Here is a 57671-nt window from a genome sequence, read left to right as displayed (position 1 = left end):
GATAAAGGCCAGTACATACTGTCTTTTACACTTGCTTCATATCCATATAGTAAAGTTGAAGTATATGTACACGATGATCTTGCTGTTATGTACAAACAGACCGGAGGAAAAATCTACAATGCCGTGAGTCAAAGTAACAATAAGTATAGTGTATTCTTTTCCCCTTTAGAAAAATCGAAAAAATACTATTATCAACTGATTGTTAACGACAGCAATGGAAATACAGCGCGTTCAACAACGTTTAATTTTACAACTCAACCTTAATATCCATGTATAATAAATCTACGTTATTTTGGTGTTCATTTCTTTTTGTTTTTTTTGAAAGCTTTTTATTTGTAGCCTGTTCAAAGAAGGAATATCAGGATGTCTTGAAAACAGTATATGAACCTAAGGCCGAGCCCACTGAACTATATGACGAATTCACCGTCCAACTGAAAGGTAGCGCCTTACAAAAAGGAGAAACTGGCAAATGGAGTATAACTAAAGGAACTGTGGTAGAAGATTATGTGAAAATAGATGATCCTAGTAACCCAAATTCATTTTTTAGGGGAATACCTGGTGAGGAATATGAACTTACATGGACAGTAACACGTCTCAGTAATAGTAATACGGCCACAGTGAATGTTAAAATACCCGAGTTACATATCGAGATTAAAGAAAACACACCTTCATCTTTTAAGACGATACTTCACTTTGCAGTGGATCCTAAATATAAAGGTAAATGGTCTTTCGATAAAGCTTATGGTCACCTACATAGTACATACCACGACGGATTGGCTAGGCCAGTAGAAGAAAACCCTACTATTGAACTGCATGGTTATTCGAATACCAGCTACCAAGTTACCTATACGATGACTTATGCTGGGAAAAATTATCAGTTTACCAAAAAGGTACAGACCGGCGAATATCAGGAAGACGAGGCATTAAATGAATTGCAAATGGGGCGCGGTGGGCGTGTTGTTGAAGATAAGGACGGGCATATTATTGAAATGAATATGCAGGCTTCAGGTATAGCACATCGTTTTAATGACCCGGGCTCTTTTCCTGCGCTTAAGGCATTTAAATATCTGAGGAAGCTTATTTTAGGTGGATCTTCATTGAAAGATGTTCCGACTATTTTCGGCGATCATTACCTTGCTCTTGAAGAACTTAGTCTGGATCGGGTAGGCTATTATCTTACCATTCCCGATAATTTTGGCAATCTAACCAAATTGAAATCATTTCACCTCACACCGATGCGAACCCCCGATTTGGGATATACCGTGGTATTGCCAAGAACTTTTGGAAATTTAAAGTCGCTTGAAACCCTTATTATGCGGTATGTAGGAGATGTAGATTTCAACGGCACGTTGGGTAAACTGGTCAATTTAAAACACCTCGATTGCTTTGTTACTCAGATCCCTTCAGATTTAGGAAATTTGACTCAATTGGTTTCTACAGAAATTCTAGCTCAGCAAGCCTATATCCCGTCAAGTTTGAGTAAATGCCATAATTTGAGGTTCGCACGGTTCAGTTTCGTATATCCGGGATCATCGCCAGTCACACTGCCATCCGATATTGACAACATGGTCAAGTTAGATACATTAGAAATTTATGGAGAAAGCAGGCTTCAGCAGCTGCCACAATCTTTTGGTAACCTCAAGAGCTTAAAACAACTTTGGATTCAAGGAGAAAGCTTGCAATCTATTCCTGATAATATTGGAAATTTGTCTAATCTTAGATTCTGGTTAGTGGGCGGTAATTTTAAAACTTTACCGGCTTCGATAGGTAACCTTAAAAAATTAGAAGATCTTTGGCTTTCCCCATCAGTGGAGAAGCTTCCAGATGAGTTCGGCGGATTGAGTAGTTTATCCTACCTGAATATGGAGAATAGTAAACTGACAACTCTACCGGAAACATTCGGAAAGCTTAAGAGCCTGAAGGAAATCAATGCAAGGGCATCTTCGATTACTGGTTTTCCAAGCAGTTTTGGACAATTGGACGGTCTGCTAAAACTGGATTTCAATTATAGCAAGCTCAAGAAATTTCCTGTAGAGATTTGTGCTTTGAAGGCTGTGAATAATGTTATTTTGAACGGTACAAATTTGGGTCGACTTCCCGATGAAATTTATTCCATGCGCTCAGGTGTGATTTTTACGCTATATCAATGTTTGAATATGGACTATGATCAATTAAAGGAAATTACTGCGAAAAGAGATGGTCTTGTATTTTATTATTGATAAACGGAGCATTTTTTATATGAACATGTCTAGCTTTGCATGCTAGCTTCCTCCTTAATAAAAGCAGGCCTTTCCAAAAGAAGGAAATGAGACTAAGAGGTTGGTTATTGTTGTCGGTTTAATGTAAGATGTTAAAGTCTACCACTTGTCAATCTATCATTAATTGTTTCCTTAGCTCAGCATACTCTTTGAGAGCTCCATCGGGTATACCTTTATCCCTTGCAATCAATTCTCTATTTCGTATAAGTATTTCCGTAGGATAGCTATCGATATTGAATTGTTCGGTGAATCTTCCATCTGGATCGTATAGAAAATTAATTCCTTGCAAAGCTTGGTTATGGATTGTATAATAGTCCTGGAAGGCTGTGTATGAATCTATTTTCCCGTCAACGATAACATAAATAGACAGATCAAGGTTTTTGATTGCCTGTAAATATGTTAATTTTTTGAGACATGGGCCACAGGAAGTAAACATAAAGTCTATTAGCACAGGGCGCTCAAGATGAATGTTTACAGAATCTTTTTGGACGGAAACAAACGGGTATAACGTAATACTATTCAAGCTTAATGAAGTTTCAACAATTTCTTTTCGGACGATCAATTTGGGGTAAATTCCAAAAGAATAGAATAAAATGATAAAGGAGCTGACCAATATCATGATCATCCTGTTTTTTGGAAGTATTATAAGGATAACGAATGCGAGAAAAAAGAGAATTGTTATAAGTGGAAAAACAAACGGTACTAGCCCATCGGAATTCACGTAAAACCCAAAAACAGTTAAAAATAAAATCGGTAATACTGTTAGTATTTTATTTTTTTTAATAGGAATTACTCGGTTCATTAAAAATAAACCGAGTAAAAACAGAGAAAAAATTGGTAAATATTTAAATCTGACATCGGCCTGAAAATATCCGCTCCGAAGTATGAACATCGGGACAACCATTACGTAAATACAATAAATTACATAGGATATAATTTTACCCGCTTTGCTCATAATCCTCTGTTTTGTTAAAGTTTTTATTCCGAATATTCTTCAACCAAGTACGAATAATATAGTGTTAAGTTAATAAAAAGAGCTTTATAATTACGAGGCCAAAGCAAAATTTGGACTAATTTTTTATTTATGCAGATAGGTTATTTATCTCTAGAAAGCATCTGACTCGTATGGTCAAAGATGTCACAGGCTTCGGTCCCAAAGCCATATTAGAAGAAATTGCTATTTCTGAAGCTGTTATTTTGATGAATGTATCAAGTATGTCCGTAAAAGATGCGATGCAGGAACTAAATTTTTCAGATTATGGTACTTTTAGTAACTTCTTTAAGTTACATTTAGGTCAGTCGCCTATGACCTATCGCAATCAAAGTCTTTAACAGTTGATAGCATAAAATCTGCGCGTGTATTTGCATGTAAGAGGTCTTGACTTAAAATTCAAGCCGATGCCAACATTTCACAACTACTTCCATTCCCTAAGTAAATAGGATATTCGAAAAGGCAAAATAGGAATAGATCAAGCTTATCCTGCCTAAAAAATAATACCGTAGGGCATACTGAGTTTGTAAATGAAAATAGATGTAAGTAGATTCCGATTCTTCCAAAATTTTCCTAACATTTGTATATATTTAAGAAATACCAGCTAAAATATGAATTCTAAATCAAAATTGATATTTTTTGTTTTATTTTTATTAACTCTAATCTTAATAGTAGTAGCGTTTTACGTCACTTTTTCCAATGTAGTCGTTCCACGCTGGAATACATTAATTATCCCTGGGCGTGTCGTTAAGATCTCCGTCATGATAATACTATCGATTTGGTCAATATGGCTGGGAATAGTTTTCTTGTCAAAAATTACCAAATCTCGAATCCGATCGTATATAAATTTATTGTTGAATAGTTGACCAATGGATAAACCAAAGAATTTAATTAACATTTTATATTTGAAGCGATTTTTATTTCTAGCTTTTTGCCTTTTTACTCTCCAGTTAAGTGCACAGAACCTTTTACGGTATGAAGCGATTCTGAGTGGCTCTTCGAACAGCGTAAGGTCTATAAACAATCATCATCCTCACGATCTAATCTCTTTTGTTGAGCTGAATACCAAAGATATTCCTCTTTTAAAAGACTGTTCTGATAGCCTATATAAAGTTCGCTATTTGGGGCTAAAATTTGAAAATCAGTCTCAATTAGATAGTCTTTGTCAATCATTGTATTTATTTCCCCATGTGGAGGCTATTGTCTTTAAGGAATTTAGAATTAGAAATGATACTTTGCAGCCTGTAGGAATATTACATCTTGACGATACTTTTTATAAACAAAATCAGTTGAGGGCAATAGCATTTGAGGGAAATACTAAAATAAACTTGGCTGGCGAAATTGCGAACTTGAATAAGTTGCCCATGCTGCACTATTTAATTTTCAAAGCTTTCCCGGGACAGTATATCCCAAAAGGTTTAAAAGAAAATCATCGATTGAAAGGTATTTCGCTTGATTATAAGCCTTTATTGGATCAATTTGAATTTCCGCCCCAATTAATCGAAATAGCTATTAGCGCCACTTCTCCAAGTGACCGCATTGATCATGTATTGGATGTACTCCCCAATAAAGAGCGAATTGAAACACTCAGTTTAAGCTACTTCAAGGTTAAAGACACAGCAATATATTCAGACCGAGGATTCAGGTCCCTTAAATCCTTAAAATTAAATTTTAATGATATCGATGACCTAGGACGATTGATGAATAATTTCAGTAGCAGCACTCAATTGAAATATCTGAACTATTCAAACGGACCTCTAAAACAGATTTCTTCCTCTTTATTTCAATTCAAAGAATTGCAGGAATTGCAGATTAAAAATACAAAGTCCGCATTTTACCTTCCCAAAGAGTTAGCCCAGTTAAAGAAACTTCGTCTACTTGACCTATCTGACAATGCAATTGATAGCCTGCCGGATGCCTTGTTTCAGTTAACTGCATTAACAAATCTAAACCTGTCCTACAATAACCTTGGGTTTCTTTCAAATGAGCTGGGAAAATTGACGGGAATAAATACCTTACAGCTTCAAGGAAATAAGTTACAGCATATTCCGGTTACGATCAATGGTCTTCATCGATTACACGAGTTAAATGTGCAAGCTAATCCGATAGCTACACTACCGTCGTTTGCTGGAATGAAAAACCTCGAAATATTAAATTTAGCGTATTGCAATTTAAGTCGTTTACCTGAAGACATCGGTACATTGTTGAGTTTAAAGAATTTTGATGTAAGCGATAATTTTCTGAAAGGATTACCAGCAAGTATTACAAAGCTATCGAAGCTCGAAAAATTAAGAGTCTCTACGAACTTACTGGAAAAACTACCCTTGCATATGGAGGGGTTGGCCAATATCCGGGAACTATATGTCGATGTCAATCACCTGAGTGAATTACCAGTTTCTATCGGTGATATGAAACAGCTGAGGATTCTAAATATAAGTCACAATAATATAACGGTGCTTCCTGAATCGCTAGGTCAACTTGTTAATTTACATGCGTTTTATGCGATCAATAGCCGCCCTTCACATTATAATGTTTATGATTCATCGAGAGAAATCTATCGTAAAGATGAGCCAAAAACCAACCGTCAGCTTGCCAGTACAGCTCTTCGTCGTTTTCCAAATGATCTGAAAGAATGGAAGAATATTAACACTATTCTAATATCCAATAATGATTTCTCATCTTTTGAAATAGTAAAGTCATTATTCACTATTCCATCGACTTCATATGCTGTAGATCTTTCTCATTGTAATATTTCCACTTTACCTTTAACGGGATGGGAAAGATTTCTTGGTAAGGAACTACTTTTGATGGACAATAATATTAAAGAAGTTCCAAAAGAAATGGTCTTAGCACCACTATTGGAAAGCTTGAGTTTCCGACGAAATAAACTGCCAGAATCGCCCAAAAATCAAAACTCTTATGCAGAAAAGCGTAGCGGTGTAATGCTGTATTTCCAACAGATCGGTCTGATGGACATAGATGATCTGCCCAATGATAATAATGTGGTCAATGCGCTTGTGGAGCGGAGTAGCCAATCCTTTATTTTTGACAAGGATTATAAGACAGCTGTTGAGTTGGCAGATAAGGCCATTGAACTTAATCCAGATCTAGCTAAAAAAACGCTCAATTTTAGAAATATTGGTGAGGCACGATTCAGACGGGGCGATTATAATGGTGCAATATCCGATCTGACGAGAGCTATTCAGCGGGACACCATAGGGCCGATTCGCATAATGAATTTTGTTGTCCCCGAATTTGAAAATAGAGCCAGAAGTTATCTCGCCGTCAAGGATACCCTAGCGGCAATTCAAGACTATCTCACCTTGTCGAGGCAGTTTAGAATTGAAAGCTGGGTCGACGTGGGGCTCTTGTATCAGAAGACTAACCAGAAAGAAAAGTCTCGCGAGGCATTTCAGAAAACAATAGATTATTACCGCAAGCGGATTGCAAATGAAAGGGAAATTCAAGCGAATAAAGAATTGTATCGGCTATGTATTCTGGAAATTTATATCGTATCCAATCAACAACAAAAAGCTAAAGAATATGCTGCAGAGATAGGTTCCGACATAAAAGAAAAAGATCTAACACCTGTTTATCTTTATTTAAATTCAGTGATAGACATAGCTGAAAAGAAAAAACCTCGTTTCGATCCATCATTATTTAAAGATAAGGCAAGTAGAAGCTGGGGTTACGATTTGTTACTGGAATGGACTGATGGTGCTATTATTAATAATGAGCAAAAAATACAGATACGTGATTTGACTTTTGCTATGGAAAAGCTGCGGTAAATCATTTGGAATAAGAAGGTATCGTATGGACATTAGGAGCAAAATTTAAGGAATTGAATTCTTCGAAACCATGGTTATTTAAAATATTTAGGTTTGAATCTGTTAAGATTAAATCTTTTTTATCATCCTGTATAATAGCCTTATTAATGCTGTCTTCTATTAATAACTTTTTTATTTTCGATTCTCATATTATAATGCGCTAGAGCCCTTTTTGGTATATTTTTAATATTTGAGATTCTTACATGACATTTTTTATCACTTCCTGATTTGAGCTTATTAGTTCGGCATAACGACATTAGCTTGGGAAAAGTCAATGGCTTTGTACTTATTTTTTATTTTGTTGTCGAGTATGACCTTATCATTCGTGAATGAAACAGGAGGAGTTTTAAAATGCCATGTTCCCAGATAGTTTAATGAGTTTTCTGTGATCTTAAAAGTAAAGCGTTCTAATTCATCTATATTTATCAGGCCAGCATTTACTTTATCTTCAAAACCATCCGTTGTATCTATATTCTTGAAGATATATTCTGTATACATTTTACCTCCATACCACTTACTGTTGGTCCACCAATAATTTAGAATAGCATAGTTACCCGGCTCAATGGTATATATGAAGGTATTTTCCTTTGATGATTTGAATGTTGGCTTCACTCTAAATGCTAAAACCTCTTTTGTATCTGTATTGATCAAACGTATGTCCTGCGGAAAACCACCACTGCTGAACCCCAATCGTTGGATGAAGTTACCATAGATAATTGATTTCCCGCGAGGTATGCCGTCGTTACTTGCGACATCATTAAGGTTTTTAAGATCTTGCGCATGAATCTGTATTGAAAAAAAAACTAAGATTATTGTTATTATACGTTTCATTTCTAAAGCAGATTGCAAATATTATTTAGATTAACTAGCTAGCGATAAAACTATAATAAATACCTCATATTTTATGTGTCAATTGTGAAATTAACGCTTATATAACACATCTATTTTTTCAATGAGTTCTTTGCATTTATTTTTCTCTTTTCAGTTTGATTTAAAAATCGAATCCTAATTCGGATAGCATTCGTTCGTGATTATTCATAAAATACTTCATCAGTTTATACTGTTCAGTATCTTGATATGGAATCAACCTTATTCCATTTTCAGATACCTGATAGATGTCTGCTTCGGGATAGGCCATTAGGATGGGGGAGTGTGTCGCAATAATAAATTGCGATCGAAGTTCTACAAGCTCTCTTATTCGGCTTAGCATATTTAGCTGGCTTATGATAGAGAGTGCCGATTCTGGCTCATCAAAAATATAGAGTCCGTTTCCGTTTAGACGATGATGTAATAACGAGAGGAAGCTTTCACCATGAGAGCGTTCGTGTAGTGATCCTCCATAAGATTTCTGAACTTCATATTGATCTACTGCTGTGGCAACATTATAAAAACTTTCAGCCCTGAGAAAATAGCCATCTCTGTTGCGATATGCGGTTCGTATCACGTGGATAGCTTCAAATAAAGCGGAATGGGAATCCATGGTACTAAAATTAAAATTGCGGCTTCCACCTTCAGGATTGAAACCGACATTTATAGCTATTGCCTCTACAAGGGTGGATTTCCCGATACCATTTTCTCCAACGATAAAAGTCACCGGATTCCGAAATTTTAGTTCATCCAGTGTTGACAATGACGGAATATTATACGGATAATGATCGCGGTCTTCCAGCGTTTTTTTATTTCGGATTTGGCTAATATAAATCATGTTATTATTTAGTATTATTGATGAAACGGAGATTTTCATAAGGCAGCAGTTCTGTCATAATTTTTGTAAATCTGCAGATGAAAGACCGTAATCGCCAGGCTCATCTTTTTAGGCCAAGAAATTTCCAAAGGTTGAATTTGGGTTTCTTTTTAATTTCCTCAATATGTTTTACGAATATTTTTTCTAAATCCAAGTCGGATTTAATCTCAACTTTCTTCCTATCTGTGACGGCAATGCCAGTGTGGCCAGGGACATTAGATTGAATCTCTTCAAATTTTCCTAATGAGGTCATTTTTTTTATTATTCTTAATCCGTCGGCATATTCATCAAATAAGGGAATTGGCAGAGGCCTGTAGTCTGGTGAAGACCGGATAAACTTCATAAAAAAATATGGATCTAAATCTCCAAAATCGAGTCCGAAGGTAAGAGGAACTTCAATACATTGTTTCGTTGTCAAATGTTGAAAACCGCAGTGAAAACCATGGACGAAATACCTCCATTCACCAACTGTTCCTATCTGTCGATCGTCTTGTTTTAACTCGTTAAACGTATCTAGTGGAAAATCCTTATTTAAATTTAAATTAAGTTTGTCAACCAACATAAACACGAGTTGTCCACCTAGATACCCGTAATCTTTTGCACATTGCTCAAAAAAGTCTTGATGATCTCCAATTTCTTTATCGGTAATTAGTTTTAGAATGTTAAGTTCAGGGTCGATAGTATGGATCAAGACCTGAAAACCAGAAAGTGCATATTCGAGATATTGTCCGACTTGTTCTCGCTGTTTATTCGTCTTTCCTTCAAAAATAAGCTTTAAGGCCACTTCTCTTGAAATGGATTTAATTTCATCGACTGTCGGAATTTGGTCAATTGATTTAATAGTGATTGTATGTGTTGTTCTATCCAACGCAATTCGTTTTAAATATATCAGTTATGGTTATTTTTCTGATCACCCAAGTTTACATGGAGAAAACTACTTCCCTTAATGATGCCTTTTCTTTTATTATTATCGTTTCCCATAAAAGATAATATATGGGGTCTTACAAATGCAAGACCGCAGTTTAATTTTTTCTGCATGCTATTCATGCAAATTTTTCACGAAATAGCTCGACCATTTCAGATGTATCAATGCAATTTTCGAGATGCAGACGGAGCGGTTCACGCACTTTGGGATACTCGTCAATAAATTCGAGTCCCTCGATCTCTGCTAATCCAAAGTCCTTCATTATTCTTTCAAATAGCGGCTTGTCAGTTCCCCAGTATTTGATATACTTGCTTTGATCTACAAATATTTCAGCGAAATTGTCCTCGTCATGATATAACAAGCCGAATTCGAAAAAGGTATCTTGAGCCAATTCTATTTTACATATCTCCAGAAAGTCAATTACTTCTTCTTTATCGTGGTAACGACCATATATCAAATCTGAATCGATATGTCCGAATAGGGGAGCTGTCACTTCTGGCAAGGATTCCGAAAGCGCTTTCATCAGGGGCCACAACCTATCATTATTGATATTTATTTCTGCATAATATGCAAATCCCAGGTCCGCTTGATCTGGATTATCCCCTTTAAACTTGATCGTATATCCCTCTAAAATATTTGCTGTCTGAGATTCGTGCCATCTTTCACGGATTGAGGCGGGTGTTTTCGGAAGTTCTTCTTCTTTGGCTAGCCGTATAGTTGCAGGCAGTTTTAGTTTATTTCCCATTTGCAAAATCTATCCTATTGTTAATATAAAAGATTTGTCTGTCGTTTAGTAATATTCATAATAATTGCTTTGAAAGTATTGCGCCCTTTTTAAAGAGAAATTGTCCGGAATGAGCTGATTTATGTCGTCTATTACTTTGTTAAGCCGTTTGATTTGACTCAATTTCCGTTGAGGTTCAATCCCGTTATTATTCGCTGTTTCATCAGCTACAAGCTGTCTTAGCCCCTGAATATATAGCTGCCTTTGTTTATTGATAGCGTATGTTTTCCGAAACTCGCTCTTATCTTTTGGCATTAGGAAAATCGAATATTCTACTTCCGCCAGGAGCCTCTTATGCTGATGTCCAAAGTACGAACCTCCTTGTTCAATTAATGCAAATAATTCATTTATTTTTGAAAATAGCTGAACTAATCTTTTGCGCTGTGTTGCATATTTCTGCTCACCATTTACCTGCGTTAAGAAATAGGAATAGAGCATACAATAATTATCCTGTCCAGCTTCGCTATTGAACTCCATATCGTGTTGGAGGTGATAGCTCCATGTGGGATCAAATGTCTCTTTAAATAGAAATTCAGGATGATTACTTAAGATAGTGTCAAAATCCTCCCGACTGTAAACCAGCGAGTCATTCGTTCGAAAATACAGTACGATTAATGAATCCGTTGACAATGTTATTTCGGTAGCTTTTACCAATGCCCCGTTTTGATATCCCAATAATAGTAATATAACAATACAGAACTGAAATATTTTTACAACTAGCTTCATGATATGGCTTTACTGGTTTTTGAATTTACAAAACAGGATGTGAAAAGGCAAAATAAATAGCTCATTAATTATAATTTCCATCTCCATTTTTTTTATCTTGGTATCACATAACCCATGTATATCTAAAGTGTTGGATTTTAATCAACTTTTGTAAAAGAAAGTTCATTCATTACCTTTAGGGGAAGAATTGTCAATCACGGCACTTCTATATTCAAGTAATATGCAAGAAGTATTTGTAAAAAAATATTGGGATGAGGAAGATGTATTGTTTTATCTACATTTTCAAAATGGAGAAGCCATAGAGCAGGTTGAAATTATGCGCGAAGGCAAAGTCTTTTTGTCCATAGAAAATCCCAGAGAAAAAACTTCTATGTTATACGACCAATCATTGGACGAACTTGATTTAGAAGAGAAGGACTTTATAACGAAGGAAGAATTTTATAGAATTTGGAATAAGCAATAAAGCAAAAACTAGGGAAATGAGGTTTTCGATCACTACAAAGTTCCGCCCTCGGGCCAATACTTCCTGCGCATGTTTGGTTCAACAGTAGGCTTATATAAGACTTTATTGCCAGTTGAAAGTGCTTCTGCAATCTGAATAAATGTTTCCGTTTCACTCGGTAGTTGATTATCCACTAAATCAGGATGAAGCCATTCATTCAACTCTAAGAATATCGGTAAATCTGATGGAATGCTCAGCGATATCCAACATTGGAAAGGAGTAATTTTTAGCCTCTTGGTCAAGTTGACTCACTATTTCTCCTCTTAATATCATTTATTTAAATTTCTTTAATTCTTCCAGCAATTTATTCTGTTTGGTAATGAAAGTATTCAGGCTATCTGTTTTTAGAGGATGCGCATTTTGATATTTTTCAATTTCAGGTAGTGTTTTTCTGATTTTAAAAGCAGTATAGGTGCTAACGAGCTTTTCATTATTTTTAGTTATTTGACTGATATGATCTGTTATATCTTTTACTTTAAGATCGTATCGATTAGCACTGGCGCTAATTTCTTTTTTTACCTGTTGTTTTTCAAGTGAATCTGTAATGGCTTTCGTACGTTCATTGGCATCCTGATAATAAGAATTAGTGGTTTCGAGTACACTGTTATATACAGCTAAAACTTTTTCTGTTTCCTCTAATGTCTTCACAATCCTGGAATTGAGAGCTGTAAGGTTTTTATCATCTTTTATCAATTCGGAATAGATATTGTCTACAGTTATATTATTTCCACGATAACTCTTAAAAGAACCTGAAGCAGCCGATTCAGCATTATCCACTGCATTTTCTACAATAGGTGGGTTCTGTTGCTTATTTTCTTGGCAGGAAAGTATAGACAGAGCCAGTGTGGAAGCGAAAAGAATATTTTTCATAATTAAATATACATATTTAACTCTCATTTACCAGAAGGTCTTTATTGACTTTGATATAACAAGGTAGGGTAGAATAATGAAACAGCTGATATGAAAGTTTCTTCAAGTTATTTTAAACAGCAATTGGCAGTTATACTGGATATTACGGTGGCTTATATCATATTATTTCGGAAATCCATGATCAGTGATTTCGAACAATTTTGACCATAAAAATAATGTCCTCACGGATTCCTTCCAGTTCTTGGGAGCACAACGTTGAGAAAATGTAGAAAGTACTATTTTTATTTGTTCGGTATACGCACAGGATTGACTATCTAAGATATCCATGTATAGTCGCGTTTTATCACCTTCCACTTTCCATTAATTTTTTCTAGGATAAAATCATAACCCTGACCGCAAAGTGCTCCGCATACGTAGTCTAACGATACAAATGCTTTTTTGTCATCATGCGACATGATAGGCAAGTGAAATGTATATCTTGACAGAAATTGCTCCTTCGTTTCTGTTTTTTTATGGTATGCCACGTTATATTTCTTTTTGATTTGTAGTGGAATAAATACAGTATCCCTTCCTTTGACCTGATTGAGGTAGCCTGTAGAGTCCAGCTGGCTATGGCCTATTAAGCCCAGCAATTTTTGGATCCTCAGGCCGCCGGGCATAAAGTCTTTGTCGTAGGCATTATATAGCGAATCCTTGATGAACCATTGGTGAATATAGGCCATTGGTTTATTAGTTTTAGCTACTTCATTTGAAATGGAGTTATAGGCAATTACAGCATCCAAAATTTCAGCATAATCATCTTTAACAACTGCATAGTCAAATGCTTGTTTTTGGATTTTGTCTGGTACCTGTTTTTGGTCATTGCTTTGACATGCTATGATGAAAAATAAAAATGGGATTAAAAAGCGTACTTTCATAAATCAATCAAATGGTTTAAAAGATGATGCCGAAATGATTTCTTTTCCATAGGACAATTTACTAAATTCATACATCACGTTTCTATTTATGATACAGTATTTAACAGACGATCAAATCAGAACAAGGCTTAGACTGGGAAAATCTGTAGAGCAGTGGCTGGATGATGTCCAGGAAGATGATTATACCATTCTTAAATGGTTAAGTATTGATAAGGAAAACGATGAAAGTTTTTCTGTCGCCTATTTTGAATGCTTTGATGAGGGGAATGAAGATTTCATGGATATCTATGCGTTTTCATTGATTGATCCTGATGAACCTTTTGGCGTAATTCATACTTTTCCTTCAATCGTTGATGCTTTAGAATTTGCCACATTCAGCTATAAAGCATCTTCTCATAGATATATTTCCACGGGAATGATTCAGGAAGAATATAGGGATTATATTAAACGCTAATTTTATCATCGCATTCAAGATCTATTGATTTAAGGAGGGAAGAAAGTAAGGAAGTTGTTCCAATATAATAATGATGAAAGACCAAGATTTATTTATTAAGGAATTGATCGATTTGTTTCCGAGTTTGAAGGAGGAGCTTTTAGATGAAGATTACAGGGCGTCTATTACCTTTCAAATGGGCAGTTTCAAGCGATTTATGCAGGAAGCGATAGCTAAAAATGACGGGGATAAGTTTGATGCTATGGTAAATTTTGTAACGAAGAATTTGCCTTTAGTTGATAAGCGGGTTCAAAATGCCATTTATCTAAGTTTTTTGGGTAAATTGGATTTTTCTGAAAACCCCCATTTAAAAAAACGGTTAGGACAGCATTTAGGTGGGGCCTATACTGCTATAGATAATTACAATAATTCTCCAGTTAATGATGAGATAAAGGATTTTTTGAATAAATAAGGAACATCGCGGCGCTGATTAAAAAATCAAATATGCAAGATTCAATTATGGTAAAAGACGCACTTTGGAGCCAGTTTGGCGCTAGTTTAGACATGCTTGAAAATGCGATCCATATGTGTACCGATGAGCATTGGGATACAGCATTAGATTTTTGGTATCTGTCTTTCCACTGTCTCTTTTGGACAGATTATTATTTATCTGTAGAACCCAATAAATTTGAGCCACCAAAACCGTTTACATTTTCAGAATTTGATCCGACATGTAAAAAACCGGATCGGACATATACCAGATCAGAAATTTTTGCGTATTTGGAGTACTGCAGACAAAAAGCTAGAACGCATATAGAAGAACTCACTCCTAGCAGAATGAATGCACGTTGGATCAACGAATTTAAAAACTTTTCTTTCCTTGAGATTCTATTGTATAATATGCGGCATATTCAGCATCATGTTGCACAATTGAATTTATACCTTAGACAGACTATTGACCGTGCTCCGAAATGGATATCTCAGGTGAAAGAATAAACTTACTTTAACTAGTGTCTTTTGTAAGTCTGATTTCAATTTCAAGCGATCATTTTCTTCATCTTTTGAACTACCTTAACTTCGTACTTAGTTTTTTTGTAAAGTATCCGTCCTTAAATATTGCTATGACAAAAATGAGCAAATAAAAAATACTTATCGGTGAAATGCTGTCAATTACCCCTTTTGTTTTTTCATTTCTTCTATCTCTCGCTTTAGCTGATTTAGATTTTCTTTCTTGGAAAATTCTTGCTCCGTTGCAGAATAATCGTACTTGGATAGTCTAGCTTTTATCTTAGTATTATTGACAAAAATACCAAAGTCAATGTTTGCTATCGTAAGAAAGCCGACACTATTTCCATCAATTTCGATACTTCCAAATTTTGTGAGTTTTGCCAGTTTGGTATTGAATGATCCATCTGATTCTGAAGATACATTTTTGAGCGTATTTCCTTCAGAATCTAAAAATCGTATCTCGGCATTGGGTACCTTTCTTTTTGTCTTAGCTTCAGTGACAATACCTGAAATCGTTACCGAGTCGTGCGAATCGTTCTCGTCTAGATAGCTTGAAGCTTCGTACCCGCCCAAGACTTTATTGTTTTCTGTTTTGGGTCTGATGATAGAACAAGAGGAGAAACAGAACACGAAAAAAAGATAGAAATTTTAATAGTCCAGATCAGATTATAACTCTTATACATGTGGATCGTAAAGAAAAATAAAAGTATCTGATCACTCTTTGGTATATGTTCGGAAGTCGATTGGCTTAATCTTGAGGGTGTTAGCCTCTAATTTTATAGCCTGGGATATAGAGCGGTTCAACTTTTTCAAGATTTTGGTGCATACCTTTAAATCTGTTCTTCTCAGTAGTTACAGCAGGCCCAGTTTTAGAAACTTTGTGAGTTACTTTGGCACCTTCGTGCTTAGTTTGTTTCTGCAAAGATGTCTTCATATTGTTTTACTATTTCCTTGATACTTTATTAAAAATATTAGGTATTACAAATATAACTGAATTTTTTGGTTGGTCTTCTTAATCGAGTCAATAGACTTATTTGGGCTGTTTGCCCTATTTGTTTATAATGTTTAAAATGTTCTAAAAATGATTAAAATGTTTATTTTGTTTATTTTGAACAAAAATGTAGGTTTTATCATTTTTATTTTTTATTTTTGTGTATAAACAGAAGAGATATGTTAGTTTATTTTGCAGTTTCAAATTTTAGATCCTTTAAGGAAAGAGCCATATTAGACATGAGGAGAACCTCAGTTAAAGGTTCTCCTGAAAATTATCAGGGGGATTTGTTGCGAAGTAGTGTGTTGTTTGGAGCAAATGCCTCTGGAAAATCAGGTTTCTTGAGAGCTATACGAGCGTTGGATTATTTGGTCAATCATTCCGCTAATTTTAAGCCGAATAAAGATATTCCGGTTTATGAGCCATTTATGCTGGATGTTGGTTATCAACAGAAGCCCGTAGAGTTTGAAGCAGAATTTGTTAGTCTTGAGGTGAAGTATTTATATAAGGTAAAGTTTACTGCTACTAAAATAGTTTACGAAGAGCTATTTTTTTATAAGGGTAATTCCAAAGCATTACTTTATCTAAGGGAGACTGATTCAGATATTAAGTTTGGCGATTATTATAAAGGGGCAAAAAAAACAATTGAAAAAATGCTTCTTCCGAATCAGCTTTTTTTATCAAAAGCTGCATTAAATAATGTTGATGCATTAACAGGAGCCTATGATTTTTTCGATCAAATTTTGCAAACCGTACCATTTATGGATAGTGATACAGAAGATGATCTCAAACGATTTTATGCTCGACGTTTGGCAGAAGACGAAGAAGGTACTTTTACAAAGCGTTTTAATGCTTTGATATGTGCTTTAGATACTGGGATAGAAAAAGTCTCTGTTGAGGAAATGGACTGGAAAGGATTTGACTTTCCATCTGCCGTTCCTGAAGAGGTGAGAGGTCGCATACAAGAAAAGTTTAGGTATGATATTAAAACCTCTCACGGACTGTTTGATTCGGGAAGGAGAGTCGGTAGCCATACTTTTGAAGTGAAAGACGAATCGACGGGAACTAAGAATCTTTTTGCTTTAGGAGGAATTATCATTGAAGCCTTAGAAGATGGTTCGGTATTGATCATAGATGAACTGGAGAAAAATCTGCATCCTATGATTACAAGGTTTTTGATTCAAATATTTCATAATCCGGTATTCAATAAATATAATGCACAATTGATATTTGCTACACATGATGTGAGCCAATTGAGTAGTGAAGTTTTTCGTAGGGATCAAGTTTGGTTTACTGAAAAGAACGAATACGGAGAAAGTATTCTGTTCCGTTGTTCGGATATGGAGGGCGTTCGTCTAAATACGCCTTTAGATAAGTGGTATATTACTGGGCGTTTTGGAGCAACGCCAATTATTAATGATATGGAGTTATTAATTGCTATGCAGGACTAATATTTCGAAATGGCTAGGGGGATTAATAAACGAATATTGGTATTATGTGAGGGAACGACCGAGTATATCTATGCTCGTGCTCTGCAGGCTAGCCTTTCGCGTGAGCGGCAACGGATGGTAACTATAGAAATCGTTCAGCATAAACAGAATGACCCCCGTAGTTTAGCGAAAGAAGCGAAGAGAAAAGCTACTAAAGCTTATAAAGAAAAAAATGCCTACGATTGTGTTTGGTTATTTTTCGATCATGATAATTCACCTCATTTAGTTGAAGCTTTTGATATTTGCGAGTTAGAGGGCTTTCAGGTTGCTTATTCTGCAATTAGTCTGGAGTTTTGGTTTACATTGCATTTTGAGGATTGTGGTAGAGCATTTGGAAGTGGTGAAGATTGTTTGCGTAACTTGATGCGACTTTGGCCTGGTTATCACAAAACTAAGCTTAACCATTTCAAATCTTTATATATGCATTTACCTGCAGCAAAAGAAAGAGCTGTACGGCTTTATAGAAGAATGCAAGATAGGGGAATAGTTGATCGCAATCCATATACAACAGTTCATTTAATGGTGGAATACTTTGAGTTGCTAGATGTTGATTAATGTGGAAAACTTCCATCTTGTTTGTAGGAAATGGTGATTTAAATTTTAGTAATTTTGTTTGTAACTGATAGGTTAATAATAAAATAATTAGTAGTATGAAAATGAGATATGGATAGATGTGGGAGGATGGTATAAAAAAAAGAGCTAAGTCTTCGACCTCTTAGCTCTTTTGTATCATCCGTGGCTAGAAAGCCAAGACGAAAGTAATTGTTCTTTTATTTGAACGCAAAATAAAGCTTTTTGTTTTGCATAATCAAAATTTTTTGCGGAAAAACCGCAATTATACTTTCTCTTTCTAGTCACAGCCGGGGTTACACGCTGACCGGTTTCCTAAGTACAAATCACGTTATTTCTGGGATTAAATAAAGCTTAAGCAAGATCGCCTTGATTATCCGTATGTATTTTTTTGCAAAAAGATATTCAATATGGTCTGGTATAAGCAATGGTTAAAATTTCAAAGCTAAAAAAGTTATGGCTGGAAATGGCAAATCGGGTGACAATCGTCGTCACGGATACGTCGGTGGGCGTACGCAGTCTCAAAATCCAACAACAGGATTATGGACGAAGCGTGATACACAAACAGGACAATTTATGGATGTGAAAACATCTGGTGGTAAGTTTAAAGGAGTAAGGAGGGAGAAATAAAATGAAGTACATTAGTTACAATTTAGTGTCAATTCTTTTGATTTTGATATCTGCATATATGATTTATGCGGATAAGGACTATTGGGGTTTGGTAATGCTAGCAGGTGTTCTCACCAGTGTTACACCTAGATATACCAGCTCAAAGGAGAAAAGTAGTACAAATAATAATGAGGAGAGCGAGAAGGAGGTGATAAATGGCAACTGATAGAAGTAGTTACTTATGGGATGTATTGAGCTCCCATAAGGTAAGTAAGGAAGAGGGGCTATTAGATAAGTTCAAAGAAAAGAGAGACACAATAAAGGACCGCCTCAAGGGAAGATTTGGGGATAATTTATATTCTCCTTTTAATTCTGGCTCATTTGCCAAGCATACAGCAATTAATCTCAAATTTGATTTCGATTTAATGGCCCCTTTTAAACGCAACGCCTTTAGTACATTGGAGGAAATGTATGAAGCGGTGTACGACTTTTTATATGAGGAATTTAATGGAGAGGCGCACGTTCGTAAACAAAAAGTATCTATTGGAATAGAATTCTTCCCTGACGTTGACGGAGAGGTAGTAAAAATAGATATAGTGCCAGGTAGAGAATTAAATCAAGGCCAGTATGTGGAGGATGAAAAGCTGAACTTATATGTGTATTCGCAATTTGGCAATCTTGAGCAAGGAAGTGATTATATCCGCTCCAATGTACGCAAACAAGTCGACCATATAAGACAAAGTGGGGATGATCGTACGTCCGTTCGTAATATCATCAGGCTTTTAAAGGTTTGGAAGAAGCATACAAACCAGAATTATCCTAAGTCATTTCTTATAGAGCTTATTGTTATAAAAGCATTCGATAAGCTAGCGATTGAAGGTGGTCTTTGGGATAAGTTACGTTCTGTTTTGGTATTTATTAAGGATAATATAGAATCAATTTCTCTTCCAGATCCGGGTAATACCAATAATGAAGTTGCTGATACATTAACAGATTATGAAAAGAAAAGTCTTTCATCAGATTTTGCTTATCTGATTGAAAGAATTGATGAATCAAGCGATTTGATTAAACTTTATTTTCCAATCAATGAGAAGTTTCCTCCGGAGGAAACTTACGGCTCTAACGGAGACTCTCGTTCTGTGCCTCCTCCTGTCAAATTTGGATAAGACATGGACCGGTTAGACCAAATAGGTTCTGCTTTAGAACAGATAGATGGAGTCGAAATTCTAACTCCCTTTGAGTCCGAAGAAATTCGGCTCAAAGGGAATATAAAAATTTCGATTGAGGACGTTCAATTGGATTTCGCAGTTGAAATATTTGATTGCTATCCACTAAGTTTCCAAGGTCAGGAAGCTATTCGATTTATCAATAAAGATTTGATCTCTTTAAATCACGTTAATAGGGACGGGTCAATTTGCTTACACACTCTACATAGCTCAGATATAACGCAAAAGATAGGTTATGACATCGATTCTTTAAAACAGTGGGTAAAAAAATATTACATTGAGAAAGGAAAAGATAGCCACTACGAGCATATCATTGTTTCTGCTGAATCAGGAACAGAAGGTGAAGTGTTTCTGTTTACAGATGTAGACTACCTATTTAACGATGATGATTTCGGAATTTTTACTTATTCGAGGATTAGTTCAAATATTGTGAAAGGAAAGCCTCAGCAGATATTACACTCAAATATTGTAGTCGATTACCGAATTAAAAATAAAAAAGTCGCTACAAGTAAGTGGGATACAGGTTTTGTTGATTTATATGCGAGGGAGAAGTCTGAAGGACTTTTTGTGTTTCTAAAAGAACCCCCAGTAGAAATGAGTCGTTTTGCGGTATCCGATTGGTCAGCTCTCGATGGATTCCTACCATATTCATTCAAAGAATATTTGCATAATATAAAACGAGCTTGGAAGCCGAACAATGGTAGTTATGTATCTCTTTTGTTAGGATACAGAATAGATGATATCAATATTCATTGGCAATCAATAAGGATTGATATGGATAAAACTCCAATCAAAGCTGATAGAATTCCTAAAACGAGGGTTTGGAATTACTTCTGCATACCTCAAGAAATAAAGTGGCAGCAAACGGATAATTGTTCCTATGATTTTTTCTTTGGAAGAGGCAAAATGAACGATCGATTAGCTAAAGCAAAAATTGCAGTATTAGGGGTGGGCGCGATCGGTAGCAACCTGGCAAAAACTTTGGTAAGGGGTGGTGCAACAAATTTGATAATTATTGATCACGATATGAAAGAGGCTGGAAATGTATGTAGATCGGAGTATTTATTTGCAACTGGAGTGAATAAAAAGATTCATGAGTTGGTGACGACGTTAAGGTCGATTTCTCCATTCGTTGCACTGAAATTTAATGAACAGTTATTGGATACAGCGAAGCTTAGAATTGGTAACGGTGAATGGGCTAACTATCTCTGCGAAGCACTTTCTGATTTTGATGTTGTATTCGATTGTACGACGGATAATGATGTAGCATTTATGTTGAATAACCTCCCAACAAAATCTGATATTTTCAGTATAAGTATTACAAATCATGCCAAAGAGCTGGTTTGTACGGTAAATCCAAATTTATATAGTGCAACCAATGCTATTTATGCTTTATTGAATAATGATGTGGAAGATCTTTACAATCCTACAGGATGTTGGAACCCTACATTTAAGGCTTCATATAACGATATTTCTGTACTAGTACACTATGCTTTAAAGCAGATCAATTTAAATTATGAACGCGAAGTTAAGCTGCGGTCTTTTTACCTCTCAACGGATAACAAAAATGGATTTGAAATTGAATTACAGCAGCTGTGAAATTGGTAAATAAGGAAACTGGATTAAGGATTTCTATTGAACAGAGTTTAATAGATATGCTAGTGCTTTATGGACGTAATCAGTATCCAAAAGAATTTGGAGGGGTTTTAGTAGGATATTATTCGGACGATAAAAGAACGGTGAACATCATTGATAGTATATTACCAATTGATTTTAAATCTACCAAAACAAGCTTCGAAAGAGGTGTTGAAGGACTGAAGGAAGCGTTGGAGGAGTATTACAGACAAGATCCTTCTTTAGTTTACATCGGAGAATGGCATACACATCCAGATAATAACCCCATACCGAGCGTAACAGATATTTCGGCAATAAATACGATTATAAACAGTAAGCATACTTTCATTACTAATCCTGTTTTGCTAATAATTGGATATTCGAAGTCCTCAGTGACTTTTGGATTTTACGCATGGTTTGAAAATAAATTATTCAGATATGAACCAAGTTAATTTAAAACAATTATTCAAGGGGTTACAGCAACAGATGTCTGCCCAATTGAACACAAATCGAGAATTTATTGACCATCCCGGATCTAAAGGCGATGCCTTGGAAAATGCGTGGATTGAATGGTTACGAAAATACTTACCAAATAGATACTGTGTTGATAAAGCAATTGTGATAGATCATGAAGGCAACACAAGTCAACAATTGGATATTGTGATTTACGATAATTGGTTCACTCCATTTATTTTTAATCAAAACGGTTTTTACTACATACCTGCCGAAGGCGTATATGCTGTTTTTGAAGTAAAACCTGATATACAAGGAAATGTCGGAGACAAAAATTATATTGAATATGCGGGAGAAAAGATTGAAAGTGTAAGAATATTGAAAAGAGAAGCGGCAAGTTTCATCAATGGCGGACATAAATCGTCTCCTCGTCCTTTAACTAAAATCGTTGGGGGGATATTATGTAGTACAAACACATTCACACACCAAAACAATAACACTATTGAAAAGCACATAAAAGCATTAGACAATCTTCAAAGTATTGATTTGGGTTGTATTGCTGATTATGGAAGTTTTTATATTGACTATAATCCTAATGCAGAAATTACAACCGCTGGGCAAGATGCTTATTTAGAGTTTTACTCTAACAGAAAATTCAACAAAATTAAATTCAGCAATGCCGACAACTCTTTTGTAACATTCTTTATGCAATTAACGAGGTATCTGCAACAGGCAATCGGAACAATACCTGCGATAAATCTAAATGCCTACTTAAAAAATATTGGTGAAGAAGTTGACGAGCAGATATAAAACCAACTCCCCTATGGAATTTTCAATAATCTATAAAGATATACAAAACCTCATATCCATATTTAGCACAAGAGAGCTGGCATACCTCTCGTGGCTAGCTATAATTATTTGCCTGATTATATCATCTCCTAAGCTACGTAAATCAGTATGGAATTTACTAAAGCTTTTGTTTAATTGGAAGTTCAGCATTATATACCTGCTGACGCTAGGTCACTTTTATGGCTTGATATACCTACTGTCAATATTTGGTTTTTGGGATAAATCCTTGCTAAAAGATACAATATATTGGGCTCTATTGAGTGCTAGTATGTTAATGTATCGGATTGCTACAAATAAAGCCCCCCTAAACCTCCTCAAAAATGCTATAAAGGACAATGTTAGGTTGTCTGTTTTTCTGTCATTTGTAATGACCTTGGGAGTGTAACACCAACTGTGTCATAGGGTTAAAACTTAAAAACCTCTTTCGAGCTTGAGCCTATCCCCAAATCTAATATAAAGTTGGGATATGGTCAAGCCCCAGTTATGCATTGGCATTGTCCATTTTTTTGCGATATCCTTTATGATCAGATACATCAATTTCATTAGTGCCTGTTCGGAGCTGAAGGCTCCTTTAGACTTAATGACTTTTCGTATCTGACGGTGCATTCCCTCGATCGGATTTGTGGTGTATATAATCTTGCGAACCTGATCCTCGTACTCAAAGAAAGTAGAAAGATTGGTCCAATTATCCATCCAAGATTTGGCAGCGAGAGGATATTTCTTGCCCCATTTTTCTTCGAAAGACAAGGGGTTCTCATAACCTATTTCTTCGTTCACGGCTTTATAGACTGGCTTTAAATCCTCCATAACAAGCTTTTTATCTTTCTCAGTGACATAGCGCATACTTGTTCTGATCTGGTGAACAATACACAACTGGATCTTTGTTTTTGGAAAAATAGCTTCTATGGCCTCTGGAAACCCTTTTGGACCATCAATACAAGCAATAAGGATGTCTTCAACGCCACGTTGCTTTAGATCTGTAAGAACTGAAAGCCAGAACTTAGCTCCCTCATTTTCTGAGCTATAAAGACCGATTAGATCTTTTCTACCATCCATACCAACTCCTAGGATATTATAGATAGCCCTCGATTCAACAGTTCCATTCTGGCGAACTTTGATGTGCATACAGTCCAGGAATACAAAGGGATAAACAGCTTCAAGAGGCCTGCTACGCCACTCATTTACCGCTGGAAGCACACTTTCTGTAATACGTGATATTTCTGTGGCAGAGATCTCCATTGCATACATTTCGCGTATAAACTCGCTTATCGCCCGTGTGCTCATTCCTTTGGCATACATGCTCAACACGTGTCCCTCAAGCTGTTCAGTGATGATTAATTGTCTCTTAGGTACTACTTTAGGCTCGAACGTTCCCGATCTATCCCGGCCTGTTTCCAGCTTAAATGTTCCAGTGTTAAGGCCACGGACAGTCTTTTTGGTCTTGCCATTTCGACGGTTGCTATTGCCCGAAGCTTTCTCTTCGTTCAAATGGTTTTCCAGTTCTCCATCCATCATTGATTCCAACAGATGCTTCATTAACGGCGCTAGGACGCCATCATTGGGAGACAAACTTTTACCTTCGTAAAGACCTTGCATCTTCTGCCTTGAAGCGTTCAAAACGGCGAAGCCCTCTTGAGTTCCTTTAAAAACAAACACTAACGAAAAATCGAATGGGTCTTTTTCTTTCATGACCGTGTCGTTTGAATAATTGAATATAAATAATCTTATTGAATTATTCCTCTGACACGAGTTCACGTTACAGTCTCATAGCTGAATCCCTTAGAACATTACTTCGAATCCCTAAGTGTATATGTGAGGTTTCAGATCTGGATGCTTCGGCTTGGTGTCAGGTGTTACGCTCCCTTTTAGAAAACGAGTTCTCAATTTTTAATATTAACCTATATTTCCCGTATAAGATTCAATGTATTGTTCACATACGATTTTAACTCATAGTCATTTATTGGTGTTTCAAAATATAGAGGATTACTATGGTGAAATTCCTTAGAGTAATCATTTATCTCTATTATATTATTTAATATAGATTTATATCTATAAAAATCAGTGTTCGTTGTTGACTGTCTAATTTTTTCGATTATATCCCCTAACCATTCATTTTGTTTAATTATTCCGAAGTATTTTATTCGAAATATACCTTCTATTACAGGGCGGATACATCGTATAACTTCTCTTTTTTCTAAATCTGTTTGTGCCCCGTTTAATATATATTCATTTAGTACTGTTAAGTCTTTAAAAATTCCCGATAGATTTTCTCGCTCAATATTGTGTAGTTGGAAATAGCTTGTTTCTGAATTCGTGTTTATTTTGATATTCTCACAAGGGATTGAACTGTTCGAGAATTTTTTAGATAAATCGAAGGCAAATCGATGATCATGCGTTAATACGATTATTTGTTTTACTTTGCTAGATAACCTGTATATCATATTTATGGTGCTACTTTTTCTTGAATAATCAAAACTGGTTATAGGATCGTCTATTATGATAGTGTAATTATTTAGATCTGGGGTTAATTCTAACTTAGAGAAGAAAAATGATATTGAGAGAGCACTTTTATCCGCCTCGCTTAAAGAGTATTTAAGAGAATGTATTTTTGTGTTTGTGATAGGATAACCAAGTATCTCTAGGGTGTAAACTGCCTTAGTGTTATATTGATTTAACCTTAGAAGTTTCAAGGAAGGGTTAAAGTATTTCAGATATTCATTAATCTTAAATAAGTATTGGTCTTGATATTTTTTAGATAATTCTACCAGTCCAACTTCGATATCTTTAATTTTTTCCCGAGTTGCCTTTTTCTCAAGACTGTTTTGAATCATGAGCAACTCGTATTCTTTCTTCTTTACTTCATCTTCAGTTTTATTTTTTTTAGCTCTGATGTTTGTTCTTTTAATTTGTAATTTTTTAAGTTCAATATTTAAAATGTCGATTTGCTTTCTCAAATTAATAGCGTCTTCTCCTAGAAGAATTTCGAAAATTGAAGACCCTTTATGATCATCCTTGACCGTAATAACATAAACATTATCTTCAACATAAAAACTATCAAATATTTCAATTTTTTCGTAGTGTTTATTTCATTTGTTTCTTTTGTAATTAAATTCCCTTTTTGTTGAGTCAAATATTTGAATTTCTATTTGACCATCTGAATGAAAGGATTTTTTTTTAGACAAAATCTCGTTATTTCCTTTTAAAGATCTAAAAAGTAAGGAAAGAGTGGTTTTCCCACTTCCATTATTTGCATATACAATGTTTATATTTTTCAGAATCCCATTCCAGTTTTCTTTTCCAAATACAGGGTTTTTGAGTTTTCCTAGGTTTTTAATCGTCGCAATTTTGTGAATCATTAGGTTAATTAATATGGATATTGAAAATATGTAGATTTATATTGAGCTCCATATTGGAGTTTATGCTGTAATATACAAGAAATTGACCAATGTTAAATATAGTTTCATGAAAATTATGTTAATATTTTTTGATGTGACTGTAACGTAAACTGTCGTACATTTGAATAAATAAGAAGCGCATGAAGTAAGGCTGATAAACTGTTGGTATAAAAAGTCACTGATTTGGTTTTTGTAATAAACATTTTGGTGAAATTTTATTTTTCTGAATTCTTAATTAATATTTTATGTAATGTTAAAGTTCTTTTGAGATAATTAAGTTTCAAATAGACTGATTGAGTTAGATATTTTTTAATGATCTGTTATCCTTCTTATAAAAATCTCCCACTACCAAGTCACTATTTTCTAATTCACTAGAAATATATGATGTTGTGAAAATGAGCTGATATGAGTTAGGATCAAAGCTTTTTAGTCTCTCAATCACAATCTTTTGAAAATTTTGAGCTCGTTCCTCTTCAATACCTTTATCCTCCATGTTATCGCCAATTAGAAGTCTTGGATATCTCATTTGTGGTATCGATAATGATGCAAGAAATAATGCAAATCGAGCAGTCAGTTTTAAATAAAAATTAGAGCTTGCGGAATATTTTGCATGTTTAGTAGCTAAAAAAGCAATATTATTAGAAAAGTCAATGGTAAATTCATTGGCATCTTTAAACTCATCTTGCCTATCCAGATCGTTATTTAACAGATATAATGCTTCATTTTTGATGGTCGTCTCAATCTGAAGCTTTAATTTAGTTTGTTGATTTTCGGCGTTTCTAATGAATCTTTCTATTAGGTCTTTATTTTTAATTAATTCATCTCGCTTTGTTAAGAGTTTGTTATAATATTCTGCATTTTCCAGCATCGTCCTGTATTGTAGAATTTCGCCTTCAATGAATCCTTTTTGTAGATATAATGATTCGATTTCATCCTGTTTACTACTTCGTACCTCCTTTACTTCTTCGTCGTATTGGGACTGTAGGTTTTTGAGTATACCTAATTCCTTTTTTAATTTGGGACCAAGCTCCTCAAGATCTTTTTTAAGATCTTTTTGTATAGAATTTGATTCGATAATTTGGAAACTTAGCTCTTGCTGCATCCTCCTTCCTTGAGTTATTCCATAGTTAGAATCTATTTTGCTCTTACATAATTTGCACTGGTTTTCGGAGTTATTGTCAACTTGAATTTCTATCTCAGAAAGACATTCAGGGCAATAATCCAAATTAAAGTTGTTTAATAGGTCTCTTGTTATCAAAGAATTATTTAAAGCTTTTCTTTTTTCTTCCAAGGAAGCAATAAAAAATTCATTATCAGCTATTTCGTATTTGGTATTCTCATATTCATTTTTTATCCCTTCGACAATTTTTCGCTGATTCACAATTTGATTACTAAGTTTTTTAAAGCCGAGCTTATTTATATCAATTTTGCTTTTTTGATTACTGTCCTGTCTTAGCTCTATAATCTTATTCTCAATTTTCGATATTTCAAGTTGCGAATTATCTATTTTGGTCTCCAAATTCACTGGATCAAGGAGAAGGGGATCTGAAAAAAATCCTTTTGTAGCCTTTATTTCAGCTTTAATTTCATCAATTTCTTTACCTATTGATATTAATTGTCTTCTATTTTGATATAAGTCATCATCATAAATACCCAATAAGAGTTCGGCAATTGTTTCTCTCGTTATCTGAGAGTCAAATTGCTCATATAAAAATAATGAACTTGTTGGTGAGTCTTGATCAATATACATCAAGCGCAATAATTGATGTATGGTAATATTACTGTCTCCTTTTACTATAGGTATGTCGAGATTATCGAAAATAACATTGGAAAAACTTTTGGTTTCGGGATAAGAGTTATACCCAAATTTTTGCCAATTCTTCTCGGGAGGTGGGTTTATCGCCTCATCATAATTTCCCCAGAAGAAATACATTGGTGTTTTTGATTTAACCTTTAAGTTTTCATCCAATAATATTGGTCTTCTTATAGTTATCACAGCACCGTTCATCTCTGTTTCAGCATATACTTCTTGGCACCTTTTTGCTTCTGGGACAAAGTCTGTGAAATCTCCTCCTAGTATATAGAACAGAAAATTTGAAATAGTTGATTTGCCACTACTGTTTTTACCCCTGATAATATTGACTCCTCTATGAAACATTTGATCATAGGCTATCTTACCATTGAGTGAAATTACAACTAACCTATTTATAAATAATGTATTATACGTCATAGCGACTTACCATTAGTTTTGTTCTACTTTTTAACCCGTTGGGACCAAATAAAGAAATGTCAGAAAAATAAAGAGTCATTAATGCTACCACATTTTGCTCTGTATAACTAAGTGGTTCAAATTCCGCATGATATTCCTCCAGCAAGCTTTCAGAAATAATTGAAACTCTCTTTTCTTTAAGTAAAGTTTTATCTATTATTCCATAAGACGCTAAGCATTGTAGAGCTGTCAATTGATAGGGTCTAAGTTTTTCAAATACTTTTTTGTTGTCGAACACTTGATTGTATGGATTATTCCTTTCTTTAATAAATCTTTTTCTTAACTCTCTTATTTCATTGTCAGTTTTGGTGAGAGTGATTTTATGTACTTCCTGTGGGAACAAAAAATAAAAATCCCAAATTCTTAAACGATCTAATTCTATAAATTCAGAATGTTTATAGTGTGTCAAAAATCTTATCATTCTATATATAGCATGATAATAATCGAATGCTTGGTTATAAATTATCATAATTCGTCCAATTTAAATGACACTTTCCTGTTAGAAAAAAGATCATACCATATAGATCATCTACATTATAATTAAGGAAAGTGTCGTCCATTCCATCTTCATTTAATAGATTGTAGATTTGGTCAATAATCCTTTCTTTAACTGCTACTTTTATTTCATTAATAGAGGCGTCACTGTCTATTAATGGCTCAATATATGTTTCAAAATTTAAATTTATTATGGCAAATAATTCAAGATCAATTAATTGAGCGGTTTCGTATAATTTATTTCTTTCCAGTTTTTTAACATATTGGTGCTTCCTGTATGTAGCTCTATCAATATCGCGTTTCTGAAACCCCCCATCTGATAATTTATCAGGCATACTTCGCCCATCTAACTTGGTATTATAGCGATTAAAATCATCAATGAATTTATTGTAATGTACACTACATTCAACTTCTTCTTTCAACCTTTTAAAGCGTTGTGCAAGCCTACTAACTTTTGTGAACGCAAGATTCCCATTTACATTATTGATATTAACTTGTTGTTTTATGGGCTCGTGATTGTTTACATGTTGAGATTCAGATCCCATTAGAAAGAAAGATTTCCTGAATTATTTTGAATATTTACTTGCTTTTCAATACTCCCAAAAGAATTAATATTTTGTTGAAAATTGCCAGAAAGCTCAATTTGAGCTTTTTCTATCTTTTCTTGAAGAACAGTTCTGAATAAATCATTACTTGTTATTTCATGCTCTAGCTCTTTTTTAAATTCTTCCGCGTTATCTTTAGCATATTTCTCAATATTTTCTTTTCCTTTTTGTTCAAAAGGACCTTTTATAAAAGACCAAATGTCTTCACCAACTTTTGTTGCGAGCCCCTCAGCGGTTTTATCAATAAAAGGTTTTGCAAATGTATAAGCCAATATGGCAAGACTTACTATTTCCATGTTTTAATTTAAAGGTTAATATGGTAAAATTATAAAAATAAATTGTGATTTAAATTATTGTCTTCAATTATTTTCATCAGATCGACCGTTTGCTGGCGGTCCAGATTTACCAGACCAAAGTCATCGATACCAAGTACGTCCTTTTTTAATATTTTATCCATTAGCTTATCGAGAGTGCCCTTTTAGTCTTTACCGTGTAAGAAAGCCACTCTTATTTGTGTTTCAATATCCGTCCATCTCGTTTATTATTGTTATTATCGTCTACAAATCCAATAAAAGAATTTGAGAGGTCCCCTTTAAATCCTATATTAAAGTTGATTTTGTTGACCAATCAAATGTACTCTATAATAATCAGTTTAAAATGGAACTAAAAACAATAGCTGCTTTTTACTCGGCAATTTTATCGACATTATTAGCGATAAACACATGGTGGAAAAGTCGGATAGCCTTTGATACTACATATTTTTTCACTGGCGAACCAAATTCAGATGACGTTGTTGTTCTTTATAATAAGTCTTCAAAACACATAACCATCACTTATTTTGAATTTCTAAAAGGTACGAGCAAGAACGATCCTAATATGAAGCCCCATTATATGGGGATCGAAGGGTCATTTAAGGTATTCTCAATTGCACCAAACCAGAGCTTAGAGATAAAAATTTCAGATCAATACAAATTTGGTAACCTTACTAATACTAAGATTTTTCTTGAATTAAATATCATGGGTAAAAAGAAGGGAAAAATTATCGAGATCTACCCAAAGTAGAAACAAATGATTGTTGCCAAATCTTGGTAGTGTAAACTACCGTACGATTAATCTTAAGCTGCTTTGCTGCATGTAATTCTATTTGAAACTAATAGGATTAGAATTTTTTTAGTAATTCTCCGATTAAATCTTCACTAGCTTTGATACCAATTTCCTTAAAATTTGTCGTTGTAATATCTGCAATAATGGGGCTTTTGACTCTAAGCTTTTTTACTGCATATTGATCAATACTTATAAGTTCTTGGTATAAATTTAATGCTTTTAAATACTTAGGATTGTTTTTGAAAGCATTCTGACAAAATGAAAGGTCTCCTGTATCACGCTCAATAATGACTTTAGAAAAATATACAGCCATTCCCTCTTCGAGGTAATTAATTTCTCTACCTGCTACTTGTTTTACAGGTGAAATAAGATGAACAACTTCGTGCGACAGTTGAAATATACCATCGGTAAGATCGTTAATTGCTCCTATTCCGTTAAGCATTATCTTGTAGGAATCTTTTCCTGTTTCAGGATCTAAACCATTATCTACGACAATAGGATTCCCATTATAGTAAGACAAACCTCCGTAGTGGTAGTCTATTTTATTACCGAACATTATTTCTGCCTCTTTAAGATATTTATATTGGAGATCCTCTAATTCAGCTTTATTATCTATTATACTCATCTTAATAGGCAGTTTTAATAAAAAACTAACTTATTTTATCATACAAATCCCCTATCCGCACTTTCAATTTGTCATAAAACGCTTTTTTCTGTTGTGTCAACTTAGTTTCTAAGGCTAAACAATCCTCGATTAATTCTAAAACTTCCGCCTTGGTCTTAAGTACAAATAGTGAAGGGAAGTTAATATTTAATTTTTGACTCACCAACATTATGACATTCCAACCAACTATATGTTCCGCTCTTTCAATCCTGCCTATCAACGTGTTGTCGGTCTCACTAATAATACCTAAGTCAAGCTGAGAATACTTGTGTTCTAGTCTCCTTAATTTGACAGTTAGTCCTAGTGAGATATTAATAATTTCTATTTCGATTTTTGAATAGTTGGTCATAAACCAAATGTTGACATAATCGAGAGTTTTATTCGATACATATTTGTATTGAATAAATAAAATTTGTATATTTGCTTAATATTCATTCAAATCTTGGATAGAATAGCATTTGACTAAAAGAGTCTCGATAGTGAATTCCGACAAATTACTAGTGAACGAGACGGTAGTCCAATGCCCATGTAGATATTTTTGTACTTTTGTGCAAGCTATAGCTCGTGGGCGACTATCGTAATTCCGTTTCACTAGGCCGTCGGAAGCCTGCTATACGGTTGATAGGAGCCCGCTATAGTTCTTAAAAACCTTATGGGACTCACTTTATAAAATTTAACTTAAGTGAGCTATGAAACAAAAGAAACAAATCACAAAAAACATCTTCAAGTCACCCGAGTAGCTCAGTATGATTCAGCCAGCAATGATCTGGTCACATCAGCTATGGAATTCGAGATGCCCAATTATTTACCTAGTGATACTCATTCAAAAGAATTCTAGCTCCCCCAATTAATCAATTTTATTACACGTGGCTTATGGCCCGAAAAAGTAGCTGATTCAGTCGGCCTGGAATAGCTATGCCCTAAGCTTGCGATTAAAAATCTAAAAATGAGATCCCATTATGCTCACCTAGTCCTCCTTGATATGGTGATTTACGAAACCCATCGATCAGGATATGATCCTGTTAAAGATGTTCAATACTTTTGGGAGCAATACCCCTTGAGCACAATTCATGGATATATTGTTGCTTTACACCCAGATACGAGCGACAAGGAAAATATGGAGAGGAATCCACAGTTGTCTGAATTCTCCCTGGATCTTCTCCGCACATTGATAGCCTACTGCATCATCCATACCCATAAAATGGATCTTGGCAAGGTATCTATCTCATCGGAGGTGAACCAAGAAGTGATAGAGACTTCTAAGGTCATTTCCGATTTCTTCCAGCGTGTATCCCAATCCAATACCAATCCCTAAAATGATGAAAAAATTAAAACTACAATCCAATAGCGGCGCAATGCTGCATATCCAAATGCTAAGGATTAAGGTACTTGTGATGTTATACCTTCTAGTTTTTCAATCCTATTTAATTTGCTTTTTAAAGGCATTGAAGAATACAACAATTCTTCTGACATGCATTGCTGTATTTCATATGTTTAGTTTATCAGCTCAGACGCCCCGCAAGGACAGCGGGGCTGATGGGCTTTTTATTAAACCGCTGAAAGTAGGGGATACCATTCCAGAAGAACTTTGGAATCTTTCATTAAACGTCGCTAACCATCCGGCTGCTAGAACCAACATCTCCCTTCAAGATTACCAGCTTAAAAAATTAATTATTTTGGACTTCTGGGCCACCTGGTGCGGCCCTTGCATCAAAGGACTCAATCAGCTCGATAGTATCAAGGCAACCTTATCCAATGAGTCTATCGAATTTATACCTGTCTCAAATGAAGATGAAAAAAAGGTATTGAAAAAAATGACTGATAACCAGTGGAGATTCTTTTCTGTATATGGCGATAACAAGCTCTCTCGGTACTTCCCACATCAGGTATTGCCTCATTTGGTCTGGATCAGGGACGGGAAAGTAATGGCGATTACCGGGCATGAATATTACGATATCGCTTATTTTAAGAAAGCTTTGGCAAAGCCACTCAACCTGACGGAAAAAGTTGTCCCATTGATCTTTGATGCCAACAAATCTGCTTATGAAAATCTGGTAGAGTTTTCCACCGATAAATACCTTCATCGAAGTGTCCTGACTGAATACATCGAGGGTTTATCGGACAATGTTGTCCAACAGACGGATAATACACACCTCTACACAAATATGTCTCTGGCTACGCTTTTAGTACAGGCAAATCAGCCTGAAATTCCGATGGCAGGGCATTTAGGCCGTCTGATATTTAACTGCGCCGACTCAGTGAAAGATCGCATACTGATGCCTGCTAAAAGTTTAAATAAGATCGAACGTGCCATTTGGCTACGTGAAAATGGATATTGCTATGCCATAGAAAAGAGATCGAATAAGGGGACGGAATCTATAAAAAGGCAGATGATTGACGATATCAATGGGCTTCTAATGCATAAATGGAACGTCAAAGCTATGGTAAAGCCGACAAAAGTATCTGTATGGGCACTGAAAAGGATTGCCAAGGTGAATAAACTAAAATATCTAGGTAATGACAAGCCCAAAATATGGGATGATAATACACTTATATATTATAGAAATGTGGAGATCGCTGACCTGATATCCAATTTAAATTACATCAATCCTGATCTGGGTATTCCCATAGTCGATAATACTCAAATAGATTTCCCGATAGATATACAGATGACCATCGATCGGGATCTAGCACGCAATCTGAAAGCGCTAAATTCAGATTTGGCTAGCTATGGATTGAAACTCGTACGTAGTCAGGCTACCTTAAATATGCTTGTATTTGAAAATTTAAAAAGATAGTATTTTATGAAAACTATAATTTGCATACTGTGTATGCTGCTGATAAACTTTGGTCGCAGCTATGCACAGTCAAAACATCAAATTCGGATACTTTCTGAAACTGATCATAGGCCTATTGCGCATGCCACAATGGATCTTTTGAATGCTAAGACTTCTTTAAAGGCTGATGAAAATGGTGCCATCACGCTGACACTAAAAGATTCCTTGCATGTCATTGTTCGCTCAATGGGTTTCAGATCAAAAACGCTTTGGCTATCATCAGCGATTAATACGATCCATTTAACTGAAAATAATACCATGCTCGACGAGGTGACTGTGAATACGGGGTATCAGTCTTTTCGAAAAAGTAAGGTACCGGGTTCTTTTGTGGTTATCGATAGTGCATTGCTGAATCGAGCTATCGGTACTGACGTCATCGCAAGGCTAGAAGGGGTAACATCGGGGCTGCTATTTGACCGAAGAATGGATAATATTCCTGTCTCCCAGCCGACATCACTTGTCGCGAACGGTAAACCTCTAAACCTCAATGTGAGGGGACTGAGTACAATTGAATCGGATATGGCTCCGCTGATTGTACTCGACAATTTTCCTTATGAAGGTGACCTAGCCAGTATCAATCCCAATGATGTGGAGAGCATTACAGTTCTGAAGGATGCTTCGGCGTCGGCCATTTGGGGTGCAAGAGCTGGAAATGGGGTTATTGTCATCACAACGAAAAAAGGACGTTATAATCAAGGGAATGCTATTTCCTTTTCGGCCAATCTCTCTTATAGCCCCAAGCCCGACCTGTTTAAAAATCAGAATTATTTGGCATCACGCTGGTTTATTGATGTGGAGCGGTTGCTATTTGATCAGGGTTTTTATAATACGGCACCGTCCAACCTCAATGCGCTAAGCCCTGTGGTTGAATACCTGCAACAAGCAAAGGACAAAGGCATAGATCCGAATGAAGTAGCTGCACAACTGGATAAATGGGCTGAATTGGATGTACGCAATGATTATGAGAAATATTTCTATCGTAACCGGATCAATCAACAGTATAGCCTTGGGATGAATGGTGGTACGGAGAGATTTAAGTATGTGGTATCGGGTGGCTTTGATAAAAACTTGGCTGATGTGCGTGGAAATGGCTATCAACGGATTACTCTGCGGGCGATGAATAACATTAAGTTGACCAAGGATTTGGAGTTTTCTACAGAAATAAATTTGATAAAGAGTCTCTCGGAGAACAATGGGCTGGAATATGGGGCAATACAGCAGGTTACGGGCAAACAATTATATCCTTATGCGCAGTTTGCGGATAGGGACGGGAATGCCCTATCTATTATCAAAAACTATAGGCCCTTTGTCACCGAAAATGCGCTAAAGGAGGGCTTGCTGGACTGGGAGTACCGTCCATTGGATGAATTAAATCTAGTGAAAAATCAACTAGAAAATAACACCATCAGATGGAATGCGGGGCTGCGGTATCGGATCTTTACGCCATTATCACTCGATCTCAATTATCAGTACCAAAAGCTGGATGATAATGGGCGGATAGATTATGATAAAGATAGCTATTATGTCCGTAACTATGTCAATACCTACACGCAAGCAGATGGTACCCGGATCTATCCCTACGGAAACGAGCTTCGGGATACGTATGACCGTACGGTTTCGCATGCTTATCGGGCTCAGCTTAATTATAGCCAAAAGTGGAATGATCATGCCCTGACAGCGATAACGGGTCTGGATGTGAGACAATCCCGTATGACCCGTAATTTTTCAACCTTGTATGGGTTTGATCCGGATGTGGTCAGTTCGGTTACGCGACTGGATTTTGTTAACCGATACCCTACACGCCCGCGGGGTACAACAAGCCTGCTGCCTGCACCGCCCTCCGGAATGTTGGATTATTTGGACCGCTTTGTCTCTTATTACGCCAATGCGACCTATTCTTACCTTGATCGCTACACGCTTAATGCCAGTATCCGTAAAGACGAGTCAAACTTGTTTGGTGTCTCGACCAATCAGCGTGGAGTTCCCTTATGGTCGGTGGGAGGGCTATGGGAGATCGATAAGGAGCATTTTTATCGTCTTTCCTGGTTGCCTTCACTTCGCCTGCGTGCATCTTATGGTGAAAGTGGCAATGTCAATAAATCGGTATCGACCTTTACGACCGTGTCTTATGCCAATAATTCAACTACGGGATTATTACAAGGCACGATATCAAGCCCGGCAAACCCTTCGCTGCGCTGGGAAAAGGTGAAACAGACGAATCTAGGGCTTGATGTTTCGTTTCTTGAAAATAGGGTCAGTCTAAATGTTGATTACTATCAAAAGAAGTCTTCCGATCTGATCGGGCAGGTGGCCATAGATCCTACATTAGGCTATTTTATGGGCAGCAATCCGGCCATGAAAACCAACTATGCCGCAATGGAAACAAAGGGGGCGGATATTAAATTGAATACACGTAATCTCACAGGTAGAGTTAAATGGAATTCGGAACTGCTCCTATCTTTTGTACGCGATAAAGTCACGGATTTCAAAACAACAAATACCAATCTTGCTACTTATTTTACAACTTATAGCCCCCCGATTTTGGGCAGGCCACGCTATGGTCTATACAGTTTTGCATGGGAAGGATTGGAGCCGAGCACGGGTGACCCGCTAGTGAACTATAACAATACGATTGGTAAGGAATATACAGCCTATATAAATTCGTTAGGCTTGGATGATCTTATTTACCATGGCCCACAGAGCGCTCCGGTGTTCGGGAGCTTGAGAAATAGTTTTTCTTATGATCAATTTTCCTTTAGTTTCAATCTGACATTTAAGATGGGTTATTACTTCCGCAGGAATTCAATCAATTATTACAACCTTTTTTACAATGGAGCCGGTCATCAGGATTATGAGAAAAGATGGCAGCAGCCTGGTGATGAACTAATCAGCCAAATCCCTTCTTTTCCCAAGCAGTTCAATGATATCAATCGTGCGCTAATCTTTGAACGGTCGCCCGAGCTGGTCGAAAAAGGTGATCATATACGGCTGCAGGATATACAATTGGGCTATGATTTTAGCGGTAAACAATTAAATCGGTTTGGTATTCGCTCATTGCGCTTCAATATGTACTGCGCCAATTTGGGAATCTTATGGCGTAAAAATAAACAGGGTCTAGATCCTGATTATCCGACCACGGTCATTCTTGCCCGACCAAGTTATTCTTTTGGACTGCAGGCAAATTTTTAATAAACCCGAATAGATGTTTTATAATAAAATAAATAGATAAACATGAAATTTCTAACAACCATATGCTTTCTGGTGATAGCTAGTCTCTTTTTATTACTATCCTGCAAGAAAGATTTTCTAGATGCGAAGTACGATAAACGGAAAAATGTACCCTCGACCGTGAAAGATTATCAGGCGCTATTGGATAACGCATCGGTATTAAATGCGGGGCAACCGATTATGGGGGAATATGCAGGTGATGATTATGAAATACTTTTTCCACGTTGGCAGAATCTCACGAACCTCTATAAGTATACATATATTTGGTCCGATGAATTGGAGGTCATAAACGACGAATTTGTGGACTGGACAGAGGGATTCCGTAAGATATATATTGCCAATGTAGTACTGGATGGCCTGTCGTATTTAAATCAGAACAAGGTAAACGTAGCTGAGCGTAATGATTTTGATAATGCCAAAGGCGGAGCTTTATTCTACCGCGGATCGTGCTACTACCAGCTGGCGCAGGAGTTTTGCAAGCAATACGAGCCACAATTGGCTGAAGCCGATCTCGGTCTGCCGATTAGATTGACTTCGGATCTGAATATCCATGTAGATCGAAGTACATTGTCGGCTACTTACAAGCAGATGCTTGACGATCTGCATGCAGCGGCTGTATTGTTGCCGGCTACTGTTTCGGTAAAAACCCGGCCTTCAAAAGCCGCAGCTTATGCGATGCTTGCCAAAGTGTATCTACAAATGGGAGATTACGCTAATAGCTTTAAATACGCAGATTTATGTCTTAATTTGCAGCATGAATTACAGGATTTAAATGAATTAAACTTGACGGCAAGTTTTCCATTTGCCATGTTTAACAAGGAGGTGATTTTTCACGCTACGCTCTATTCCTCCGCAGGGATGACGCAAAGTAATGCGCTCGTCTCGGAAGAATTATATCAACAGTACGAAAATGATGACCTACGGAAGATTGCTTATTTTAAGATTTCTGGCGATAGATATACGTTTAAAGGGTCGTTTGCTGGAAGCGCCATACTTTTTGGAGGTATCACTACTGCTGAGCTGTTTTTAATCCGTGCCGAATCTAATGTGAGGCTTAAAAATATTGCTGCGGGAAAAACGGATCTGCTTAATGTATTAACGAATCGGTATCGAAATAATAACATTGTACTCGGTTTAGATGATCAGCAACAGTTATTGGCGAAGATTAAAGAGGAACGAAGGAAGGAATTAGTATTCAGAGGGATCCGATGGAGTGACATCAGAAGGTATAACATCCTTGATAAAGATAATATCAAAATTGTTCGTACTTTGGATGCACAGGTCTTTGAATTGCAGCCTATGGATAAACGTTTTGTTTTTCCATTTCCGAAAGCAGCGATTGATTTAGGAGGATATGAAAATAACTAAACTAAAAAATCAGCCTAGTAAAATTTACTAGGCTGAATTGCAGATATTCGTTATAAAATCTTATTGTTCATCTTTATAACGTTTGTTACTATTATCTGCATCATTTGGGGATGAAATGTCCGGATTGCCCATGCCATCTACTTGTTCGTCCGTAAGCCCAACAGCACAAAGTGTCGTAGGAATTGTGCTTGTACATTGAAGCTGTGGTAATCCATCTTCACCAGTAGGAATGGCAGAACCAAAGTTTCCGGATGGAGTCACCTCGAACCAATGAAGGTCAGCAAGTTTGTTGGTTTCTTCCTTTTTTAAGCCTGCTGACATTAACACTAAAGCAATCGCTCCTGCGGTAGCGCCTCCTCCCAGAAGAGACAATACCATTTTTTTAATTTTTTTCATACATCGTATGTTTAGTTTGGTTTGTAAATATTTGCTTCCAATTCATCGTATCGGTAGCAGTAAAGTTTTTTTGCTTGAAAAACTTTACAACACTAAATTACTACCTGATCTCACCCTCGCGTTAGGCCAAACTTGATTGATCGATAGGCCAAGTTTGATAAGGGCAATTTATAGATAGCCTTGATATTCGGTCAATAAATAAGGATATCCCTTTGGAAATTCACCATAGGTATGGAGGTAGGCGAGCACGATGGGGCACACTTCGCGCAGGTTAAACATTTCGATGATGGTCGGTAGGTCGAGCGGATCAATCGTCGAGCTATCGTAGGTACGGAGTATAGCATTGATATCTGCTTTAACCGATTCACGCCGCTGCTCTTTTTCATGGGAGTCGAGGTTACTGAATAATAGTTCTTGATATACGTTTTGAAGATCGACAACTTGTAAAATCTCATTGTGCCAATAATCGAGCTGAAAGCCATGTTTTAGCAAAATCCGAAATAATACCTCCAGACAATAGTGCAGTTCCATCGCCTCCATGTAGGGCGGCGAAAAGGTAAATACCATCAAATTCGCCCAGTTTTTATCAATTTCTCCATTCTCATGCGCCAATTGGATCACCAGATCTTCCATTGTCATTTCATCGAAATAATACATGTCGCCGTCATGATTTCGATAGAGGTTACTGACAAAAGTGATTTCAGTGAGCATGCAGGAAATTAAGTAAAATAGCTCTAAGTAATCGTAGCCAATCGGTGGAAAGCAGATGTATAAATAATCATCAAGGCTTAATTTTTCTTCGGGCTGATCCACATGCGCGCTAACATTAGAGGAGGAGTCTGTCTCCCATACACTTGCGCTATCACTTTCCAGATAACAGTCATAAAATAGCTGCCGGCTGTCCATGAGTTCCTGATGAAAGCTGCTTTCCTCCCAACCGCCAGGCGCCAACAGGCTCATCAGCTGCGGCAAAGCATCGTAAGCGTCTTGAAGGATGGCATGGGTAGTATTAACATCCAGTGTTTTTCTTTCTATAAAATTCATAAGAAAGTCGATTTAGTTTGATTTTTTATCGCGTATTTTGTTCGAGTTTTTGTTTAAACAGAGCGCTCGTCAAACCGGTCATCTTTTTAATAAATCGGTTCATTTCGCTCGGGCCACTAAATCCGACTTCATGAGCAGTAGTGCCCAGCTTATCGTGCTCCACAATAAGCTGCTCAATATAATCGAGAAGCAGCAGGTTGCGGTAGTCCTTCATACGGATACCGTAAAATTTGTGGAATTCGCGGCTGAGCTGTTGCGCGTCTGTCAGAAACACTGCAGCTACTTCTTTGATCAGCGCTTGAGCACCGCGCTGCAGGATCATAATATCCAGTAGCTGTCGGCAACGCACTGCAAGATGATTGTTTATGTCAGTGTCACCCAGAAGCTTGAACCGGCTTAGATCGATCAGAAAAATCAGATGTTTGAGGAGAATATGCTCGTTGTTGAGCGTATTGGGGTTGAGTATGCTGAAGAGGATACACAGGTATTTGACAGTAATGGGGCCCACACGAAAACCCACACTTTTGAGCGAAGTTGTTGACCCCTCTTTTTTTGCCTGAACCAGGTGTTTGAGAAATGAAAATTGTTGAATGGCCGGCGGCCTGAACATACCGGCATCCACAACAAAGCCAACCAGTATATGATGGCCTGTAGGTAAATGTAAACGATAATGGCCTGCCGCAACGTAAAAATAAGTCCCCTGAGAGGGAGACAGCTCGAAACGGAATGCCTGATCCAGCCTTTCCCCACAAATCTGCACCTCGTCCAATAGCGGATAGATGACATGAAGATCGTGCATGTAAACCTCAATCGTCAGATCGGTCGACTCGTTGATCCAGTACTCGTATGCGTAGAGATAGGCATATCGGCCGTCAAAAGTTTGTTCGCTGATCTGATTGTGTATGGATTGCCAATGCCTCTCCTTGGCATGGCGAATGGGGTAACTTAATGGATGTGGAGGATCATCAACGCGCTTATATTCTTTACTGAATACAATTTTGAAGGTTTTTTTCATCTACTAACAACTAGTTATTATATGATTTTATGAAGATCTACTGTAAAGACCAAATAAAATGGTACATAACGGTATTTTTCATGCAAATAACCAAAGTGTAGGGTAGATGACATTTTCAGATTGCACCTGACAGATTTATGCTGTCGTTGTCTTGCAGTTGACCATTTGTACTGTATGTACATTTTTTTTTGAAATCATTTTTCTTTGACGACATCTTTGTTGCCATTGGATCCAATAGAGAGTTTTAAAATTTCTGGCCGGGGAAGGTACAGCCCAAGGCCAGAAAATGGTTCAACAAACGATACGATGAAATGGAGTCAACATGTGATTAAATGTGAAGAGGTATAGATATGCAGCCCTATACCGAATAGGGAGTGTGCTTTTGCGAAAAAAATCACTCCCTTAATTAACCAATTGATGTCAGCTATGTGAAGAACATACGTAACCGAAAAAAACATGGTATTTTCAGCGGCAATCCTGTAATTTTCTGTTTGTCGTAATTTCACCTTCCTGTTTTGAGTCTCAATTAATAATATTTTTGTTTATATTGAAATTAAATAAATATTTTAGGTAAATTTATTTTTCTAAACCTTTTTAAATTATAAAACCTTTGTTTTAATGAAATCGCATGGATAAGTTAAATTATAGACTATTGATCGTTGATGATAATCTAGACTCGTTGGTGTATATTTTAATGTCATTGAAGGAACTTCCTTTTATCAATGACGACATAAAAATTGTTCAAAAGCCCATAGAAGCCCTCAACTACCTAAAAGAAAATGAGGTCGATGTGTTGATGCTAGGTATGGATCTTGGCGATAAGGAGATTGATGGGATCAAATTGGCCAGTTTGATCCCCAATCCTCCTGTCATGGTTGCCTGTTCAGCACATACAGATTATGTATTTAAGGCAAATGAGGCTGGTTTTTACACCTATTTCAGTAAAAAGATCAGTTTCAATGTATTGAAGGCCAAAATGGAAGATGTGGTCGAAAAGGTGGATAAGAAATTGCAGGAACAAAGTAGAGAAGTGAAAAGTTTAACGATGAAAGATCTCAATAACGATACGATTCAAATAGACGTTGACCAGATTTTTTATGCGCAAGTAGACAACGATATAATCGATATTTATTTGGAAAAAGATAAGTATCAAGTTAAAGGAAGCTTAGGAGGACTGCAGGCTAACCTTCCAGCAGCCATGTTTGCCCGCCCCCGGATAAATACCTTGGTCAATCTTTCCAAAATTGACCTCTTGCGTTCAGGTGAACTTCATTTTGTCAAACCAAGAAATGGTTTCCCTATTACGGTGACCCGCTCTTATAAAGATAATTTTCGGCATCAATATGAAGTCTATAGACAGAATAATAAATAAAAACCGGTAGGGCTGCGCCATTTCATGGCATCAATCAATGCAATAATTTATGTTACAATTGAATGAAATCGTACAATTGCTGCGAGAAATTAACGACAAGCTGTCCTGCACAGCCTACCAAATCATGCCAAATGAAGGAACGCAGATAGGCTGGAATGTGGACGAACTTATGACTCGTATGGCTGTGGTATCACGCCTCGGGATCTCCGAACGTACGTACAACCGCTGGGTAAAATCGGGAGTACTCAAACCCATTTGCCTGGGCAACAAGCATTATTACCGCGAACAGGACCTCCAGGATGCGATTAAGCGAAGCATAAATCGAGGTATGATCTAACATTGTTTTCTAAGGCTGATCTTTGGGAAAAGATTGGCCTTTTTTATTATGAGTGCACGAAGTGAACCAAGCTAGTCGCTGCTTCCTCTTTGGGATTACGTTGGGATTAGACCGCCCCTCGGTTGCCTATTCTATGGTATTTCTCTGTTATCTGTTTGCTTACCCTATACCATTTCCTTGCTTATTCTTTGCCATTTGTTTGCTTATTCATTGGTCTTTCTTTGCTGTTTGGTTGCTGTTTCTTTGCCTATTGCTTGCCTATAGTTAGCTTTTTTACGGCAACTTACAAGCCATTACCTGGCCTTAATGCTAACTAATTAACCTACAAATGGTCTCAAATTAACCTCAAGCAGGTAAATAACGATCAATTCAAAAGCAGGCGAGTCTGTATGAAGATCGCTCGAAAAGCACAACGTTTTCCATCAAAATCTGGATTTGATGTCGTGGGAAATGGCATTTTCAGTCAAGTGGCGTCAGATGGCGCCATAAAGCAAATTCCTTTCATACACCGCTTTACCTTAGTACCATGATATCAAAGTAGTGGCTGCCTGCAGCGCCACTTTAGGGTTTAACAATTTAAAAAAATAATAACATGGCAAGATTTGTAAAAGGGATTCACGGATCCTATAGCGGAAAAGTTGGGAATGTCGTCGGAAGTTCATGGCGAGGAATAGATTATGTACGTTCGTTACCAAAAAAGAGTAGCAAGGCTTCGTCAGAAGCGCAGCTGGCACAGCGGATGAAGTTTGGGATGACGACCAGTTTTCTCAAGTCCATCAAAGATATCCTGATGCTTGGGTTTTCAGACAGCAAGCTAAGGAACAAAACAGGCTATAATGCGGCCTTTCAACAGCTGATCAATCATGCTTTTCGGGGCAACTACCCGGATTTTACGATAGACTTCGCGGCAGTCAAAATTGCCAGTGGCAGTCTGGCAGCTTTGGTTGGCTTAGTTGTAGGTGAGGTGGCGCCTCGGGTGCTAAACCTGACCTGGGATCCGATCAACAATCGTTTTAATGCCTTTGATGACGATCAGGTGCTGGTCATTCTGTACGATGAAGCGGACAACCTCTTTTTTGCATATGAAGGTGCGACGAGATCGGACGCAGCGATAGATATCGTGCTGCCGGATAGCTATACAGGAAAGAAAATAGTGGGCTGGTCTTTTAATATCCATCGGGATGGGCTGATCACTTCAACGAGCCAATATTTAGGGGAGTTTGTGTTGAACTAGCTGCATCTGCATCAAGGGAGGCTGTTCTTTTAAGAGCACCTCCCTTTCATCCTAAATCCCATTTACTATTAACAAATTAAAAACAAAATAAATGGAATCCATACAAAAACAACTGGTCTCGGATATCGAGGATATCTATTGGCCGCTAACAGGAAGACAGGTGCTTGGCATTGTACTGGTAGGTCTCCTCATATTTTTTATTTCAGCAGGGCTTTTGCTACAGGCGATCGATCCCACAGCGGGAATATTGGATCTTGGTGTTCTCTGCGTGCTGCTCTTTGCCGTATTGGCTGGCGCGGTGGCTATTTATTGCTGCTGCTGGCTCCAGGAAATACTGTGGCAGCCTTTTAAGTTTTTCCGTCAGGAATTTAGTTTTCACTTTAATCAATTGACATCATGGCAACAATGCATTATCTATTTTTCGGTTTTCTTTCTGTCGTTGTTCTCGTTCTTAGCCGTTTTGGCAATACTGCTGTAGGCGGCCATATACTGACAGGCAACAATGCTAAGCCCCTAGGCACCGCTTCCGCAGTGGTGCATGGAAATGACAAATCAGTAAAATGCTGCGCCAGCACGGGTGTACGCGAACGCATTGTCGATATTGCGGTAAACGAAATTGGTGTGCAGGAAGCCAGAGGCAATAACGATGGCATACGGGTCGAGGAATACCTAGCGTATACTGGTCTTGGAAAGGGCCATGCCTGGTGTGCGGCTTTTGTCTCCTGGTGTTATGGCCAGGCGGGCCTTGCTGTTCCGCGCAATGCCTGGAGTCCGGCACTTTTTCCGTTGGCGCGTAGGTATAAGGCCCCGCAGATCAACCCTGGGACTGTCCGCCAGGCAGATCTTTTCGCGATCTATAGCTCCAGCCACCAACGTATCAACCATGTGGGGATTGTGCGAAAAAAGGAGGGTAATTGGATCGTGACTGTGGAAGGGAATGTGGACAATCGTGTGTTGTGCAAGCGGCGTCCTTTGGCTACCATTTATACTTTTTCAAATTGGCTGGATTAAGGGGAGGGGATATGGAAACGTATATGTACAAACGGTTATTTTTTTCTATAGTCTTCTTGTTATTTTGTTCCTGTAAACTTTATCAAAGCGAGCGGAAAGAAGCTCTGCGGGAAGAACAAACGCAGTCAAAATACAAGCAGCAACTCGATATTTGGTACAGCGGACAGAGAGATAGCCAATCGCGGCATTGGCTTTTTTTGACGGATAGCAGTTTTCGCTTTCATCCCGATAGTGGTTTGATCGGTCAAAAGGGGCAGTTGGCCATGCTGGAATCTCAGGTAAAGATAAGTAATAAGCAGGGGGCTTCTACAAACAGCAGCGCTAGCCGCGTAAAAACGCTGCAGCAGCAAAGCACAGAAAAATGGAGCGCATGGGCATTCCCCAATCTTTGGCTCATCGGATTGCTATTAGTGGCATTTGCATTGGTCTGGAAATTTCGAAGCTTTTCTTAAAACATGATGTTGCTTGCAATCATCGATGGGCAAACATAAATTCCGGGGATAGACAATTTATTTTTTAGGCCAATCAAGAGTTTTGGTCAGTACACAAGAAAGCCGCAAAGAATATACATCTTTGCGGCTTTCTTGTGTTCAGTGCTTATGACAATAAAGCGATGTCAATAGCCCTTCTGTATTTATTTTTTTACTTCTGGAAGCTGAACGATCTTGATGACGTTTTGATCACTGATATAGCGTTTCGCAACCGCTTTAACTAGCGCTGGGGTCAGCTGATCGCGCAACGATGCACGTTCAAAAATGCGGTGCATATCATCGCCATTATACAGGTTGCTGTACAGGTAATTCGACCAGAAATCATTTGTTTTTAGTGCGGATTCGTAGTTTAGCTTGTCATTCGTTTTGAATTTGTCGAGATTGGCAACAGAAGGTCCTGCAGTCTTTAATTTCTCAATTTCCTCAAGCGAATACTTCGCTAGTTTGTCCGCGTTGGCCACCGAACAGCTAAAAGCTACCGTAAGGGTATAACGGGCATCAGGCAGCTTGCTATAATCCATCTGGATCGATGGCGAATACACACCGCCTTCTTCTTCACGTAGCCGTTCCAACAAACGGATATCCAAAACTTCCCGAAAGGCCTGCAAAGCCATGTTATTGGCTTCACTATAGTCATATGGGCCCGAAAGAACAAGATAGACCATCGCTTTATCTTCTTTGCTCAGCGCCAGCTTTTTCTCGATCTTCCCCGCAGGGATATGAATGTTTAAATCACGGTAAGCAGGTGCCTTCGACGAGATGCTGGGTAATCCGCCAATATACTTGGCAAGCAACGGTTTTATTTTTTCAATGTCAAAGCTGCCAACAAAAGCAAAATTGTAGCCCGAAGCATTGGCAAAACGTTCTTTGTAGATGTCCAAAGCACGCTGCGGATTGATCTGATTGATCTTCTCCATGGTTAACCCCGTGCGACGAACATTATTGCCCGACAGGATAGCCATGACCGAGTCTTGGAATACAGCGTCGCCATTCTTATCGCGGTCTTTAAGCCCGTCTTTGGCATTGGCCAAGATACCCGCAACAATAGCGGTATCTAGGCGAGGCTCTGTAAAGTAGCCGTACATCATCTGCAGGGCAAGTTCCAGGTCTTTGTTGTTGGCATAGCCGCTCACGCCCTGGGCAGTCTCACTGATAAAGGGGGATGCCGAGGCCGTTCGTCCGGCTAATGATTTTTCAAATTGTTCGGCTGTATAGTTGCCCAGCCCGCTGGCAGCAATGAGGCCAACGGCATTGGTGGCGCTCTGAAAATCTCGATCATCGTAAAGTGATGTTCCGCCATAGGAATATCCTTGAAAGGTGATCTGATTGTTTTGGTAGTTGGTCGGTTTTAAGAGTACCCGGACGTCGTTGCTCAACGTCAAGGTCGTGGTTCCTAACCTGCTGTCTTTTTCTTCTTTAACAATTGTACCAGATTGAGCTTCCCGTTTGAGCAGTGGCAGATCGCTTGTTTCTTCGGTGAAGGCCGTCTGTTTTTCTTTGGACAAGGTAGCGATCCAACTGTTGATATCCGCCTCTTTCGGCAGATTTGCTTTATCCGCTTCAGGTGCAGTCACAATAATATCGCGGTTGCTATCGGTTAGATACTGTTGCAAGAGCTGCTGGATGTCCGAAAGGCTGACCGCCGGAAGCATTTCGCGCGTCAGTTTCATCTCATGATCGATACCCGGAGAGGCTACCCCGTTCAGAAAATGCTGAATATATTCCTGTACATATTGTTCGGAGGCAATCTTGTCCTTTTCTTCGAGCATATTTTCCATTTGGTTCATATAGGTATCCTTGGCGCGTTGCAGTTCTGCGGCCGTAAAGCCATATTGTTTCGCCCGCAAAAGTTCACGCCATACAGCGTCAAAACCTTCTTTCAGACGACCTGGTTTGGCCGTGAGTTCGATCTGAAATACATCTAGTCCACCCATAAAGCCACCCAATGATGCGCCACCGCTCAAAAAGGGCGGATTCGCTATGCGAAATAATGGACTATATCGCCCTGCCATCATGGTGTTAAACAAGGTCTTGATCAGGTTGTGCTTATAGTCGGCGAGGTTCTCTAATTTACGTTCAGGGTGTTTGATGCTGATATTGATGGATGTTGCGGTAATTTCAGGATCCGTCACCACCATAAATTGATTTTTGCCCTGCAGTGGAATGTGGTATGTTTTTCGAGCTGTTGGCTGCAAAGGATTTTTGAGCAATGAAAACTGTTTTTTCAGCGTTCGCTCGGTCTGGTCGACATCGATATCACCGACGACAATAACGGCTTGGAGGTTGGGGCGGTACCAGCTTTTATAAAAATGCTCAATTTCCTCATAAGGGAAATGTTGAATGACTTCTTCGGTACCAATTGGAATGCGCTGTGCGTACAGGGAATGATTGAGCGCAACGGGTAAAGTCTTGTCCTGGATGCGCTCGCCCAGGCTCTTGCCGGCACGTTTTTCTTCCAATATCACGCCACGCTCTTTGTCGATTTCACGATGGGTCAGACTGATACCCTGCGCCCAGTCTTGAAGAATCTGAAAGCCGTTGCCAACAAGTTTGCTATCATTGGATGGCAGCTGCAGTTGGTAAACAGTTTCATTGAAGCTGGTATACGCGTTGATATCGGCTCCAAAGCTGATCCCATTTTTTTGCAGGTAGTCAACCAGGCTGTTGTCGGGATAGTGCGTCGTGCCATTGAAGGCCATATGCTCCAGAAAATGCGCCAGCCCACGCTGCTTTTCGTTCTCCAGGATAGATCCGACCTTGTTGACCAGATACATATAAACACGTTCTTGAGGTTCGGTATTCTTGCGGATATAATAGGTGAGTCCATTGGGCAGTTTACCATAACGGACACTTTTGTCAAAAGGTAAAGCGGTGGTATCGGCTTCGTGTTTTGCCCATACGATTTCCGTCGCTCCCGGGGTGCTGCTGCTATGGGCAAGCACCGGACTAAAACCTAACAGCGAAAGGTAGAGCAGTTTTTTTAAATGCATATAATTGTGATAAAATTGCGAATTAGAATATGTTTTTTAGTGTTTCATAAAGGGCGTCGCCGCGTAGGTTGATGCCGATGATTTTCCCTGTGGGATCCAAGAGGTAATTGGAGGGGATACTTTTGATATGATACGCTGCGCTCACCTTACCATCCGGATCAACTGCATTGGTCCAGGTCATGTCATCGTCCGACACGGCTTTTTTCCAGCTGCTGAGCGCGAAATCTGTGGAGACACCCAATACTTCAAACCCATTAGCTTTAAAAGCATCGTAGGCTTTTTGCACATGTTCATTTTCCACGCGGCAGGGTACACACCAACTGGCCCAGAAATCAACGAGTACATATTTGCCCCGAAAGTCGGTCAGCTTCACCTGACGTCCGGCAGTATCCGCCAATAAAAATTCTGGTGCGATATCACCGATCTTTAGATTTTTAAGATTGGCAAGCTGCTCTCGGACCTCCTGGCCCAACGGCGAATCTTGAAGGGCTGGTGTAAGTTTGTCAAACAGCTCCGATACCAGTTGCTGATTGCTGGAATCTTTCAGTAGTGCCTGTAGTTTAAAAAGGCTAAGTACATGATCCGTATGCTGCTGCACATAGTTGACCTGTGCTGTCTGTAGTGCCGCAGACCATTTGTTTAGGCTCGCGTCAATCGTGTTGATGGTAGCCCGTGCCGGTGAATCCATGCGAAAACTATCTTGGGAAAAAGCATTCTCTGCCTCGAAATAGGCAGCCATTAGTGTACTGATGCTGTCCAATATCGTCTGATGCGTTTTGTCAAAACTTCTGGCTTCAGTATTCAATGTTGAGCCGGCAATATCCGCGTGGTTAAGCTGACCGAGTTTGCCCCGAATCGTTATCTTGCCAGGGTGCAGATAGAAATCGAGTGTTTCTGATCGTCCCCCCGTAGCATCCATGTAAAATAGATTCGCGATTTCAGGTCCTTCGGAAGTACCTTTAAAGCGAAAATGGCCTTGTTCCAGCCGGGCAGAATCAAGCGGGAGATCGCCACCAAAACGTTGAAGGAAAAGTTTTCCTTTTTGATTTTTGGGAACCCCAAAAAGTGTTCCCTGAAGCTGGTAGGTTGCTTTTTCCTGCGCCTTGACGAAGCATAGGGAATAAAGAAAGGCAAAAGCTAATAGCGTAACTCTCATTGTATATCGTGTTTAGTTGTTATATCCCGGATTTTGCGTTAATAGCCTGTTATTTTGAAGCTCAACGGTGGGTAAAGGGTAGAGCTGGGCAAACGTCTTCCAAGTGGTCGGTTTTGCTTTTTTCATCACGTTATCGGCTAGCCCCAAGCGTTTGAGTGTAAACCAACGGTCGCCCCATTCGAAACAGAGTTCAACGCGACGCTCCTGCACGATGGCTGCTCTCGCCTGTGATTGGGATAATCCACTGGATAAATCCGTAAGTCCCGCACGCCTGCGTAGGATATTGATATCATCAACAGCCGTTGAGAGACCAAGTTGCAGGCGTGCCTCGGCACGGTTGAGGTATTGTTCGCCCAGGCGCAACACCGAGGTATATTCATTGTTTGCAGATCCGGCTTCGCCGTCCGAACGGTATTTGTTGATCTGGTAGCCGTTTACTGTTTCTTCAAAACGGACGAAGTTTTCTTTTCGTTTATCGTTCTCCTCAAAGGCTGGCAATAGACCCGTTGCATCTTCAGTTACGCCAAAGCTGGCAAACTCTCCTTTTATGCCGATGCCAATGGAGGCGCCCACACTGTTCCATAGCTGCAATATCTGCTCGGGATTGTTTTTGGTAAAGATATCCATTGGCTCGCCCCCGTCTGCACGATCAAAATGGCCCAGTTCAAACAACTGCGACTGTGCGATCACCTGACTGGCGGCCTGCTCAGCTTTGGTCCAGTCTTTGGTAAATAGGTATACGCGCGATAACAGGGCTAATGCAGCCCACTTATTGGCCTTCACGCGCTCGCCCGGGTAATCCGAACCTAAAAGCTGGCTGGCATCTTCCAGATCCTGAATGATCTGCGTATACACTGCTGCTACCGCTGCGCGCGGTTTGAGACGTTCTTCCGGGTAATTGGTCGTCAGCACCAAAGGAACATCGCCATAGAGATTGACCAAAAAATAGTAATTGAGGGCCCGCATAAATTTAGCTTGGCCGATCGCTTCATCCTTGCCAGCTTGCGTCATGCCCTTGGATTGCCCAACGCCTTCAATGATTGCATTGCTAACGCCAATGATGGAATATAGATTTCCCCAAAAGTCATTCGTCTGCGCCGAAAAGGGATTGAGGTTGTAGCTGTACATAAAGCTATACCCGGGGTTAAAGCTATTGATACCGGGTATCAGCTCGTCGGAAGATAATCCCGTGTTCAGTGAAAGATCATTTTGATAAGCAGCAAATCGTCCATACATCCCGACCACCACACTGTCGGCCATGGTGTCATTCGCATAAATTTGATCCGTTGTGTAGATATATTTTGGTGTCACCTCCAGCAGTTTGTTGCAACTGCTCATACCTAAGGCAACAGGTAAAAGGAAGCTCAATAATTTGATATAGTTGGTTTTCATGTCCGTAGTCTAAATGGTTTAAAATGAAGTCCGTAATCCTAACGTAAACGTGCGCAGCATCGGCATGTCCACGCCGGTTTCTGGATCTGTACTCTTATAACTGGTGATGGTCAGTAGATTGGCTCCAGTGACATAGGCGCGTAGGTTTTTAAGTTTTAGCTTCTCAAGCATTTTACCCGGTACCGAGTAGCTGAGGGTAATATTGCTTAAGCGGATGTACGACCCGTCCACAAAATTGGCACCCGATGAATTGTAATTGGACATGGTGCTGGAGTTGGTGGTATAAGCAGGAAATTTAGCATCCTCACCCGGATGTTGCCATCTGTCCAAGACAATTGCAGGGGCATTGATAACACTTCCGGCACTCGTAAATGGATAATTATAAATATGTGTGTTCTTTTTGAAACTTAAAAAGATGTCTAGATCAAAGTTTTTATAATTGAACGAGTTGCCAAAGCCACCAAAGAATGTCGGAATATTGTTTGCTAGAGGGACATAGTCATCTGGAAAACTGATAAAACCGTCGCCATTCACATCGCGGAATTGCGGTTGCCCATCCGCAGCATTGATTCCAAGATATTCATACCCCCAGATCAGATTTAATGGTTTACCGATCTGATAGGTTAGGCTGTTGGAAGAGCTTGCAAGGTTGGGATAAGACAAGAGCTTGTTGCGGTTGATGCTCATGGTAAAGTTTGTCTTCCAGGTGAAGGCCAAGGTGTTGATCGGCGTGGTCTGCAGACTAAATTCCCAGCCGCTATTCTGTACATTGGCATCTAGGTTTTGGTTGACCGAACTAAAACCCACCTGAGTAGGTAATCCATAGCCAACTAATTGATTGCCCGACCGATTGCGGTAATAGTTTGCTTCAAAGATGATGCGGTCTTTCAAGAAGCCTATTTCAGCAGCAAGGTCAAGCTTCTTGTTGACTTCCCACTGATAATTTGCATTGAATGGGTTCTTAGGAAGATAGCCCTGCCCTTGGTAATTGTCAAATATACGTTCGTAATTCACGAAATAGGAATAGTCGCCAATATTATCATTACCTGTCAAACCATAGCTGCCGCGCAATTTGGCAAAACTCAAGCCAAACTGATTATCCTTTAACCAGCTCTCTTCGCTTAGGATCCACGCTGTACCGACAGACCAAAAGTTACCATATTTTTTTCCAGGACCAAAACGGGAAGAGCCGTCACGTCTGACGGTTGCATTGACGACATATTTTTGGTCAAACGTCCATCCCACACGAGCAAATCCCGAAAGGAAACGGTACTGAGTATCCTTGGGTTCGATATTGATGATTGGTGCGGCATGGATGTCTCTAATCTGACTATCGTCTGTATAGCCGTTTCCACTTGTGGTAATTGCCGAGTTACCGCGATGGATATAAGTACCCCCAAGAAGGGCACGAAATGAACTGCGCCCCACGATAAGATCATAATTCAGCTGAGGCTCAAAATTAAAGGTAGCCGTGCTAGCCTTGGTAAAAGTGTTGTTGCCCAAGATGTTTTCGGATGGTCTGAATGATCTCCGTGGATTGATCGCGAGCTGGTCCATTTTCATGCGGGTATAACCGGTATTGATTTTGGCTACAAGATTAGGTAACAACTCATAGCTCAGCGCAATATTGCTGATTAAATTTTTAGTTCTATTTTCAACCGTACGCTCCAGCGCAGCAATAGGGTTATCTATCGTCCAATTTAATTTTCCATCAGCATCGTAAAGGGAGAAATTTGGAGGCAGGCTCTGAAAGTTGGTAAACGATAGTGGAATGACTTCGTTTTTATCCGTGGCATAGCTCGCCGAAAGGGAAGCTTTAAATTTGCCGTCGTTACTGTGGTAGTCGAGGTTGCTTCGGAAGTTACCGACGGAAAGACCGTTTTTCTTTTGATATACAGTGTTTTCACGCCTAAATCCACCGCCAAGCAGGTAGTTGAAACCCGATGATCCCCCCGATAGGGATAATTCAGCATTGGATGTATGGGCGACATTGCCAAAATATTCTTTTTGCCAGTCGTGGTCCTCCGTTTGGCTCCATTTCAGCAGGTCAGGGTAATCATTGGGCGTGAGTTCAATACCGTCGTTTTTTGCAGCCTCACGTCGCATCTCCAGATATTGGGCGGTATTGAGCATTTTTACATAGTTAGCGATAGAGCCAAAACTATGGTAATAATCAGCACTGATGGTGGGACGACCGGGCTTACCGCGTTTGGTGGTGATCAGGATCACACCATTGGCACCCCGGGCACCATAGATCGCGGTAGCATCAGCATCTTTAAGTACTTCAATGCCGGCAATCGTGCTGGGGTCGATACTTTTAAAAGGACTTTCACCTAAATAGGAAGAGGTGAGGCCATTTGCACCGATATAGGCCAGTGAACTGCTATTAAAAGGAATACCATCAACAATGTACAAGGGTTGTCGCGCTTGGCCATCCTGATTGACCGTATTGATGCCCCGGATTTGCACCTGAGTCTGTATGCCGGGAAGGCCATTTAGGGTATTGATCATCATACCAGGAACCCGATTTTGGAGTGCAATGAGCGGGTCTGCTGTCGGTGTTTTCTCAATGGTGGCCGCAGTGACGCTAGCGGTCGAACCTGTATTCAACCGTTTGGATACCTCCTGCCCATAGGACAGTACGCTGACTTCATCAAGCAGGTTTTGGGTCTGCAAAAGCTGCATGTTTATGATGCTTTGGCTTGGGGCTACAGCAAGTTGCCTCTCTTCGTAACCAACGGAACTGAAAACCAAGGTGTCGGTATGATTGGTCCGCTCGATCTTAAAAGCGCCTTTATCATTGGTGAAAGTGACTTTGTCGTTGCTTTTGTTGTAAACGGTTACCAATTCTACTGGGCCGGATTTGTCCCGTACAGTTCCGTTCAACAAAAGCTGTTTCGCAGGTTGCTGTTGTTTTTGATGCTGTTGGCCGCTTTTCTCCCGTGGAAGAATGGTGATCTCTCTTCCAACGATTTTAAAGGTGAACGGTAAATCCTTAAAGGCTTCATCAAGAACATCCCGCAAGGCTTTATCCTTTGCCTGAACTTTGACAACGGTATTGAGGTCGATCTGATTGCCAGACGCAATGATGTTATAGCCTGTCTGTTGTCGGATGGTTGAAAAAAGTTCTTTGAGCGTCGGTTTTCCCTGATAATTGAGCTGTTGACCAACGACTGTGCTACCAGCAAGAAGCGACGTGACCAAGAGCAAGTTTTTTAGACGATTCATCGGGTCTGTGATTTAGGTTAATGTGTTTAGATTTCTGTGTAAAAAAAAGGCTTCGTTATTTAATTTTGTGAACAGCTATTTTGCCGTCACGATAGTCAAAGTTTAATTGACCGGTGCTTTCCAAAAAGGTAAGCGTTTTGGTCAATGATTGATTTTTGTCGATAGATCCCCAAAACACAAGCTGTTGCGTAGCGGAGTCTTGATATTCAAAATCTACATTGTACCACCTTGAAAGTGTAGCCAAAATGGCATCGAGCCGTTCGTTGTCAAATAGGAAATATCCTTTCTTCCAAGCCGTCGCTGCTTCGATATTGGCCGGTAGAATCTGGATCGATGTCTTGGAGATGAGCGATCGCTGTCCGGGTACAAGCAGGCGTTGATTTACATCGACCGAACCTTCAAGCAGTGTAGTTTCAACAAACTCGCGGTTGTCATAACTGTTGATGTTAAATGTGGTGCCCAATACCTTTACTTCCTGGTTTCTGGATTTCACGATAAAGGGTTTATGTGGATTTTTGTTTACTTCAAAATAAGCTTCACCTGTTAACAAGACTTCCCGTTTGTCGGCAGCAAATTGCATTGGATAGCTGATTGTCGATGCAGCATTCAGCCATACTTTACTGCCATCGGGCAGGTTAACCTGATATTGACCACCCCTGGGAACTTCAACGGTCAATTTGCGCGATTGCAATTCCAGAGCGCTGATAGGCGATCCATCTAAATAGACGGCTGTTCCGTTGACGATCTTAACACCCGATTTGCCTCCCTTGAGTACGATGCTTGACCCGTCTTCCAATTTCAGTATGGCCTTTTCTTGTCCGGGTTTGAATTGATCTATCGCGGCTAGGGTATCGCGATGCGACTGTCCACGCGGGATAAAAAGTAACGCAAAAGCAATCAGCAGGACGGCAGCAGCAGCGCTGATCCAAGCCGCCCTTTGGTACAATGGTCTGCGCGAGGCCGGCTTTGCATCAAGCTGCTGTTGGATTTGAAGGAGTATGGTATTTTTACGATCTTCCTGCTCGGCGCTATCCAGTTCCCATTCTACAGCTTGCTGCGCTTCGTACCACGATTCTATCAGCTGGTTTTCCTCCGCTGAACTGATACCGAGTTCGTACTTCAATAAGATTTCCGCAATGTTTTTCTGTTCCATGAGCGCCAGTGTTTATAGTATAGTTGCATCAAACCGTATTTGGTGGTAGATGAATATTAAAAAATAATGAATTTTATTTTAAGTCGATGAGGAGGAGGAGCAGAAGCGAATAGAGCCCCTGTTTCTTGAGGTTATTTCTCAGAATGTTCAGTGCGTTGCTGATCTGTTTTTTGACCGTTTGGTCAGAGATGTCCAGACGTTCTGCAATTTCTTTATAACTAAGTTGTTCCTGTCGGCTCAATAGAAATACCTCTTTCATTTTTGCTGGGAGCCGTTCAATTTCACCGTCAATGATCTGCTGCAGCTCTTTACCTTGCTGCTGGTCGCTCAATGAAAATCCGGTAACGTCAATATATTCCAAAATTGATGCAATCAATTTTTTTTGATTGCCTTGAGTGCGGTGATAGAAAAGTGCGCTTTTACGGGCAGCCCCATATAACCAGCCGTGGATATCCTGTATTTCGGACGATTGAGTTTTGTTCCAGAGATTGACGAAAATATTCTGCAAGAGATCTTCTGCATCGGTCTGGTCTTTCACCAGTTTGGACAGGTAGATAAGTAGGGGATCCCAATAGGATTTAAAAATAAGGTCGAACACCTGCCTGTCACCCTGCTGTAGGCGCTGAAGGATATATTTAGATTCGATCTCATTTTTAAGATTCACGTTAGTCGTAATAGGTGACGACAAACTTAGATAAATTTGTTATTAATTGCAATATAAGGTCCCGCTCGATTTTTCATGCCGACCTGTTTAAAGCGAACTTTTTTTTTCTGCTGTTTCATTCCAATGGCTCCATCCAGATTGCTTTATTACCGTCATTCTCTCTGGATGACGCAAAGAATAGCTGGATACTCTTCTGCTTGAATCTAAGTTTTTGAAAATTTCTTAAAAGTTCTTATGCTGATAGTGGTATTTTTGATCTTTAAAATAGTTTAGATTATTACATCGCTTAATTTTCCTTATAGCTATGCCGCTGAATATATTCAGTGGGGCTCAATCCATACATCTTTTTGAATAGTGTAGTGAAATGCGTCTGATTGGTAAATCCGAGCGAATAAGCTACCTGAGAGATATTCATTTTTTTCTCCAGCAGCAACTTTTCAGCTTGCTGTAACCGGATATTACGAATAAATTCACCGGTCGAAATACCCGTCAGCGATTTCACCTTACGGTGCAGCTGTACACGGCTCAACCCTACTTCATCGGCTAGAAACTGCACATTGAACGCCGAATTCTCCAGGTATTGGTTCACTGTTTTGACAATACGTTCCATCAGCTGCTCATCGCTAGACTTAAAGGTGATGGTTTTTACCTTACCTTCCTGCTGCTGCGCGCCCGAAAACTTTCCTTTAACCTTCATGCGGTTTTTGATGAGATTGTGTATAACAAGGTGAAGCTCATCCACCATAAAAGGCTTTGTCAGGTAAGCATCTGCGCCGCGACCAATGCCTTCCAAACGGTCTTCCTGATTGGTTTTTGCTGTTAGTAGCACCACAGGAATATGGTTGGTGGTGCTATTACCCTTGAGCTTTTTGACCAACATATAGCCATCCATTAATGGCATGGCAACGTCGGAAATAATCAGGTCGGGCTCCTCAGCAAGGGCGAGCTGAAACCCCTCGCCACCATTTTCGGCAAGCAGTACTTTGTAGGATGGTGAAAGTTCCTGCTGCAGATAGTGTAAAATGTCGCGGTCGTCGTCAATGACGAGCACTTTATAGCCTGTTTTTTGATAATCGTTCTTTGGATGTTGGTCAGTTGCCGACACTGGGCGGCTCTCGTGTTTTAACGTCAATGCATCAGTTGGTCTAACTGGAGCAAGATCTTCCTGCCGCAGATGCGTGTTGCCCATCGGAAGACGGATCACAAAAAGGCTACCGCTGCATTCACTTCTATTTTCGGCATGTATCTGTCCACCGTGCAGTTCAACCAGCACTTTGGTCAGATGTAGACCAATGCCCGAACCCTGCCGCTGATAAGTACTATGCGCAGCAGACTGGTAGTATCGCCTAAAAACATCGCGAAGATCGCTTGTGGCGATGCCGCTACCCGTATCACTGACAACAAGTTCTAAGATTTCACTTCCCTTTTCCCGTTGT

General features: G+C 38.7%; 58 protein-coding genes (2 of these 58 only partly in view). 26 read left to right on the top strand and 32 right to left on the bottom strand.

What is annotated here, in order from left to right:
- Window positions 1–264 carry the 3' portion of a hypothetical protein gene (locus VXM68_RS21230; RefSeq protein WP_367209956.1) on the top strand. It extends 135 nt beyond the left edge of the window, so the window shows 264 of its 399 coding nt (coding positions 136–399); its start codon lies beyond the left edge, outside the window; its stop codon occupies window positions 262–264.
- 104 nt (window positions 265–368) lie between these two features.
- The gene (locus VXM68_RS21225) at window positions 369–2219 is read left to right on the top strand and encodes a hypothetical protein (RefSeq protein ID WP_367209955.1); all 1851 of its coding nucleotides are present in this window, start codon (window positions 369–371) and stop codon (window positions 2217–2219) included.
- Window positions 2220–2367: 148 nt separating this feature from the next.
- Here VXM68_RS21225 and VXM68_RS21220 read toward each other — a convergent pair whose 3' ends face one another.
- Window positions 2368–2877: a TlpA family protein disulfide reductase gene (locus VXM68_RS21220; protein WP_367209954.1), complete on the bottom strand. Its 510-nt coding sequence runs from the start codon at window positions 2875–2877 to the stop codon at window positions 2368–2370.
- A gap of 461 nt (window positions 2878–3338) precedes the next feature.
- Here VXM68_RS21220 and VXM68_RS21215 point away from each other — a divergent pair, with 461 nt between their 5' ends.
- Entirely contained in the window at window positions 3339–3590 is a 252-nt protein-coding gene (locus VXM68_RS21215; protein WP_367211312.1) for a helix-turn-helix domain-containing protein, read from the top strand.
- Between the two features lie 341 nt (window positions 3591–3931).
- Here the strand turns inward: VXM68_RS21215 and VXM68_RS21210 are convergent, their stop codons facing one another.
- Window positions 3932–4147 (bottom strand): hypothetical protein, encoded by a 216-nt coding sequence (locus VXM68_RS21210; RefSeq protein ID WP_293903292.1) that lies wholly within the window; start codon window positions 4145–4147, stop codon window positions 3932–3934.
- Between the two features lie 7 nt (window positions 4148–4154).
- Here VXM68_RS21210 and VXM68_RS21205 point away from each other — a divergent pair, with 7 nt between their 5' ends.
- Entirely contained in the window at window positions 4155–7037 is a 2883-nt protein-coding gene (locus VXM68_RS21205; protein ID WP_367209953.1) for a hypothetical protein, read from the top strand.
- 276 nt (window positions 7038–7313) lie between these two features.
- On the opposite strand, the gene VXM68_RS21200 is transcribed toward VXM68_RS21205, so the two are convergent.
- From VXM68_RS21200 to VXM68_RS21180, 5 genes are all read right to left on the bottom strand, one after another.
- Entirely contained in the window at window positions 7314–7907 is a 594-nt protein-coding gene (locus VXM68_RS21200; RefSeq protein ID WP_367209952.1) for a hypothetical protein, read from the bottom strand.
- Between the two features lie 160 nt (window positions 7908–8067).
- On the bottom strand, window positions 8068–8781 hold the full coding sequence (locus VXM68_RS21195) for an AAA family ATPase (RefSeq protein WP_367209951.1): 714 nt from the start codon (window positions 8779–8781) through the stop codon (window positions 8068–8070).
- Window positions 8782–8881: 100 nt separating this feature from the next.
- A complete protein-coding gene (locus VXM68_RS21190; protein WP_367209950.1) occupies window positions 8882–9688 on the bottom strand; it encodes a hypothetical protein in 807 nt (268 codons plus the stop codon).
- Window positions 9689–9863: 175 nt separating this feature from the next.
- Window positions 9864–10490 (bottom strand): hypothetical protein, encoded by a 627-nt coding sequence (locus tag VXM68_RS21185; protein WP_367209949.1) that lies wholly within the window; start codon window positions 10488–10490, stop codon window positions 9864–9866.
- 45 nt (window positions 10491–10535) lie between these two features.
- Window positions 10536–11255 carry a hypothetical protein gene (locus VXM68_RS21180; protein WP_367209948.1) on the bottom strand — a complete coding sequence of 240 codons (720 nt, stop codon included), beginning with the start codon at window positions 11253–11255 and terminating at the stop codon, window positions 10536–10538.
- Window positions 11256–11475: 220 nt separating this feature from the next.
- Here VXM68_RS21180 and VXM68_RS21175 point away from each other — a divergent pair, with 220 nt between their 5' ends.
- Complete coding sequence (locus tag VXM68_RS21175; RefSeq protein WP_367209947.1) at window positions 11476–11718, top strand: hypothetical protein; 243 nt, start codon at window positions 11476–11478, stop codon at window positions 11716–11718.
- Between the two features lie 32 nt (window positions 11719–11750).
- Here VXM68_RS21175 and VXM68_RS21170 read toward each other — a convergent pair whose 3' ends face one another.
- The 3 genes from VXM68_RS21170 to VXM68_RS21160 all read right to left on the bottom strand — a co-directional run bounded on the left by VXM68_RS21170 (window position 11751) and on the right by VXM68_RS21160 (window position 13544).
- Entirely contained in the window at window positions 11751–11999 is a 249-nt protein-coding gene (locus VXM68_RS21170; protein WP_367209946.1) for a hypothetical protein, read from the bottom strand.
- A 31-nt stretch (window positions 12000–12030) separates the two neighbouring features.
- Entirely contained in the window at window positions 12031–12627 is a 597-nt protein-coding gene (locus tag VXM68_RS21165; protein WP_367209945.1) for a hypothetical protein, read from the bottom strand.
- Window positions 12628–12941: 314 nt separating this feature from the next.
- The gene (locus VXM68_RS21160; RefSeq protein WP_367209944.1) at window positions 12942–13544 is read right to left on the bottom strand and encodes a hypothetical protein; all 603 of its coding nucleotides are present in this window, start codon (window positions 13542–13544) and stop codon (window positions 12942–12944) included.
- Window positions 13545–13632: 88 nt separating this feature from the next.
- Between VXM68_RS21160 and VXM68_RS21155 the strand changes: the two genes are divergently transcribed.
- From VXM68_RS21155 to VXM68_RS21145, 3 genes are all read left to right on the top strand, one after another.
- On the top strand, window positions 13633–13998 hold the full coding sequence (locus VXM68_RS21155) for a hypothetical protein (protein WP_286753508.1): 366 nt from the start codon (window positions 13633–13635) through the stop codon (window positions 13996–13998).
- A gap of 70 nt (window positions 13999–14068) precedes the next feature.
- Entirely contained in the window at window positions 14069–14449 is a 381-nt protein-coding gene (locus VXM68_RS21150; RefSeq protein ID WP_367209943.1) for a hypothetical protein, read from the top strand.
- A 32-nt stretch (window positions 14450–14481) separates the two neighbouring features.
- Window positions 14482–14973 carry a DinB family protein gene (locus VXM68_RS21145; RefSeq protein WP_367209942.1) on the top strand — a complete coding sequence of 164 codons (492 nt, stop codon included), beginning with the start codon at window positions 14482–14484 and terminating at the stop codon, window positions 14971–14973.
- A 174-nt stretch (window positions 14974–15147) separates the two neighbouring features.
- Here the strand turns inward: VXM68_RS21145 and VXM68_RS21140 are convergent, their stop codons facing one another.
- The gene (locus tag VXM68_RS21140; protein WP_367209941.1) at window positions 15148–15558 is read right to left on the bottom strand and encodes a hypothetical protein; all 411 of its coding nucleotides are present in this window, start codon (window positions 15556–15558) and stop codon (window positions 15148–15150) included.
- Between the two features lie 190 nt (window positions 15559–15748).
- The gene (locus VXM68_RS21135) at window positions 15749–15919 is read right to left on the bottom strand and encodes a hypothetical protein (RefSeq protein ID WP_367209940.1); all 171 of its coding nucleotides are present in this window, start codon (window positions 15917–15919) and stop codon (window positions 15749–15751) included.
- A 236-nt stretch (window positions 15920–16155) separates the two neighbouring features.
- On the opposite strand from VXM68_RS21135, the gene VXM68_RS21130 reads away from it, so the two are divergent.
- The 7 genes from VXM68_RS21130 to VXM68_RS21100 all read left to right on the top strand — a co-directional run bounded on the left by VXM68_RS21130 (window position 16156) and on the right by VXM68_RS21100 (window position 22748).
- Window positions 16156–17427: an ATP/GTP-binding protein gene (locus VXM68_RS21130; protein WP_367209939.1), complete on the top strand. Its 1272-nt coding sequence runs from the start codon at window positions 16156–16158 to the stop codon at window positions 17425–17427.
- Window positions 17428–17436: 9 nt separating this feature from the next.
- Entirely contained in the window at window positions 17437–18021 is a 585-nt protein-coding gene (locus VXM68_RS21125; RefSeq protein ID WP_367209938.1) for an RloB family protein, read from the top strand.
- Between the two features lie 471 nt (window positions 18022–18492).
- Window positions 18493–18666, top strand: a complete 174-nt coding sequence (locus VXM68_RS21120) for a hypothetical protein (protein ID WP_165306093.1) — start codon at window positions 18493–18495, stop codon at window positions 18664–18666.
- A gap of 194 nt (window positions 18667–18860) precedes the next feature.
- On the top strand, window positions 18861–19811 hold the full coding sequence (locus VXM68_RS21115) for a nucleotidyltransferase (protein WP_367209937.1): 951 nt from the start codon (window positions 18861–18863) through the stop codon (window positions 19809–19811).
- A gap of 3 nt (window positions 19812–19814) precedes the next feature.
- Window positions 19815–21470: a ThiF family adenylyltransferase gene (locus VXM68_RS21110; RefSeq protein ID WP_367209936.1), complete on the top strand. Its 1656-nt coding sequence runs from the start codon at window positions 19815–19817 to the stop codon at window positions 21468–21470.
- Window positions 21467–21937 (top strand): Mov34/MPN/PAD-1 family protein, encoded by a 471-nt coding sequence (locus VXM68_RS21105; RefSeq protein WP_367209935.1) that lies wholly within the window; start codon window positions 21467–21469, stop codon window positions 21935–21937. Before VXM68_RS21110 ends, VXM68_RS21105 begins: the two co-directional genes overlap by 4 nt.
- Window positions 21924–22748 carry a DUF6602 domain-containing protein gene (locus VXM68_RS21100; RefSeq protein WP_367209934.1) on the top strand — a complete coding sequence of 275 codons (825 nt, stop codon included), beginning with the start codon at window positions 21924–21926 and terminating at the stop codon, window positions 22746–22748. The genes VXM68_RS21105 and VXM68_RS21100 overlap by 14 nt, the downstream gene beginning before the upstream one ends.
- 450 nt (window positions 22749–23198) lie before the next feature.
- Here VXM68_RS21100 and VXM68_RS21095 read toward each other — a convergent pair whose 3' ends face one another.
- The 8 genes from VXM68_RS21095 to VXM68_RS21060 form a co-directional block, all read right to left on the bottom strand.
- Window positions 23199–24476: an IS256 family transposase gene (locus VXM68_RS21095; RefSeq protein WP_367209933.1), complete on the bottom strand. Its 1278-nt coding sequence runs from the start codon at window positions 24474–24476 to the stop codon at window positions 23199–23201.
- Window positions 24477–24685: 209 nt separating this feature from the next.
- Window positions 24686–25741: a hypothetical protein gene (locus VXM68_RS21090; RefSeq protein WP_367209932.1), complete on the bottom strand. Its 1056-nt coding sequence runs from the start codon at window positions 25739–25741 to the stop codon at window positions 24686–24688.
- Window positions 25742–25873: 132 nt separating this feature from the next.
- Window positions 25874–26143 carry a hypothetical protein gene (locus VXM68_RS21085; RefSeq protein WP_367209931.1) on the bottom strand — a complete coding sequence of 90 codons (270 nt, stop codon included), beginning with the start codon at window positions 26141–26143 and terminating at the stop codon, window positions 25874–25876.
- A 337-nt stretch (window positions 26144–26480) separates the two neighbouring features.
- Window positions 26481–28412 carry a hypothetical protein gene (locus VXM68_RS21080; protein WP_367209930.1) on the bottom strand — a complete coding sequence of 644 codons (1932 nt, stop codon included), beginning with the start codon at window positions 28410–28412 and terminating at the stop codon, window positions 26481–26483.
- Window positions 28402–28920 carry an ABC-three component system middle component 5 gene (locus VXM68_RS21075; RefSeq protein WP_367209929.1) on the bottom strand — a complete coding sequence of 173 codons (519 nt, stop codon included), beginning with the start codon at window positions 28918–28920 and terminating at the stop codon, window positions 28402–28404. The genes VXM68_RS21080 and VXM68_RS21075 overlap by 11 nt, the downstream gene beginning before the upstream one ends.
- On the bottom strand, window positions 28907–29491 hold the full coding sequence (locus tag VXM68_RS21070; RefSeq protein ID WP_367209928.1) for an ABC-three component system protein: 585 nt from the start codon (window positions 29489–29491) through the stop codon (window positions 28907–28909). Before VXM68_RS21070 ends, VXM68_RS21075 begins: the two co-directional genes overlap by 14 nt.
- A complete protein-coding gene (locus VXM68_RS21065) occupies window positions 29491–29847 on the bottom strand; it encodes a hypothetical protein (RefSeq protein ID WP_367209927.1) in 357 nt (118 codons plus the stop codon). Before VXM68_RS21065 ends, VXM68_RS21070 begins: the two co-directional genes overlap by 1 nt.
- Window positions 29848–29876: 29 nt before the next feature.
- Window positions 29877–30008, bottom strand: coding sequence for a hypothetical protein (locus VXM68_RS21060; RefSeq protein WP_367209926.1), 132 nt, complete (start codon window positions 30006–30008; stop codon window positions 29877–29879).
- A gap of 200 nt (window positions 30009–30208) precedes the next feature.
- On the opposite strand from VXM68_RS21060, the gene VXM68_RS21055 reads away from it, so the two are divergent.
- Window positions 30209–30613 carry a hypothetical protein gene (locus VXM68_RS21055; protein WP_367209925.1) on the top strand — a complete coding sequence of 135 codons (405 nt, stop codon included), beginning with the start codon at window positions 30209–30211 and terminating at the stop codon, window positions 30611–30613.
- A gap of 97 nt (window positions 30614–30710) precedes the next feature.
- Here VXM68_RS21055 and VXM68_RS21050 read toward each other — a convergent pair whose 3' ends face one another.
- Together VXM68_RS21050 and VXM68_RS21045 are read right to left on the bottom strand one after the other, a co-directional pair.
- Window positions 30711–31280 carry a hypothetical protein gene (locus VXM68_RS21050; protein ID WP_367209924.1) on the bottom strand — a complete coding sequence of 190 codons (570 nt, stop codon included), beginning with the start codon at window positions 31278–31280 and terminating at the stop codon, window positions 30711–30713.
- A gap of 25 nt (window positions 31281–31305) precedes the next feature.
- Window positions 31306–31668, bottom strand: coding sequence for a hypothetical protein (locus VXM68_RS21045; protein ID WP_367209923.1), 363 nt, complete (start codon window positions 31666–31668; stop codon window positions 31306–31308).
- Between the two features lie 597 nt (window positions 31669–32265).
- On the opposite strand from VXM68_RS21045, the gene VXM68_RS21040 reads away from it, so the two are divergent.
- From VXM68_RS21040 to VXM68_RS21025, 4 genes are read left to right on the top strand one after another with little or no spacing between them, the layout of a single operon-like run.
- Window positions 32266–32634 (top strand): hypothetical protein, encoded by a 369-nt coding sequence (locus tag VXM68_RS21040; protein WP_367209922.1) that lies wholly within the window; start codon window positions 32266–32268, stop codon window positions 32632–32634.
- Between the two features lies 1 nt (window position 32635).
- Window positions 32636–34117 (top strand): TlpA family protein disulfide reductase, encoded by a 1482-nt coding sequence (locus VXM68_RS21035; protein ID WP_367209921.1) that lies wholly within the window; start codon window positions 32636–32638, stop codon window positions 34115–34117.
- Between the two features lie 6 nt (window positions 34118–34123).
- Window positions 34124–37345, top strand: a complete 3222-nt coding sequence (locus VXM68_RS21030) for a SusC/RagA family TonB-linked outer membrane protein (protein ID WP_367209920.1) — start codon at window positions 34124–34126, stop codon at window positions 37343–37345.
- A 42-nt stretch (window positions 37346–37387) separates the two neighbouring features.
- Window positions 37388–38752, top strand: a complete 1365-nt coding sequence (locus VXM68_RS21025; RefSeq protein WP_367209919.1) for a RagB/SusD family nutrient uptake outer membrane protein — start codon at window positions 37388–37390, stop codon at window positions 38750–38752.
- Between the two features lie 60 nt (window positions 38753–38812).
- On the opposite strand, the gene VXM68_RS21020 is transcribed toward VXM68_RS21025, so the two are convergent.
- The 3 genes from VXM68_RS21020 to VXM68_RS21010 form a co-directional block, all read right to left on the bottom strand.
- Window positions 38813–39148, bottom strand: a complete 336-nt coding sequence (locus VXM68_RS21020; RefSeq protein WP_312365289.1) for a hypothetical protein — start codon at window positions 39146–39148, stop codon at window positions 38813–38815.
- A 168-nt stretch (window positions 39149–39316) separates the two neighbouring features.
- On the bottom strand, window positions 39317–40192 hold the full coding sequence (locus VXM68_RS21015; protein ID WP_367209918.1) for a hypothetical protein: 876 nt from the start codon (window positions 40190–40192) through the stop codon (window positions 39317–39319).
- A 25-nt stretch (window positions 40193–40217) separates the two neighbouring features.
- Window positions 40218–41207, bottom strand: a complete 990-nt coding sequence (locus tag VXM68_RS21010; protein ID WP_367209917.1) for a helix-turn-helix domain-containing protein — start codon at window positions 41205–41207, stop codon at window positions 40218–40220.
- A 628-nt stretch (window positions 41208–41835) separates the two neighbouring features.
- Here VXM68_RS21010 and VXM68_RS21005 point away from each other — a divergent pair.
- From VXM68_RS21005 to VXM68_RS20980, 6 genes are all read left to right on the top strand, one after another.
- Window positions 41836–42579, top strand: a complete 744-nt coding sequence (locus VXM68_RS21005) for a LytR/AlgR family response regulator transcription factor (RefSeq protein ID WP_367209916.1) — start codon at window positions 41836–41838, stop codon at window positions 42577–42579.
- 49 nt (window positions 42580–42628) lie between these two features.
- Entirely contained in the window at window positions 42629–42916 is a 288-nt protein-coding gene (locus VXM68_RS21000; protein ID WP_293954278.1) for a helix-turn-helix domain-containing protein, read from the top strand.
- A gap of 592 nt (window positions 42917–43508) precedes the next feature.
- Window positions 43509–44150 (top strand): DUF6266 family protein, encoded by a 642-nt coding sequence (locus VXM68_RS20995; RefSeq protein WP_293954280.1) that lies wholly within the window; start codon window positions 43509–43511, stop codon window positions 44148–44150.
- A 91-nt stretch (window positions 44151–44241) separates the two neighbouring features.
- Window positions 44242–44628, top strand: a complete 387-nt coding sequence (locus VXM68_RS20990) for a hypothetical protein (RefSeq protein ID WP_367209915.1) — start codon at window positions 44242–44244, stop codon at window positions 44626–44628.
- A complete protein-coding gene (locus VXM68_RS20985) occupies window positions 44547–45161 on the top strand; it encodes a CHAP domain-containing protein (RefSeq protein WP_367209914.1) in 615 nt (204 codons plus the stop codon). The genes VXM68_RS20990 and VXM68_RS20985 overlap by 82 nt, the downstream gene beginning before the upstream one ends.
- Before the next feature lie 11 nt (window positions 45162–45172).
- A complete protein-coding gene (locus VXM68_RS20980; protein WP_367209913.1) occupies window positions 45173–45613 on the top strand; it encodes a hypothetical protein in 441 nt (146 codons plus the stop codon).
- 182 nt (window positions 45614–45795) lie between these two features.
- Here VXM68_RS20980 and VXM68_RS20975 read toward each other — a convergent pair whose 3' ends face one another.
- From VXM68_RS20975 to VXM68_RS20945, 7 genes are all read right to left on the bottom strand, one after another.
- Complete coding sequence (locus VXM68_RS20975) at window positions 45796–48642, bottom strand: M16 family metallopeptidase (RefSeq protein ID WP_367209912.1); 2847 nt, start codon at window positions 48640–48642, stop codon at window positions 45796–45798.
- A 22-nt stretch (window positions 48643–48664) separates the two neighbouring features.
- Window positions 48665–49798, bottom strand: coding sequence for a redoxin domain-containing protein (locus VXM68_RS20970; RefSeq protein ID WP_367209911.1), 1134 nt, complete (start codon window positions 49796–49798; stop codon window positions 48665–48667).
- 12 nt (window positions 49799–49810) lie between these two features.
- Window positions 49811–51190, bottom strand: coding sequence for a RagB/SusD family nutrient uptake outer membrane protein (locus tag VXM68_RS20965; protein ID WP_367209910.1), 1380 nt, complete (start codon window positions 51188–51190; stop codon window positions 49811–49813).
- Window positions 51191–51208: 18 nt separating this feature from the next.
- Window positions 51209–54418: a SusC/RagA family TonB-linked outer membrane protein gene (locus VXM68_RS20960; RefSeq protein ID WP_367209909.1), complete on the bottom strand. Its 3210-nt coding sequence runs from the start codon at window positions 54416–54418 to the stop codon at window positions 51209–51211.
- Between the two features lie 55 nt (window positions 54419–54473).
- Complete coding sequence (locus VXM68_RS20955) at window positions 54474–55571, bottom strand: FecR family protein (RefSeq protein WP_367209908.1); 1098 nt, start codon at window positions 55569–55571, stop codon at window positions 54474–54476.
- 73 nt (window positions 55572–55644) lie between these two features.
- On the bottom strand, window positions 55645–56235 hold the full coding sequence (locus tag VXM68_RS20950) for an RNA polymerase sigma factor (protein WP_028071413.1): 591 nt from the start codon (window positions 56233–56235) through the stop codon (window positions 55645–55647).
- 286 nt (window positions 56236–56521) lie between these two features.
- Window positions 56522–57671, bottom strand: the 3' end of a protein-coding gene (locus tag VXM68_RS20945) for a two-component regulator propeller domain-containing protein (RefSeq protein ID WP_367209907.1). The gene runs 2855 nt beyond the window's last position; 1150 of the gene's 4005 nt are visible here — the last part of the coding sequence; the start codon falls outside the window, past its right edge — the gene reads right to left on this strand; it ends in the stop codon at window positions 56522–56524.

The organism is Sphingobacterium sp. R2 (genome assembly GCF_040760075.1).
GTDB lineage: Bacteria > Bacteroidota > Bacteroidia > Sphingobacteriales > Sphingobacteriaceae > Sphingobacterium.
Note: the sequence above shows the minus strand (reverse complement) of the source record. Positions and strands in the feature narration are given on the sequence as shown.

Excerpts from the sequence above, each read along its gene's own strand:
- VXM68_RS20980 (WP_367209913.1), top strand. The coding sequence starts at position 45,173 with ATGGAAACGTATATGTACAAACGGTTATTTTTTTCTATAGTCTTCTTG.
- VXM68_RS21020 (WP_312365289.1), bottom strand. The coding sequence starts at position 39,148 with ATGAAAAAAATTAAAAAAATGGTATTGTCTCTTCTGGGAGGAGGCGCT.
- VXM68_RS20995 (WP_293954280.1), top strand. The coding sequence starts at position 43,509 with ATGGCAAGATTTGTAAAAGGGATTCACGGATCCTATAGCGGAAAAGTT.
- VXM68_RS21150 (WP_367209943.1), top strand. The coding sequence starts at position 14,069 with ATGATGAAAGACCAAGATTTATTTATTAAGGAATTGATCGATTTGTTT.
- VXM68_RS20965 (WP_367209910.1), bottom strand. The coding sequence starts at position 51,190 with ATGAAAACCAACTATATCAAATTATTGAGCTTCCTTTTACCTGTTGCC.
- VXM68_RS21055 (WP_367209925.1), top strand. The coding sequence starts at position 30,209 with ATGGAACTAAAAACAATAGCTGCTTTTTACTCGGCAATTTTATCGACA.
- VXM68_RS21210 (WP_293903292.1), bottom strand. The coding sequence starts at position 4,147 with ATGTTAATTAAATTCTTTGGTTTATCCATTGGTCAACTATTCAACAAT.
- VXM68_RS21185 (WP_367209949.1), bottom strand. The coding sequence starts at position 10,490 with ATGGGAAATAAACTAAAACTGCCTGCAACTATACGGCTAGCCAAAGAA.
- VXM68_RS21180 (WP_367209948.1), bottom strand. The coding sequence starts at position 11,255 with ATGAAGCTAGTTGTAAAAATATTTCAGTTCTGTATTGTTATATTACTA.
- VXM68_RS21070 (WP_367209928.1), bottom strand. The coding sequence starts at position 29,491 with ATGGGATCTGAATCTCAACATGTAAACAATCACGAGCCCATAAAACAA.
- VXM68_RS21195 (WP_367209951.1), bottom strand. The coding sequence starts at position 8,781 with ATGATTTATATTAGCCAAATCCGAAATAAAAAAACGCTGGAAGACCGC.
- VXM68_RS21060 (WP_367209926.1), bottom strand. The coding sequence starts at position 30,008 with ATGGATAAAATATTAAAAAAGGACGTACTTGGTATCGATGACTTTGGT.
- VXM68_RS21145 (WP_367209942.1), top strand. The coding sequence starts at position 14,482 with ATGCAAGATTCAATTATGGTAAAAGACGCACTTTGGAGCCAGTTTGGC.
- VXM68_RS21050 (WP_367209924.1), bottom strand. The coding sequence starts at position 31,280 with ATGAGTATAATAGATAATAAAGCTGAATTAGAGGATCTCCAATATAAA.
- VXM68_RS21135 (WP_367209940.1), bottom strand. The coding sequence starts at position 15,919 with ATGAAGACATCTTTGCAGAAACAAACTAAGCACGAAGGTGCCAAAGTA.
- VXM68_RS20970 (WP_367209911.1), bottom strand. The coding sequence starts at position 49,798 with ATGAGAGTTACGCTATTAGCTTTTGCCTTTCTTTATTCCCTATGCTTC.
- VXM68_RS21200 (WP_367209952.1), bottom strand. The coding sequence starts at position 7,907 with ATGAAACGTATAATAACAATAATCTTAGTTTTTTTTTCAATACAGATT.
- VXM68_RS20975 (WP_367209912.1), bottom strand. The coding sequence starts at position 48,642 with ATGCATTTAAAAAAACTGCTCTACCTTTCGCTGTTAGGTTTTAGTCCG.
- VXM68_RS21120 (WP_165306093.1), top strand. The coding sequence starts at position 18,493 with ATGGCTGGAAATGGCAAATCGGGTGACAATCGTCGTCACGGATACGTC.
- VXM68_RS21160 (WP_367209944.1), bottom strand. The coding sequence starts at position 13,544 with ATGAAAGTACGCTTTTTAATCCCATTTTTATTTTTCATCATAGCATGT.
- VXM68_RS21045 (WP_367209923.1), bottom strand. The coding sequence starts at position 31,668 with ATGACCAACTATTCAAAAATCGAAATAGAAATTATTAATATCTCACTA.
- VXM68_RS21155 (WP_286753508.1), top strand. The coding sequence starts at position 13,633 with ATGATACAGTATTTAACAGACGATCAAATCAGAACAAGGCTTAGACTG.
- VXM68_RS21075 (WP_367209929.1), bottom strand. The coding sequence starts at position 28,920 with ATGATAATTTATAACCAAGCATTCGATTATTATCATGCTATATATAGA.
- VXM68_RS21005 (WP_367209916.1), top strand. The coding sequence starts at position 41,836 with ATGGATAAGTTAAATTATAGACTATTGATCGTTGATGATAATCTAGAC.
- VXM68_RS20990 (WP_367209915.1), top strand. The coding sequence starts at position 44,242 with ATGGAATCCATACAAAAACAACTGGTCTCGGATATCGAGGATATCTAT.
- VXM68_RS21035 (WP_367209921.1), top strand. The coding sequence starts at position 32,636 with ATGATGAAAAAATTAAAACTACAATCCAATAGCGGCGCAATGCTGCAT.
- VXM68_RS21015 (WP_367209918.1), bottom strand. The coding sequence starts at position 40,192 with ATGAATTTTATAGAAAGAAAAACACTGGATGTTAATACTACCCATGCC.
- VXM68_RS21030 (WP_367209920.1), top strand. The coding sequence starts at position 34,124 with ATGAAAACTATAATTTGCATACTGTGTATGCTGCTGATAAACTTTGGT.
- VXM68_RS21080 (WP_367209930.1), bottom strand. The coding sequence starts at position 28,412 with ATGACGTATAATACATTATTTATAAATAGGTTAGTTGTAATTTCACTC.
- VXM68_RS20985 (WP_367209914.1), top strand. The coding sequence starts at position 44,547 with ATGGCAACAATGCATTATCTATTTTTCGGTTTTCTTTCTGTCGTTGTT.
- VXM68_RS21095 (WP_367209933.1), bottom strand. The coding sequence starts at position 24,476 with ATGAAAGAAAAAGACCCATTCGATTTTTCGTTAGTGTTTGTTTTTAAA.
- VXM68_RS21125 (WP_367209938.1), top strand. The coding sequence starts at position 17,437 with ATGGCTAGGGGGATTAATAAACGAATATTGGTATTATGTGAGGGAACG.
- VXM68_RS20960 (WP_367209909.1), bottom strand. The coding sequence starts at position 54,418 with ATGAATCGTCTAAAAAACTTGCTCTTGGTCACGTCGCTTCTTGCTGGT.
- VXM68_RS21115 (WP_367209937.1), top strand. The coding sequence starts at position 18,861 with ATGGCAACTGATAGAAGTAGTTACTTATGGGATGTATTGAGCTCCCAT.
- VXM68_RS21040 (WP_367209922.1), top strand. The coding sequence starts at position 32,266 with ATGAGATCCCATTATGCTCACCTAGTCCTCCTTGATATGGTGATTTAC.
- VXM68_RS21220 (WP_367209954.1), bottom strand. The coding sequence starts at position 2,877 with ATGATATTGGTCAGCTCCTTTATCATTTTATTCTATTCTTTTGGAATT.
- VXM68_RS20955 (WP_367209908.1), bottom strand. The coding sequence starts at position 55,571 with ATGGAACAGAAAAACATTGCGGAAATCTTATTGAAGTACGAACTCGGT.
- VXM68_RS21100 (WP_367209934.1), top strand. The coding sequence starts at position 21,924 with ATGAACCAAGTTAATTTAAAACAATTATTCAAGGGGTTACAGCAACAG.
- VXM68_RS21175 (WP_367209947.1), top strand. The coding sequence starts at position 11,476 with ATGCAAGAAGTATTTGTAAAAAAATATTGGGATGAGGAAGATGTATTG.
- VXM68_RS21085 (WP_367209931.1), bottom strand. The coding sequence starts at position 26,143 with ATGATTCACAAAATTGCGACGATTAAAAACCTAGGAAAACTCAAAAAC.
- VXM68_RS21165 (WP_367209945.1), bottom strand. The coding sequence starts at position 12,627 with ATGAAAAATATTCTTTTCGCTTCCACACTGGCTCTGTCTATACTTTCC.
- VXM68_RS21010 (WP_367209917.1), bottom strand. The coding sequence starts at position 41,207 with ATGAAAAAAACCTTCAAAATTGTATTCAGTAAAGAATATAAGCGCGTT.
- VXM68_RS21110 (WP_367209936.1), top strand. The coding sequence starts at position 19,815 with ATGGACCGGTTAGACCAAATAGGTTCTGCTTTAGAACAGATAGATGGA.
- VXM68_RS21000 (WP_293954278.1), top strand. The coding sequence starts at position 42,629 with ATGTTACAATTGAATGAAATCGTACAATTGCTGCGAGAAATTAACGAC.
- VXM68_RS21025 (WP_367209919.1), top strand. The coding sequence starts at position 37,388 with ATGAAATTTCTAACAACCATATGCTTTCTGGTGATAGCTAGTCTCTTT.
- VXM68_RS21065 (WP_367209927.1), bottom strand. The coding sequence starts at position 29,847 with ATGGAAATAGTAAGTCTTGCCATATTGGCTTATACATTTGCAAAACCT.
- VXM68_RS21130 (WP_367209939.1), top strand. The coding sequence starts at position 16,156 with ATGTTAGTTTATTTTGCAGTTTCAAATTTTAGATCCTTTAAGGAAAGA.